General features: G+C 64.3%; 47 protein-coding genes, 2 pseudogenes and 1 riboswitch. Of the genes and pseudogenes, 21 read left to right on the forward strand and 28 right to left on the reverse strand.

All coding sequences use genetic code 11. From position 1 onward, the window contains the following. Positions 1-42: 42 nt before the first annotated feature. Positions 43-1,110: an alpha/beta hydrolase gene (locus FJ940_RS00005; protein ID WP_140654743.1), complete on the forward strand. Its 1,068-nt coding sequence runs from the start codon at positions 43-45 to the stop codon at positions 1,108-1,110. Between the two features lie 52 nt (positions 1,111-1,162). Next, positions 1,163-1,626 (forward strand): annotated as a pseudogene (locus tag FJ940_RS00010) (hypothetical protein). A gap of 15 nt (positions 1,627-1,641) precedes the next feature. On the opposite strand, the gene pyk reads toward FJ940_RS00010, so the two are convergent. After that, positions 1,642-3,075: a pyruvate kinase gene (gene pyk, locus FJ940_RS00015; protein WP_140493391.1), complete on the reverse strand. Its 1,434-nt coding sequence runs from the start codon at positions 3,073-3,075 to the stop codon at positions 1,642-1,644. After that, the gene (locus FJ940_RS00020) at positions 3,072-3,560 is read right to left on the reverse strand and encodes a DUF1036 domain-containing protein (protein WP_140493388.1); all 489 of its coding nucleotides are present in this window, start codon (positions 3,558-3,560) and stop codon (positions 3,072-3,074) included. Before FJ940_RS00020 ends, pyk begins: the two co-directional genes overlap by 4 nt. Before the next feature lie 246 nt (positions 3,561-3,806). Between FJ940_RS00020 and FJ940_RS00025 the strand changes: the two genes are divergently transcribed. From FJ940_RS00025 to FJ940_RS00035, 3 genes are all read left to right on the forward strand, one after another. Next, positions 3,807-4,604 (forward strand): N-formylglutamate amidohydrolase, encoded by a 798-nt coding sequence (locus FJ940_RS00025; RefSeq protein ID WP_140654745.1) that lies wholly within the window; start codon positions 3,807-3,809, stop codon positions 4,602-4,604. Between the two features lie 10 nt (positions 4,605-4,614). Further along, a complete protein-coding gene (locus FJ940_RS00030) occupies positions 4,615-4,923 on the forward strand; it encodes a DUF1244 domain-containing protein (protein WP_140493382.1) in 309 nt (102 codons plus the stop codon). A 129-nt stretch (positions 4,924-5,052) separates the two neighbouring features. Then, the gene (locus FJ940_RS00035) at positions 5,053-6,234 is read left to right on the forward strand and encodes an MFS transporter (RefSeq protein WP_140654747.1); all 1,182 of its coding nucleotides are present in this window, start codon (positions 5,053-5,055) and stop codon (positions 6,232-6,234) included. Here the strand turns inward: FJ940_RS00035 and FJ940_RS00040 are convergent. Then, positions 6,192-7,106, reverse strand: coding sequence for a LysR family transcriptional regulator (locus tag FJ940_RS00040; RefSeq protein ID WP_140654749.1), 915 nt, complete (start codon positions 7,104-7,106; stop codon positions 6,192-6,194). The genes FJ940_RS00035 and FJ940_RS00040 overlap by 43 nt on opposite strands. Before the next feature lie 116 nt (positions 7,107-7,222). Between FJ940_RS00040 and FJ940_RS00045 the strand changes: the two genes are divergently transcribed. Next, positions 7,223-7,423, forward strand: coding sequence for a DUF680 domain-containing protein (locus FJ940_RS00045; protein WP_140654751.1), 201 nt, complete (start codon positions 7,223-7,225; stop codon positions 7,421-7,423). Positions 7,424-7,491: 68 nt separating this feature from the next. Further along, positions 7,492-8,451 (forward strand): SDR family oxidoreductase, encoded by a 960-nt coding sequence (locus FJ940_RS00050; protein ID WP_140654753.1) that lies wholly within the window; start codon positions 7,492-7,494, stop codon positions 8,449-8,451. Positions 8,452-8,507: 56 nt separating this feature from the next. Here FJ940_RS00050 and FJ940_RS00055 read toward each other — a convergent pair whose 3' ends face one another. From FJ940_RS00055 to FJ940_RS00075, 5 genes are all read right to left on the reverse strand, one after another. Then, positions 8,508-8,666 carry a DUF3309 family protein gene (locus FJ940_RS00055; RefSeq protein ID WP_140493366.1) on the reverse strand — a complete coding sequence of 53 codons (159 nt, stop codon included), beginning with the start codon at positions 8,664-8,666 and terminating at the stop codon, positions 8,508-8,510. A 97-nt stretch (positions 8,667-8,763) separates the two neighbouring features. Next, on the reverse strand, positions 8,764-11,937 hold the full coding sequence (locus FJ940_RS00060) for an efflux RND transporter permease subunit (RefSeq protein ID WP_140654755.1): 3,174 nt from the start codon (positions 11,935-11,937) through the stop codon (positions 8,764-8,766). Between the two features lie 75 nt (positions 11,938-12,012). Then, positions 12,013-13,188: an efflux RND transporter periplasmic adaptor subunit gene (locus FJ940_RS00065; RefSeq protein WP_140654757.1), complete on the reverse strand. Its 1,176-nt coding sequence runs from the start codon at positions 13,186-13,188 to the stop codon at positions 12,013-12,015. Positions 13,189-13,961: 773 nt separating this feature from the next. Then, complete coding sequence (locus FJ940_RS00070) at positions 13,962-15,092, reverse strand: patatin-like phospholipase family protein (protein ID WP_140627973.1); 1,131 nt, start codon at positions 15,090-15,092, stop codon at positions 13,962-13,964. A 214-nt stretch (positions 15,093-15,306) separates the two neighbouring features. Beyond that, positions 15,307-16,395, reverse strand: coding sequence for a citrate synthase/methylcitrate synthase (locus FJ940_RS00075; protein ID WP_140654759.1), 1,089 nt, complete (start codon positions 16,393-16,395; stop codon positions 15,307-15,309). A gap of 91 nt (positions 16,396-16,486) precedes the next feature. Between FJ940_RS00075 and FJ940_RS00080 the strand changes: the two genes are divergently transcribed. Next, on the forward strand, positions 16,487-17,629 hold the full coding sequence (locus tag FJ940_RS00080; RefSeq protein WP_140654761.1) for a citrate/2-methylcitrate synthase: 1,143 nt from the start codon (positions 16,487-16,489) through the stop codon (positions 17,627-17,629). 24 nt (positions 17,630-17,653) lie between these two features. On the opposite strand, the gene phaR is transcribed toward FJ940_RS00080, so the two are convergent. Next, the gene (gene phaR, locus FJ940_RS00085) at positions 17,654-18,262 is read right to left on the reverse strand and encodes a polyhydroxyalkanoate synthesis repressor PhaR (RefSeq protein ID WP_140493348.1); all 609 of its coding nucleotides are present in this window, start codon (positions 18,260-18,262) and stop codon (positions 17,654-17,656) included. A 117-nt stretch (positions 18,263-18,379) separates the two neighbouring features. After that, complete coding sequence (locus tag FJ940_RS00090) at positions 18,380-18,577, reverse strand: hypothetical protein (RefSeq protein ID WP_140493345.1); 198 nt, start codon at positions 18,575-18,577, stop codon at positions 18,380-18,382. On the opposite strand from FJ940_RS00090, the gene FJ940_RS00095 reads away from it, so the two are divergent. From FJ940_RS00095 to FJ940_RS00120, 6 genes are all read left to right on the forward strand, one after another. After that, a complete protein-coding gene (locus FJ940_RS00095) occupies positions 18,558-19,742 on the forward strand; it encodes an acetyl-CoA C-acetyltransferase (protein ID WP_140654763.1) in 1,185 nt (394 codons plus the stop codon). The genes FJ940_RS00090 and FJ940_RS00095 overlap by 20 nt on opposite strands. A gap of 119 nt (positions 19,743-19,861) precedes the next feature. Next, positions 19,862-20,587: an acetoacetyl-CoA reductase gene (phbB, locus tag FJ940_RS00100; RefSeq protein WP_140493339.1), complete on the forward strand. Its 726-nt coding sequence runs from the start codon at positions 19,862-19,864 to the stop codon at positions 20,585-20,587. A gap of 717 nt (positions 20,588-21,304) precedes the next feature. Further along, positions 21,305-24,619, forward strand: a complete 3,315-nt coding sequence (locus FJ940_RS00105) for a helicase-related protein (RefSeq protein ID WP_140654766.1) — start codon at positions 21,305-21,307, stop codon at positions 24,617-24,619. 26 nt (positions 24,620-24,645) lie between these two features. Further along, positions 24,646-25,029 carry an RNA-binding S4 domain-containing protein gene (locus FJ940_RS00110; RefSeq protein WP_140517614.1) on the forward strand — a complete coding sequence of 128 codons (384 nt, stop codon included), beginning with the start codon at positions 24,646-24,648 and terminating at the stop codon, positions 25,027-25,029. A 204-nt stretch (positions 25,030-25,233) separates the two neighbouring features. After that, positions 25,234-25,572, forward strand: a complete 339-nt coding sequence (gene fdxA, locus FJ940_RS00115) for a ferredoxin FdxA (protein WP_140493333.1) — start codon at positions 25,234-25,236, stop codon at positions 25,570-25,572. A 367-nt stretch (positions 25,573-25,939) separates the two neighbouring features. After that, positions 25,940-26,521: a CarD family transcriptional regulator gene (locus tag FJ940_RS00120; protein ID WP_006327799.1), complete on the forward strand. Its 582-nt coding sequence runs from the start codon at positions 25,940-25,942 to the stop codon at positions 26,519-26,521. A 59-nt stretch (positions 26,522-26,580) separates the two neighbouring features. On the opposite strand, the gene FJ940_RS00125 is transcribed toward FJ940_RS00120, so the two are convergent. The 4 genes from FJ940_RS00125 to FJ940_RS00140 form a co-directional block, all read right to left on the reverse strand. Beyond that, positions 26,581-27,489 (reverse strand): patatin-like phospholipase family protein, encoded by a 909-nt coding sequence (locus FJ940_RS00125; RefSeq protein ID WP_140580078.1) that lies wholly within the window; start codon positions 27,487-27,489, stop codon positions 26,581-26,583. Positions 27,490-27,601: 112 nt separating this feature from the next. Continuing rightward, complete coding sequence (locus tag FJ940_RS00130) at positions 27,602-28,393, reverse strand: amino acid ABC transporter ATP-binding protein (RefSeq protein ID WP_140654769.1); 792 nt, start codon at positions 28,391-28,393, stop codon at positions 27,602-27,604. Then, positions 28,390-29,070, reverse strand: coding sequence for an ABC transporter permease subunit (locus FJ940_RS00135; protein ID WP_140654772.1), 681 nt, complete (start codon positions 29,068-29,070; stop codon positions 28,390-28,392). Before FJ940_RS00135 ends, FJ940_RS00130 begins: the two co-directional genes overlap by 4 nt. Positions 29,071-29,175: 105 nt before the next feature. Next, on the reverse strand, positions 29,176-29,949 hold the full coding sequence (locus FJ940_RS00140) for an amino acid ABC transporter substrate-binding protein (protein ID WP_140624989.1): 774 nt from the start codon (positions 29,947-29,949) through the stop codon (positions 29,176-29,178). Positions 29,950-30,271: 322 nt separating this feature from the next. Here FJ940_RS00140 and FJ940_RS00145 point away from each other — a divergent pair, with 322 nt between their 5' ends. Continuing rightward, positions 30,272-31,138 (forward strand): RNA polymerase factor sigma-32, encoded by an 867-nt coding sequence (locus tag FJ940_RS00145; RefSeq protein WP_140493315.1) that lies wholly within the window; start codon positions 30,272-30,274, stop codon positions 31,136-31,138. 70 nt (positions 31,139-31,208) lie between these two features. On the opposite strand, the gene FJ940_RS00150 is transcribed toward FJ940_RS00145, so the two are convergent. The 4 genes from FJ940_RS00150 to thiB form a co-directional block, all read right to left on the reverse strand. Then, a complete protein-coding gene (locus tag FJ940_RS00150) occupies positions 31,209-32,672 on the reverse strand; it encodes a M48 family metalloprotease (protein WP_140493312.1) in 1,464 nt (487 codons plus the stop codon). Between the two features lie 257 nt (positions 32,673-32,929). After that, positions 32,930-33,712 carry a thiamine ABC transporter ATP-binding protein gene (thiQ, locus tag FJ940_RS00155; RefSeq protein WP_140654774.1) on the reverse strand — a complete coding sequence of 261 codons (783 nt, stop codon included), beginning with the start codon at positions 33,710-33,712 and terminating at the stop codon, positions 32,930-32,932. Further along, on the reverse strand, positions 33,712-35,325 hold the full coding sequence (gene thiP / locus FJ940_RS00160) for a thiamine/thiamine pyrophosphate ABC transporter permease (protein ID WP_140654777.1): 1,614 nt from the start codon (positions 35,323-35,325) through the stop codon (positions 33,712-33,714). The genes thiQ and thiP overlap by 1 nt, the downstream gene beginning before the upstream one ends. A gap of 237 nt (positions 35,326-35,562) precedes the next feature. Continuing rightward, positions 35,563-36,561 carry a thiamine ABC transporter substrate binding subunit gene (thiB, locus tag FJ940_RS00170; protein ID WP_140554930.1) on the reverse strand — a complete coding sequence of 333 codons (999 nt, stop codon included), beginning with the start codon at positions 36,559-36,561 and terminating at the stop codon, positions 35,563-35,565. Between the two features lie 42 nt (positions 36,562-36,603). Further along, a riboswitch (TPP riboswitch) is annotated at positions 36,604-36,719 on the reverse strand. A gap of 88 nt (positions 36,720-36,807) precedes the next feature. Between thiB and FJ940_RS00175 the strand changes: the two genes are divergently transcribed. From FJ940_RS00175 to FJ940_RS29035, 4 genes and pseudogenes are all read left to right on the forward strand, one after another. Further along, positions 36,808-37,452 (forward strand): thiamine diphosphokinase, encoded by a 645-nt coding sequence (locus FJ940_RS00175; RefSeq protein ID WP_140654780.1) that lies wholly within the window; start codon positions 36,808-36,810, stop codon positions 37,450-37,452. A gap of 1 nt (position 37,453) precedes the next feature. After that, entirely contained in the window at positions 37,454-39,271 is a 1,818-nt protein-coding gene (locus FJ940_RS00180; RefSeq protein WP_140566884.1) for an ABC-F family ATP-binding cassette domain-containing protein, read from the forward strand. A 44-nt stretch (positions 39,272-39,315) separates the two neighbouring features. Continuing rightward, the gene (locus FJ940_RS00185) at positions 39,316-39,558 is read left to right on the forward strand and encodes a type II toxin-antitoxin system CcdA family antitoxin (protein ID WP_140580085.1); all 243 of its coding nucleotides are present in this window, start codon (positions 39,316-39,318) and stop codon (positions 39,556-39,558) included. 66 nt (positions 39,559-39,624) lie between these two features. After that, positions 39,625-39,720, forward strand: a pseudogene (locus tag FJ940_RS29035) (hypothetical protein); the annotation flags it as partial. 106 nt (positions 39,721-39,826) lie between these two features. Here FJ940_RS29035 and FJ940_RS00195 read toward each other — a convergent pair. Beyond that, complete coding sequence (locus FJ940_RS00195; RefSeq protein WP_140566876.1) at positions 39,827-41,512, reverse strand: hypothetical protein; 1,686 nt, start codon at positions 41,510-41,512, stop codon at positions 39,827-39,829. Between the two features lie 74 nt (positions 41,513-41,586). Further along, positions 41,587-42,885, reverse strand: coding sequence for an adenylosuccinate synthase (locus tag FJ940_RS00200; RefSeq protein ID WP_140493285.1), 1,299 nt, complete (start codon positions 42,883-42,885; stop codon positions 41,587-41,589). Between the two features lie 213 nt (positions 42,886-43,098). Here FJ940_RS00200 and FJ940_RS00205 point away from each other — a divergent pair, with 213 nt between their 5' ends. Beyond that, positions 43,099-44,001, forward strand: coding sequence for a DMT family transporter (locus tag FJ940_RS00205; RefSeq protein ID WP_140654782.1), 903 nt, complete (start codon positions 43,099-43,101; stop codon positions 43,999-44,001). Positions 44,002-44,142: 141 nt separating this feature from the next. Here the strand turns inward: FJ940_RS00205 and serA are convergent, their stop codons facing one another. The 5 genes from serA to glmM form a co-directional block, all read right to left on the reverse strand. Next, entirely contained in the window at positions 44,143-45,741 is a 1,599-nt protein-coding gene (serA, locus tag FJ940_RS00210; RefSeq protein ID WP_140654785.1) for a phosphoglycerate dehydrogenase, read from the reverse strand. Positions 45,742-45,897: 156 nt separating this feature from the next. Continuing rightward, positions 45,898-47,073 carry a phosphoserine transaminase gene (locus FJ940_RS00215; RefSeq protein ID WP_140525054.1) on the reverse strand — a complete coding sequence of 392 codons (1,176 nt, stop codon included), beginning with the start codon at positions 47,071-47,073 and terminating at the stop codon, positions 45,898-45,900. Positions 47,074-47,275: 202 nt separating this feature from the next. Continuing rightward, positions 47,276-48,040, reverse strand: a complete 765-nt coding sequence (locus tag FJ940_RS00220; protein ID WP_140493272.1) for an outer membrane protein — start codon at positions 48,038-48,040, stop codon at positions 47,276-47,278. 184 nt (positions 48,041-48,224) lie between these two features. Then, the gene (locus FJ940_RS00225) at positions 48,225-49,058 is read right to left on the reverse strand and encodes an outer membrane protein (protein WP_140493269.1); all 834 of its coding nucleotides are present in this window, start codon (positions 49,056-49,058) and stop codon (positions 48,225-48,227) included. Positions 49,059-49,306: 248 nt separating this feature from the next. Continuing rightward, a complete protein-coding gene (gene glmM / locus FJ940_RS00230) occupies positions 49,307-50,659 on the reverse strand; it encodes a phosphoglucosamine mutase (protein ID WP_140493266.1) in 1,353 nt (450 codons plus the stop codon). Positions 50,660-51,028: 369 nt separating this feature from the next. Here glmM and FJ940_RS00235 point away from each other — a divergent pair, with 369 nt between their 5' ends. Further along, positions 51,029-51,895, forward strand: coding sequence for a hypothetical protein (locus tag FJ940_RS00235; protein WP_140493263.1), 867 nt, complete (start codon positions 51,029-51,031; stop codon positions 51,893-51,895). A 482-nt stretch (positions 51,896-52,377) separates the two neighbouring features. Here FJ940_RS00235 and ftsH read toward each other — a convergent pair whose 3' ends face one another. The 3 genes from ftsH to ybgF all read right to left on the reverse strand — a co-directional run bounded on the left by ftsH (position 52,378) and on the right by ybgF (position 56,973). Beyond that, on the reverse strand, positions 52,378-54,303 hold the full coding sequence (ftsH, locus tag FJ940_RS00240; RefSeq protein ID WP_140493260.1) for an ATP-dependent zinc metalloprotease FtsH: 1,926 nt from the start codon (positions 54,301-54,303) through the stop codon (positions 52,378-52,380). 131 nt (positions 54,304-54,434) lie between these two features. Beyond that, the gene (gene tilS / locus FJ940_RS00245) at positions 54,435-55,793 is read right to left on the reverse strand and encodes a tRNA lysidine(34) synthetase TilS (RefSeq protein WP_140654788.1); all 1,359 of its coding nucleotides are present in this window, start codon (positions 55,791-55,793) and stop codon (positions 54,435-54,437) included. A 58-nt stretch (positions 55,794-55,851) separates the two neighbouring features. Further along, positions 55,852-56,973, reverse strand: a complete 1,122-nt coding sequence (gene ybgF / locus FJ940_RS00250; protein ID WP_140654790.1) for a tol-pal system protein YbgF — start codon at positions 56,971-56,973, stop codon at positions 55,852-55,854. Positions 56,974-57,015: the final 42 nt, after the last annotated feature.

A 57,015-nucleotide genomic window follows, 5' to 3' on the forward strand; every position in this document is an offset into this window, starting at 1 on the left:
CCCCTACTCCCCTACTCCCCTACTCCCTCTCGTATATCCCACATGAACCTGCTCTATGCCGTCTTCGCCTTCCTTCTGGCGCTCGTCTTTGGCTTTGTCGGCATCACGCGCGTCGGCTCCTGGCTGATCGAGCGCCGCAACCCGGCCGTCGGCGAATTCGTCGACATCGATGGCGCGCGCATCCACTATGTCCACGTTCCTGGCCCCGCCAAGGCCGACCTGCCGCCTGTTGTCTTCATCCACGGCGCCAGCGCCAATCTCAGGGATCAGATGCTGCCGCTCAGGCCGTTGCTCGAAGGGCGCGCCGAATTGCTGTTCTTCGACCGGCCGGGATTCGGTTGGTCGGGACGCGGGCCCGGCAACAACGAGGATCCGTGGTCGCAGGCCGACACCGTCGCCGCGCTGATGGACCATCTCGGTATGAAGCAGGCTATCATCGTCGGCCATTCCTTCGGTGGCGCGGTGACGACCGCCTTCGGCCGCGAGCATGCCGACAAGACGCTCGGGCTGGTATTCCTGGCACCGGCAACCCATCCGTGGCCCGGCGGCGCAACCGCCTGGTACTACGACCTGACCACCATTCCGGTGATCGGCCGGCTGTTCTCCGAAACGCTGAGCTATCCGGCAGGAATGCTGCGGATCGCCGACGCTACGACCTGCGTCTTCTCGCCCAACAAAGTGCCGGACAATTATGTCGCCGAGGCCTCGATCCCGCTGGTGCTGAGACCCTCGGCCTTCCGCGCAAATGCCAGCGATGTCGCCGGCCTCTACCGCTATGCGCTTGGGGCCGCGCCGCGCTACGCCGAGATCAAGGCGCCGACCGTGGTCATCTCGGGCGATCGAGACAAGGTCGTCTACGCCCATATCCATTCGGTCGGCCTCGAGCGCAACATTGCCGGCGCCGAACTGGTCTGGGTGCGCAATCTCGGCCACAAGCCGGACTGGATCGCGTCTGATCTGGTCGTTGGCGCCATCGAGAAGGCCGCCGGCAGGAGCGTGGATCTGGAGGCGATGGCAAGGGCGGTGGAAGCGCGGATCGCCGGCGATGCCTATGGCGCCGGAAAATGCGCCGACCTCAAGGAACCCGAAGCGGAGTTGGCGCCGACCTGATGTGCGTCTTCCGACAACGGTCTTCGAAAAACGGTATCGGGGCCAGAGCGGCATGTACGTCCTGAAACACGGCATAAAGAAAAATCCCGAAAAATTCTGGGCGCTGCCGGATCGCATCTTCTTCGGTTACGGCGCCTGCCCCATCCTTGCGGGCGTCTTTCTCAGCTATCCTCCCCTGGACGGATTTTACGGCGAGCGGATCATTCCAAGCGGGAACCATTACGGAAACCATATCTATGTGACCAACGGCGTGATCGCCTTCGACTACCATGGCTATTCCAGCCGCGAACGGCTTCTGGAACACCACAAACGAGGATGGGCTTCGCACAGCGCCGACTGGCACTGCACGCTGGAAAAGGTCGATTTCGATCTGCTCGACACTGCCGAACTTAATCGGCGAAAGATGCGGGGACCGGATCAATACCTGCAAGATCCCATACCCGCGCGCGTCGCTTCCTTCAGCGCATTGACCACGCCGCAGCGGCAACAAGAGCTCTCAAGATCGCAACGCGGTGAAGCCCTGGGGCGGGCTTATCGGGTGCCCAAGTCCGAACCGACATAGGCGATGCGCAGCATATTGGTCGAACCGGGCGTCCTTAGCGGCACGCCGGCGGTGATGATGACGCGGTCGCCGGGCTTGCCGAATTCCTCTTCAAGCGCGATGCGGCAGGCGCGATCGACCATGTCGTCGAGATCGGTGGCATCGGGGGAGACGACGCAGTGCGTGCCCCACAGCAGCGACAGCCGCCGCGCCGTGTTGACGATCGGCGACAGGGCCACGATCGGCACCTGCGGGCGCTCGCGCGCGGCGCGCAGGCCCGTGGTGCCGGAAGCCGTGTAGGTGATGATCGCCGACAGTTTCAGCGTCTCGGCGATTTCGCGGGCCGCCAGCGAGATCGCATCGGCGCCGGTTGCTTCAGGCTCGGAACGCTGGGCGTTGATGATGCCTGCATAGGTCGGATCGGTTTCCACCTTGGTGGCGATGCGGTTCATCATCGCCACCGCTTCCACCGGATAGGCGCCCGCGGCCGATTCGGCCGAAAGCATGATGGCGTCGGCGCCTTCGAAGACGGCGATCGAAACGTCGGAGACTTCCGCGCGGGTCGGCACGGGCGCGGTGATCATCGATTCCAGCATCTGCGTGGCGACCACCACCGGCTTGCCGGCGCGGCGCGCTGCGCGCGTGATCTGCTTCTGGATCCCGGGCACGGCTTCCAGCGGCATCTCGACGCCGAGATCGCCGCGCGCGACCATCAGCGCGTCTGAGAGTTCAATGATTTCGGCCAGACGGGCAACCGCCTGCGGCTTCTCGATCTTGGCCATGATCAGCGCCCGGCCGCGTGCGATCTTGCGCGCTTCGGCAAGGTCCTCCGGCCGCTGCACGAAGGACAGCGCTATCCAGTCGACGCCGGTGGCGAGCACCGCGTCGAGATCCCTGCGGTCCTTCTCGGTCAGCGCGCCGACCGGCAGGTCGGTATCGGGCAGGCTGACGCCCTTTCTGTCGGAAATCGTGGTGCCGGCAACGACGGTGCAGACGATCGCCTTGCCGTTGGCCTTCACCGCTTTCAGCTCCAGCTTCCCGTCATCGATCAACAGCCGGTGACCGGCCTCGACCGAACTCAGGATTTCGGGATGCGGCAGATAGACCCTGGCCGCGGTGCCGGGCTCGGGATTGTCGTCGAGCGTGAAGGTCTGGCCGACGGTCAACACCTCCTTGCCGTTGGCGAACTTGCCGACGCGCAGCTTGGGTCCTTGCAGGTCGGCAAGGATGCCGATCGGCCTTCCGACCGTCTCCTCGACAGCGCGGATGCGTCCGACCAGCGTGCGCATCAACTCGTGATCGGTATGGCTCATGTTGATGCGGAACACATCGGCGCCCGCTTCGAACAGCTTCTTCAGCATTTCCTCGGAAGAGGAGGCCGGACCGATGGTGGCTAGGATCTTGACCTTGCGGCTGCGTCTCATTGACTGTTTGTTCCCGGGGCGGCTGGCGCGCCTCCCGTTGCGGGGTCGTCGGTTAGCTGGACCATCCAGCTTGCCTGCTCGCCCGTGTCGTATTCCTGGAATCCGGCGCGCTGGAAGCCCCGGGCGACGCAATCGGTGACGCCGGCGATCTTGAACTCTTTTTCAGCCACGCACATGTTGATCGGGCCGTCCCAGCGTCCGCCGCGTTCGGCGTCTTCTGCATAAAGATAGTAAAACCTTGATGACAGCGGCCCTTCGATCAGCGTCTTGCAGCTCGATCCTTCGATGTGCCACCAGCCCTCGGTGATCCAGCCGGCCTTGGCACGATAGCCGATGCCGACGCCGACCAGGTTTTGCGTCGCGTTGCAGACGCGGAAATCAGCGCGGGCGGGCGAGGCCGCAACCATCGCGGACAAACCCACGGCGAGCGTCAGGAGCGGCATGGCGAAGGCGAAGCGCACGCGCCGCCCGCCCGCGGAACTCATCCTGAAACCCCTCAAGAACCACATCAGCATCTCTCTGCGCCCCTTTTCGGAAAAGTCCGGGCGCATGTCAACGCGCCGTTTTGTCCAATTCCAATCGATTTAAGAAGGCTCCCGGCGCGCGATCCGTCGCCCCTTGCCAGATTTCAGCGGAAACCTTGGCCAAACAACGGCATTGCGCCCGCGTCGTCTTCGTGGAAAGACGATAGCATCCTCCCCGGAAGCCAGCGAACAGACCATTTCCCGCCAATGACCCGATCCACAGTTTTCGCGCCTTTCGATGTCGTCGAGGGCGACCGCAAGCGGGGCATGGTGCTGTTGGCCGACCATGCCCGCCGCGACCTGCCTGAAGACTATGGCAGCCTTGGCCTGCCGGCGGCGGCGTTCGACCGCCACATCGCCTATGACATCGGCGTCGAGGCGGTGACGCGCGAACTCGCTGCCTTGCTCGATGTGCCAGCGGTGCTCGCCAATTTTTCGCGGCTGCTGATCGATCCCAATCGTGGTGAGGATGATCCAACGCTGATCCGTCAGCTCTATGACGGCACCGTCGTGACAGGAAACTATCCACTCGCCCCGGAGGAGCGCGAAAGGCGGCTTGACCGCTTCTACCGGCCCTATCACGACGCCGTCGGCGCCACGATCGCCTCGGTCGCGCAGGCTTCCGGCAAGGCACCCTTCATCTTCTCCGTGCATTCCTTCACGCCGGTCATGCAGGGCAGGCAGCGGCCGTGGCATGTCGGCGTACTGTGGGACCGCGACGACCGCGTGGCGCGGCCGCTGATCGACATGCTGGCCGCTGACAAAAACCTCGTTGTCGGCGACAACGAGCCCTATGACGGCGCGCTGCGGGGCGACACCATGTTCAGGCACGCCATCGTCAACGGCTATGCCCACGCGCTGATCGAAATCCGCCAGGACCTGATCGCGACCGGCGGGGATGCGCTTTCGTGGGCTGAGCGTCTGGCGCCGATCGTTGACGCGATCGATCGCCGTCCCGATATACACCAAGTGAAGATGTTCGGCTCGCGCACCGGGCCGTTATGAGGAGGTTTCGATGACCGAACTCAGCGACGAACAGAAACGCGACTTCGAGGCCGCCGCCTTTCGCCGGCTGGTGGCGCATCTGCGTGAGCGTGGCGACGTGCAGAACATCGATTTGATGAATCTCGCCGGCTTCTGCCGCAACTGCCTGTCGAACTGGTATCGCGAGGCCGCGGAAGCCGAAGGCGTCGATCTCAGCAAGGACCAGTCGCGCGAGATCGTCTACGGCATGCCTTACGCGCAATGGCAGGCGCTGCACCAGACCGAAACCTCCGACGCCAAGAAGGCCGAATTCGAGGCCAGGCGACCCAGAGACCACTAGGTGGTCTCTTACGTCCTCGATTTTCTTGAGCGTTCGGTTTGGCCCAAATGCTTCCCGAGCGCAGCGCTTGACTGAAAATTGAATCGATCTAATTTGCCGCGCAAAGCCACTTTCTGACCGGATTCGCCTATGAACGCGTCGAATGCAATGCAGACCGCCATTCGCGGCCGCTGGGCCGTGGCGGCCATCTTCCTCGCCAACGGCTTCCTGACCGGCAGCTGGGCGCCGCAGATTCCGGTGTTCCTGACCCGCCTCGACATTTCCAAGTTCACTCTGGGGCTTTTGATCCTGCTGTTCGGCGCCGGCGCCGTCACCGCCATGACCTGGTGCGGTCACCTGATTTCGAAACACGGCTCGCGCACCGTGCTGCGCTGGTTTGGCCTCTGCGGCAGCCTGGGCCTGCTGGTCGTGGCGCTGGCGCCCAACGTGCCGCTGGCTGCCGTCGCCATGTTCATCTTTGGCGGCTCCATCGGCGGCATGGATGTCGCCATGAACGCCAATGCGGTGGTGGTCGAGCGGCGGCTGTCGCGCGCGATCATGTCCTCCTCGCATGGCTTCTGGAGCCTCGGCGGTTTCGCCGGCGGTGCCCTTGGCGGCTTTGCCATCCAGAATTACGGCCACCTCGCCCACGCCGCGGTCGTGACGGCGCTTGCCTTAGCGGCGATCGCGGCGGCGGTGCCCTATATCGTCGCCGAGGGCAGGCCGCAGGCTGCGGAGCATCATAAATTCACCTTGCCGGGAAACCCGCTGGTCTACCTCGTGGGCCTGATGGCGCTGCTGACGATGGTCTCTGAAGGCGCCGTACTCGACTGGGCAGCGCTTTATCTCAGGCAGGAACTTGGCGCCGATCTCGCCATTGCCGGCCTCGCCTATGCCGCCTTTTCCGGCGTCATGGCGATCATGCGTTTCTTCGGCGATGGCGTGCGCAATCGTTTCGGGGCCGTGACGACGTTGCGCGGTTCGGCGATCATCGCTGCCGCCGGCATGCTGATCGCAGGCCTGTCGCCCTCATCCTGGCTTGCCATCTCCGCCTTCGCTCTATGCGGCTTCGGCATCGCCAATATGGTGCCGATCATCTTTTCGGCCGGCGGCAACCAGGAAGGCATGTCATCGGGCACCGGGATGAGCGTCGTCACCACGATGGGCTATTCCGGCATCCTCGTGGCCCCCTCGGCGATCGGCTTCGTTGCCGAGCATTCCAGCTTCGGCCCGATCTTCATCGCCATGTCGGGCCTGCTGATCGTTGTACTGCTGATGGCCGGATTGGCTCATCGCGCCGAATTCGCTCCCGAAGCGGCGCCGGCCGAATAGCGTTTCAGTTCCTCGTGAAGGAAATCCGCCACGCGTCGGATGCGCACGCTGGTGCGCACGTCGCGATGCATGGCCAGCCACACCGGCAGCTTGGGCAGCGGCAGGCCCGGCAGCACCTCCTCCACCAGGGGGTCCCGCTTGGCCAGCGGCTCCTGGCCGAGGCCGATGCCGTTTCCCGCCCGCACCGCCTCCCAAAGCACGATCTGGTTGTCGGTCCGGAAGCGAAAACTGTTCCGGGTGACCGGTATGCCGGAATGCGTAAAGCCTCGGATCATCTCCTCGCTCCGGTCGAAGCCGATCAGCGCGTGGTCGAGCAGGTCGGCCGGCTCGCGCGGGCGGCCGCACCGGTCGAGATAGGCTAGGGAAGCACAGGCGCAGAGCGCGATATCGCAGACCTTGCGCGCCACCAGCTCGTTCTGTGTCGGCTTGACCATGCGGATGGCGATGTCGGCATCCCGGCGCAGCAGGTTCTCGACCTGGTTGGAAGCGACGATCTCGACCTCGATGCCGGGCTCCTCGACACCGAGCCGCGCCATCATGTCGGGCAGCACATAGGCCGCCACCACCTCGCTGGCGGCGATGCGCACCGTGCCTTCGATCGCTTCGACCGAACCCAGCGCCAACCGTGAAAAGGCACTCGCTTGCGCGCTCACCGCCTTGCCGCGCTCGAACAGAATGGCCCCGGCTTCCGTCAGCGCGTAGCCGCTTCGCCCGCGCCGGAACAGGATGACGCCGAGCGCCTGTTCTAGTTCCGAGATGTGGCGGCCAAGCGTCGGCTGACTTGCCGACAGCTTTCTCGCCGCGGCCGACAGGCTGCCGGTCTCAGCGACCGTGACGAAGCTCTTGATCAGGTTCCAGTCGATGTCAGTCATTCAAAACTGAATATCAGAACTGCACATATGGTCAATTTCAATTCATTGGTGAGGCAATCATATTCGGCCTGCAAACATCGATACGCCCTGCAACAAGCCAATCAGGAGTAACCCAAATGACCAAGACCGCCGCTGCCCTCCTCATCGCCGCCAACGCCGCTTTCGCAAGCAGCGACAAGTTCGGCTCGAACAATGCCAGCCAGACGCCTGTCGCCAGCAAAGACAAGACGATCACCACATCGATCGAGAAGTCGAATGCAATCATCCGGAAGCCGGTCGTCCCGGGCAGCAACCGCGACCTCTTCGGCAACCGCTGAACAGACGCCGAGATATCCCCAAGGCGGTGGGCTTGTCCCGTCGCTTCACAGCAAACAGGAGACGAAGAATGACCAAGATTGCAATCCTCGGCGCCAATGGCCGGCTCGGCCGCGTGGTCGCCAAGGCCTTCATCGACGCGGGCTATGATGTCCGCGCCATCACCCGCACCGGCAAGGTGCCGGCTGAGCTTGCAGGCGCGACGGCCGTCGCCGGCGATGCGCTGGACCGCGAGTCTCTGATCCGCGCGACGCAGGGCGTCGACATCATTTTCAACGGCCTGAACCCGATCTACACCGACTGGGGCAAGTGCCTGCCGATGGCCGAGAATGTCATGACCGCCTGCCGAGCCAACGGCACGCTGCATCTCTTCCCCGGCACCGTCTACAATTATGGCTCGCCGATGCCGGCGGTGATCACGGAAGACACGCCGTTCCATCCGACGACCGAGAAAGGGCGGATCCGCTGCGCCATGGAGGAGCTGTTCCGCCGTGAAGCTGAGGCGGGTCGGGTGCGCACGATCATTCTGCGCGCCGGCGATTTCTTCGGCGGCACCGGCAGCGGCTCCTGGTTCGACCTCGTCGTCGCCGCCAAGATGAGCAAGGGCATCTACACCGCGCCCGGCCCGGCCGATCTGGTGCATGAATGGGCCTATCTGCCGGATTTCGCAGTCGGTTTCGTTGCGCTGGCGCGCAATCTCGACAAACTCGGCTCTTACGAGGCGCTGAATTTTCCGGGCCATGCCGTCACCGACATCGAGATCAAGGCGGCCGCCGAAAAGGCGCTCGGACGCAAGCTTAAACTAAGCTTCATGCCGTGGTGGGTGCTGCGCGCCGGAAGCCCGTTCGTGGCGATGTGGCGCGAGATCGTCTCGATGTCCTATCTGCGTTTCGAGGCGCACCGGCTGGCCTCGGCGCGACTGAACGAGATCATCGGTGAAATCCCGCACACCCCTCTGGACCAGGCGATGCACGAAGCCTTGCAGGATATCGGCGTCGCCGTCGCGCCGGCCTGGCACCAAGCAGCGTGATTGCCGAGCGTGCCGAAAAGACGGGAACGGCGGGCCCGGCCGCAAATCGTTGCCGGTCAGATCCGGCCCATCAGAAGCAGGATAAGCACCACGACGAGGACGACGCCGACGATGCCCGACGGCCCGTAGCCCCAGGAGCGCGAATGCGGCCATGCCGGCACTGCGCCGATCAGGATCAGGATCAGGATGATGATGAGAATCGTGCTGATCGTCATTTTAGAGCCCTCGCCGTCTGGTTGAATCCGAGGGAACAATGCAAAAGGCCGCCCGGTAGTTCCCGGGCGGCCTTTTGACCTGCCTTGCGAAACCGCTCTATTCGGCGGCCTTCGGGAAGGCGACTGCCGGCTCGGCGTCGCCATCGGCCGCTGGCTCCTGCGAGATCTCTCCCTTGCCGCGTCGCAACAGCCGGCTGAACCACCCTCGCCGCGCGCCGGGCTTGACCTTGGCGCGGGTGAACACCATCAGCATCGACGGCGTCACCACCAGCGTCAGCACGGTGGCGAAGGACAGGCCGAACACGATCGCCGACGACAGCGAAATCCACCACTGCGTCGACGGCGCGTTGATCGTCGTCTCATGATGGAAGATCTCGAGGCCGAGGCCGAAGGCGATCGGCAGCACGCCGAGGATAGCCGAAACCGCCGTCAGCACCACCGGGCGGGCACGCTCGCGGCAGGTCTGCAGCACCGCTTCCATCTTGTCCCAGCCCTCCTCGCGCAGCCGGTCATAGGTGTCGATCAGCACGATATTGTTGTTGACCACCACGCCGGCCAGCGCGATGACGCCGATGCCCGACATGACGATGCCGAACGCTTCGCCTGTCAGAAGCAGGCCCAGGAACACGCCGATCGTCGCCATGACCACGCAGGACAGCACCAGCCAGACGCTGGTGAACTTGTTGAACTGCGCCAGCAGCACCAGGAAGATCAGGAAGATCGCCGCGCCGAAGGCCTTGCTGAGGAAGGCGCTCGCTTCCGCGCTGTCCTCGTTGGAGCCGGCGAGCTTCCAGCGTATGCCGCTGCCGAGATCCATGTCCGAGACCGCCTTGGTCACCTGCTCCTGTACGGCGGCGACCTGCGCTCCGGCGGCGACATTGGCCTGCACCACGACGGTGCGCGCGCCGTCGATGCGGTTGAGAATGCCGACCGTCGGCTCGGGCTTGCGCACGACGAAGTTCGAGATCGGCACCGACCCTTGCGACGTCTGCACCCTGAGTTCGTCGAGCGTCGACAGCGTGCGCCGGTCTTCCGGAAGGCGCAGGCGGATGTCGACGGCATCGTCCGCGCCCGCCGGCCGGTATTCCGACAGCTTCAAGCCGTTGGTCACCAGCTGCACCACGGTGCCGACCGAGGTCGGGCTGATGCCGTATTGGGCGGCCTTGGCGCGGTCGACCTCGAGCGCCCAGTCGACGCCGGGCGGCGGCAGGCCGTCCGAAATGTCGATGACGTTGGGCACCTTGGCGATCCGCGCCGCCACTTCGCGCGCCTTGTCGTCGAGCCCCTTGGGATCGGCGGCCGAAAGCCTGATCTGGATCGGCTTGCCGGTCGGCGGGCCGGCCTCCGGCACGCGCACCTCGACGTCGACGCCGGGAATGCCGGCCATGACGCCGCGCAGATCGCTGAGGATCTGGTTGGCGGATTTGCGCTCGCGCCAGTCGACGAACTCGTACTGGATCACGCCGACGACGTCCTCGGGAATGTCCTGGCCGCCGCCCTGAGTCTTGCCGGCGCGTGTATAGACCGATTTTACGCCCGGCCAGCCGAGCAGCCTGTTCTCCGCCGTCCTGGTGGCGGCATCCATCTCGGCCAGCGAAAGATTGCCGCGCGCATGCACGTAGAGCAGGCCGTAGTCCGGCTCGACGCTGGGGAAGAACTCGACGCCGGCGCCGTATTTCGAATAGGCGTAGCCGACGCCGAACAGCAGCGCCACGGTGAGCACCAGGACGGTGATCGGGAAGCGCACCGCCTGCTTGACGATGGCCATGTACCAGCCGTCGCGGTTGTCGTCCTCGTGATGCTTCGGCGCCTTGGCGAAGATCGCGCCCAGCGTCGGCGCGAACACCAGCGCATAGAGCATCGAGGCCGACAGCGTGACGATCAGCGTGATCGGCATGTATTTCATGAAGTCGCCGATGATGCCGGGCCAGAACAGCAGCGGCGAGAACGCGGCGATGCGCGTCATCGTCGCCGCGATGACCGGGCCGGCCATGCGCTTGGCGGCGAGCGCGAAGGCATCCGCCTTCGGCATGCCTTCGCTCATGCGCCGCTCGGCGAACTCGGTGACGATGATGGCGTCGTCGACCAGCATGCCGACAGCCAGGATGAGGCTGAACAGCACGATCATGTTGATCGTGTAGCCCATCATGGCAAGCAGCAATATGCCGATCAGGAAGGACGATGGTATGGCCAGCCCGATGAGCAGCGAGGCGCGGCCCGACAGCGCGTAGAGAATGACGATGAACACCAGGATCACGGCGATCATGACGTGGTTCTGGAGGTCACCCAAGAGCTGGTTGACGAAGACCGACTTGTCCTGCGTGTAGGTGACATGCATGCCTTCGGGCATCGTCTTGATGAAGGTGTCGGACACCTCCCTGACATGGTTCAGCGTGTCGATCAGGTTGGCGCCGATGCGCTTCTTCACCTCGATGGCGATGGCCGGCTTGCCGTCGAGGCGAGTGACCGTCTCGGCGTCCTTGAAGGTCGAGCGTATGGTGGCGATGTCCTTGGCCTGCACCACGGCGTTGGGTGTGGCGACGACCGGCAGGTTGGCCACGTCCTCGGGCGTCTCGATCAGCGACGGCACCTTGACCGCGTATTTGCCTTCCGAGCCTTCGAGATTGCCGGCGGCGACCAGGCTGTTGGAGGCGCCGACGCCTTGCATCAGCTGGTCGAGCTGCAGCCCGTAGGAGGACAGCTTCACCGGATCGATGACCACTTCGACCAGATCGTCGCGCGCGCCCTGCAGCGAGCCTTCCAGCACGCCCGGTACCTCTTCGATACGGTCGCGCAGTTCGCGCGCAGCCGCCGTCAGCACGCGCTCCGGCACGTCGCCCGACAGAGTGACGACGAGGACCGGAAACTCGGAAACGTTGACCTCGTTGACCGTCGGCTCCTCGGCCGCCTGCGGCAGGTCGGCCTTGGCATCCTGCACCTTGCTGCGCGTGTCCTGGAGCGCCGTGGCCAGATTGGTCTGCGGCTGGAACTCGACCAGCACGTAGCCGCCGCCCTGGAAGGCGGCCGAGCGCATCTCCTTGAGGCCCTTCAGGCTCTTCAGCTTGCTTTCCATCGGCCGCAGGAGAAGGCGTTCCGAATCCTCCGGCGAAATGCCCTGGTAGATCAGGCTGATATACATCATCGGGATCGGAACGTCGGGTTCCGCTTCCTTGGGCGTCGACTGATAGGCGACCCAGCCCGCCGCCAGCAGGAACAGCAGGGCGGATATTGTGAGGCGGGCGTTGTGGATTGCGAGTCTGACGATATCCATGACTTGATGCCTGCTGTTTCTTCGGAAGCGGCGAACTGGCGGGAGGCGCCGGAGATCCCGACGCCGGGCTTTGCGCTACTGCGTACCGGCGGTGGCTTCGCCGACCAGCTTGTTGATGGTCGCCTGGTCGGCCTCGATGGGCTTGACGATATCGCCTTCCTTCACCAGTTCCTGGCCGGCGACAATGATGCGCGCATCTTTCGGAATTCCGCCGAGCACGAGACCGTTCGGCGTGTCGTCCACCAGGTCGATCGGGTAGAAGGCCACCTTGTCGTCGCTGCCGACGGCGCGGATGCCGAGATCGCCCTTGTCACCCAGCGTCACCACCGAACGCGGCAGCAGAACCGCGTCGGTCGGCTCGGCGCTGAGCGTGATCTCGGCCGTCATACCGGCGGGGATGCTGCCATCCGCATTTGGGATCGCCACTTCGACACGGAAGGTGCGGGTCTGGGAGGAGGCGTCGCGGCTGATATACCGCACGGTGCCGGTGACCTTCTGGTCGTTGACCAGGCGCACATTGGCCTCTTCGCCGATCTTGATATAGCGCAGGTCGCGTTCGCTGATTTCGCCGCGGGCGATCACCGGATCGAGCTTGAGGATGGTCGCCACCTCGCCGCCTTGCATGACCGAGCTGCCGAGTTCCACCGGCACCCTGTCGATGACGCCGTCGAACGGCGCCTTGACCTCGTTGCGGTCGAGCTCAGCCTGCGCGGTCTCCAGCATCGATTGCGCCGAGGTCAAATTCGAGCGCGCCGTGTCGAGCTGCAGCTTCGGCAGATTGCCGGTCTTGGCCAGCCGTTCGGCGGCGTCGAGCTCGGCCTTGCGTTGCGCCAGCAACTGCTTGGCGTTGTCGACATTCGAGATTTTCTCTTCGGCCGCCAGCATCAGAACCAGATCGCCCGTCTTGACGTGCTGGCCTTGGCTGACCGGCAGTTTGTCGATGACACCGGCGACGCGCGTTGCTAGCACCGCCCGCTTGTCGGCCTCGGTCAGCCCCGAAATGCGGATAGCGCGCGCATAGGTCTTGCGCGGCGGCGTCACCACCGCGACGGTGCGCGGCGCGGCTTTCGGCTCGGCTTGCGCCGTGTTCGGCTTGCCGGCCTCCGGCGTCTTGGCCTTTTCGGCCTCTGCCGCCCTCTGGGCGTCGGCGGCGGCACTGCCAACGGATGAAAACTCGCCCGTCGCCATCCAGGCGGCGAAACCGATGAGCACAACAATGGCAGCAAGCTTGTGAAACCTGATTTTCGGCATCGTCGTTTTTTCCACTGCGGGGTTTGGCCGGGACTGCGTCCTCCTCGAGGAGCGCGTCGCCGATATGGGTGCGCGCCAGGCCGTGTTCAAATTGCCGTGATCGGCGAAGCGCGCTTCTACATCAAGTTTGCAACGCAATATAGTCGGAAAGTTGCAGCAGCATTGCGAAGCTGGACAGAGTATAGCCGTCGCGAAGCATTTTTTTGCCCAACTAGGGTGCGGCTTTAGCGGGGCTCGTTGGCGACCGATGATCGGCCGTTGAAGGCCCGGTGCCGCCGGGCCTGCGTCTGCTCTCGGAGGCACGACGCCGGCGCGAGGCGATTTTCAACCCCACGCGGGTTTCGAGCACGATGATAACCTCGGCCTGACGGACCATCCCGGCGTGCGACATTTCACGCAACACACTGGAATTGCTTGAAGAACGGACCGTTCAACTCTGATCCAGATCGTCGTTCCCTGGTCAAGCCGGATGCTCCAGGAGCGAGGACGGGTCGCCTCGATGCGTCTGCTCCATCGCGTTCCGCCGTCTAGGCTTGAGACATGATATAGCCTCGAACAAAACGCCTGCTGGTGCTGTTCGTGGCAGTATTCCTCGCCCGCCAGTCACCGTTCCGGATACGGTCGAGGGATGGCGCCCAACAGCGGCGCCCGCACGACACTGGCAGCAGGCGTCAGCATGATGATGCGCGCCTCACACGCGATGGTTGTTGCTGGCGCCGGAAGGAACTTGCTGGCACCGCGCGGCAGATCACGCCCGTGTGACGGATGCGGGTTCAGGCCCGGCGACGCTCCGCTTCGGGGTTCTTGCGCGCGGCCAGGAATTCCTTCACCCGTCGGCCAGGTGCCGGACCCCGCACCGGCTTGAAGCCGTCGTCGAGCTCGCCGGAGAGGTCGAGCGTCGGCCGCTTGCCGACGGCATCGTAGTTCTCCTCCAGCCAATCGCTGGCAGCGGTGCGGCCAAGATCGCGCAGATAGGCCAGGAATGCCCATTCGGCATTGACCTTCGATGATGCCGACAGGTCCTTGAAGGCCTCATCGGCGTCGATGCGGTGCATGCGGATGTCCCGGTACTCGCCCCGCGGCAGGCGGCCGGCGGCGATCAGTTCCTTGACGAAGGCGATCGAACGGAATTCGCGCAGCAGCCCGGCGTTGAAGGTGATCTCGTCGATGCGGTTCTGGATCTCGTTGGCGCTTTTGGGCGTTCCCTCGCGCACGACCGGATTGATCTGCACCAAAAGCACGTCCTCGGTGGCAGCCGTCTTGAAGAACGGATAGAGCGCCGGATTGCCGCCATAACCGCCATCCCAATAGGGCACGCCCTTGATCTCGACGGCGCGGAACAGTTGCGGCAGGCAGGCCGAGGCCATCACTGTGTCGAGGTCGATCTCGCCATCGGAAAACACCCGTAGCTGTCCGGTCTCGACATTGGTGGCGGAAATGAACAGTTCCATCGACTTGCAGGCATGCACATTCTTGAAATCAATCTCCTGCGCAACGACGTCGCGCAGCGGATTGAGGCCGAGCGGGTTGGCGACATAGGGCGAGAACACGCGCGACATGGTGTCGAAGAAGACATAACCCGGCGTGTTCTCGATCGACCAATTGCCCCAGGCGACGTCCCACGGCATGCGCTGCACCGGGCTGAACCGGCCCTTCGCCGCCACCGCATGCCAGAAGTCGTCGAGCTTCTTGCGCGCGCCTTCGACGCCGCCGCGAACGAAGCCGTCGGCCAGCGCCACCGCGTTCATCGCGCCCGCGCTTGTGCCGGACACCGCTGCGATCTCCAGCCGGCCATCCTCCAGAAGCCGGTCGAGCACGCCCCAGGAAAAAGCCCCGTGGGAACCGCCGCCCTGAAGCGCGATGTTGATCTTCTTCTTTTCCTCCGCCTCGCCGTTCTTCGTCATGGCGTTCCTGTCGATCCGGTGCCTGACTTATTGCGCGCGCCCGGGAATCGGGGCGTCACCGTCACGGCAGACCTATGTTGCAGTGCAGCATATAAGGACACACCAAGGCAAGAACACGAGCACGGTCGCGTGATCGCATGAAATTTCGATCATGCAGAAACACCCCTCCGCCTCGCGACAGAAGGGTGGCGCATCTTCGAAACAGATTTGATGCTCAGGCGACGAGGTCCGGCATCGGTCCGACATAGCGCGACAGCGGCCGGATCAGCCGTCCCGTCGTCTGCTGCTCGCGCGCATGCGCGACCCAACCGGCGACGCGCCCGGCCGCGAAGACATTGCTGAAGGCTTGGCTGGGAAAACCCGCCGCTTCCAGCACCAGCGCGGTGTAGAACTCGACATTGGTCTGCAGCGAGCGCTGCGGCTTGGCAATCCGAAGCACATCGAGCGCCGTCTGTTCGACTGTCTCGGCGAAGGCCAGCCGGCGACCGGTCTCGCCCTCGCCGCCGAGCTGCCGCACCACCGCCTTCAGCACATCGGCGCGCGGATCGCGCACGCGGTAGATGCGGTGGCCGAAGCCCATGATGCGTTCACCACGCGCGATCTCGCCGCGCAGCCAGCCGGCGGCGTCGCCATGCGCCTGGATGGCGTCGAGCATCTCGATGACAGGGCCGGGCGCGCCGCCATGCAGCGGCCCCTTGAGCGCCCCGAGGCCAGCCACCACCGACGATGTCAGCCCGGCCTGCGTCGAAGCGACGATGCGCGTGGCGAAGGTCGAGGCATTGAGGCCGTGGTCGCAGACGGTCACGAGGTAAGTGTCGAGTGCCTTTGCCAGAACCGGCGTCGGCACGGAACCGTCGAGCATCCTCAGCATATCGGCGGCATGATCGGCCTTCCCATCCGGCGCGACCGGCTGCTCGCCGCGCCGCAGGCGCAAGAGCGCCGGCGTCAGCACGGCGGGCGCCGCGATCAGCCGAAGCGCGTCCGTCAGCGTCTCGCCGTCCGGCAGCAGCGCCATGCCGGCGCGCATGGCGCTATAGACGTCGAGCGGCGCCAGCAGGGGCAGGCAAGACAAGAGCCGGTCGAACACCTCGACGCGCGCCTGGCCCAGTCTCGCGGCCAGTTCCGCGTCTCCGGGAAGGTCGTAGAAGAAGCCGTCGAGAAGCAGGCGAACGACCTGCGGATAGTTCCATCGCCCGGCCAGTTCCGGCAGGGAGTACCCCCGGATCGTCAAGCGGCCGCCCAGCCCATCCACGTCGGACAGCACCGTTTCCGCCGCCACCACATCATCGAGCCCGTTCGCCATGGCTTTGTCTCCTTGAGCTTTTCCGACACTAAGGATAAGGATGGGCAACACGCGCATCAATCTTGATCAACATAATCAATATGGGACCGACATGTCCGAATGGCTGTCGCGGGACGAGGCACTGGAACGGCTCAAGGTGCGGCCGCAGACGCTCTACGCCTATGTCAGTCGCGGGCGCATCGGCATGCGCCGGGACATTGCCGATCCACGCCGCAGCCAATATCGCGCCGACGATATCGCGGCCCTGATGATGCGAAGAGAGCGCGGACGCAGCCCATCGGCCATCGCCGAAAGCGCCATCGCCTGGGGCGAACCCTCGCTCGTCACCTCGATCTCGACCGTTTCGCACGGCCACCTTGTCTATCGGGGCCGCGACGCCGTTGCGCTGTCCGAACATGCCACGCTCGAAGAGACCGCCGCCGTGCTGTGGGCCCTGCCTGAGCCGGTGAGTTTCGAGGCTCCGGCCTCGGATCAATCCCAACAACTCGGCCGAGCCCCGGCCTTCATGCAACTTGCCATGCTCGCCGGCCAGGGGCGGCCTTCACTAGGGCGCGGCGCCGCCTCGCTGTGCGCCGACGCCGCGCGCGCGATCGGCGTGCTGGCCGGCGCTCTTGGCGCCTCGGCGGGATCAGATCCGGTGCACATGCGGTTGGCGCGAGGCTGGTCGGTGGATGAAGGCGGGGCGCAGGCTATCCGGCGCGCCCTTGTGCTGCTTGCCGATCACGAACTCAACGCATCGACCTTCGCGGCGCGCGTCGCGGCCTCGACCGGAGCCTCGCCCGCCGCCTGCCTGCTCGCGGGTCTGGCGACACTTTCCGGTCCGCGGCACGGTGGCGCCGGCGAGGCGGTGATGCAACTCGCGGACGATGCGGCGCGGCACGGCGCCGATGCGGCGATCCGGCGCTGGCTCGGCCATGACAGGCCTTTGCCAGCGTTCGGCCATCCGCTCTATCCCGAAGGCGATCCCCGCGCCACGGCGCTTTTGGCGGCCATCGACAACACCGACAGAACATTGCGATCGCTGGAAATCGCCGCCATTGCCGCGACCGGCGCCCGCCCGAACGTCGACTTTGCCCTGGCCGTTCTGACGCGCAGCCTCGACCTGCCGCGCGATGCGCCGTTCCAGCTGTTCGCGCTTGGGCGCAGCGTTGGCTGGGCCGCCCACATGGTCGAACAGGCAATGAGCGGCGGCAGCATCAGGCCGCGCGGTCGCTATGAGGGATTATTGCCGTAGGATCGGAAGAAAAGCGCTGCGCGCTCACGACATGGTGTCGAGCTTGCGCTGCATGGCCGCGATCTGGTCCTTCAACTGCTGCAGATCGTCGGGTTTTTCCGGCGTTTCCTTCCTGGCCGGTTCGGCGGGGGCCGCCGCAGGTGCCGAGCCTGCCGGCGGGAAGGGCGTGAACAGCCGCATGGCATTCTGGAACATTTCCATGTTGCGGCGCGTCTGCTCCTCCAGCGCCTTGATCGGCGTGGCCATCTTCATCATGTCGAGTGGTGACTTGCCGATGGCGCCCTTCATCTGCTCGCGGAAGCGCTCCTGTTCCTTGGAGAAGGCGATCATCGACTGTTCGAGGAAGCTCGGCACGATCATCTGCATCTGGTCGCCGTAGAAGGCGATCAACTGGCGCAGGAACGGGATCGGCAGCATGTTCTGCCCGTCCTTGTTCTCCAATTCGAAGATGATCTGGGTCAGAACCGGATGCGTGATGTCGTCGCCGGTCTTGGCGTCCTGCACCGTGAACTCTTCGCCCTTCTTGACCATTTCGGCCAGGTCCTCGAGCGTCACATAGGTGCTGGTGCCAGTGTTGTAGAGCCGGCGATTGGCATATTTCTTGATGACGATCGGATCGTCTTTCGCAGCCATCTGCATCCTCCCCGGACACCGGCGCGCCTGAGTAAGCCGCCGGTAACGATTGCGCCCGTTCAAAGGATATGCGCAAAAGCGTCACAATTCCAAGCAGTTTGTGCAGTGCGGGATTAATTATCGCTGCATGGCCGGTGAAATATGCTGCGCAGCAGCGGACAGCTTGATGTCGCGGCCATGCGCAGCTTGCTTGCGACGCATGGGTGCCCTGCCGATTTCCGGTTTGACTCGGGGTTGGGAAAGGGCAAGAAAAGTCTTCAATGACAGAACATCAGCTTGAAGTTTGGAGAACAGAATGCCCGCTTCCAATGCCATCGTCGTCGCCAGCGCGGCGCGCACACCGGTCGGTTCCTTCAACGGCGCTTTCGCCGCCACCCCGGCTCACGAGCTTGGCGCCGTCGTCGTAAGGGAATTGTTGTCGCGCGCCGGCGTCGAGGCGGCCGAAGTCGACGAGGTCATTCTTGGCCAGGTGCTGACCGCGGCCCAAGGGCAGAACCCTGCCCGCCAGGCTTCGATCCTCGCCGGGCTGCCCAGGGAGACCACCGCCTGGGGCCTCAACCAGGTGTGCGGCTCGGGCCTGCGCGCCATCGCGCTCGGCATGCAGCAGATCGCCACCGGCGATGCCAAGGTGGTTGTCGCCGGCGGCCAGGAATCGATGTCGATGTCGCCGCACGCCCAGCATCTGCGCGCTGGCGTCAAGATGGGCGACTACAAGATGATCGACACCATGATCAAGGATGGACTGTGGGATGCCTTTAATGGCTATCACATGGGCAACACGGCCGAGAACGTCGCCCGCCAGTTCCAGATCACCCGCGAGGACCAGGACCAGTTCGCGCTGGCCTCGCAGAACAAGGCCGAGGCCGCGCAGAAGGCCGGCCGGTTCAAGAACGAGATCGTCGCCTTCACCATCAAGGGCAAGAAGGGCGATACAATTGTCGACCAGGACGAATACATCCGCCATGGCGCGACGCTGGATGCCATGACCAAACTGAAGCCGGCCTTCGACAAGGACGGCACTGTGACCGCCGCCAATGCCTCCGGCATCAACGACGGCGCCGCCGGCGCGCTTTTGATGAGCGAAGCGGAAGCTGCCAGGCGGGGCATCACCCCGCTGGCGCGCATCGTCTCCTGGGCGACCGCGGGCGTTGACCCGGCGATCATGGGCACCGGTCCGATTCCCGCCTCGCGAAAAGCGCTGGAAAAGGCCGGCTGGTCGGTCGGCGATCTCGACCTGATCGAGGCCAACGAGGCTTTCGCCGCGCAGGCCTGCGCGGTCAACAAGGACATGGGCTGGGATCCCTCGATCGTCAACGTCAATGGTGGCGCCATCGCCATCGGTCATCCGATCGGCGCCTCTGGCGCGCGCATTTTCAACACGCTGGTCCACGAGATGCGCCGAAGAGGTGCCAAGAAGGGTCTCTCCACCCTGTGCATCGGCGGCGGCATGGGCGTCGCCATGTGCGTCGAAGCGCTCTAAAAGAGAAGTGAATGGGGAGTAGCGAATAGGGAAGAACGGCGTCGGCGCAATGGGATATCTGATCCCTACTCGTCATTCGCTACTCCCTGTTCACTCTCCCAACCAAAGGGAGGGAGCGCATGACCAAGGTTGCAATCGTCACGGGCGGATCGCGCGGCATCGGCGCGGCAATATCGATGGCGCTGAAGGAAGCCGGCTATTCGGTTGCCGCCAACTACGCCGGCAATGATGAGGCGGCGAGCAAGTTCACGGCCACAACCGGCATCAAGACCTACAAATGGTCGGTCGCCGACTACGACGCCTGCGCCGCCGGCATCAAGCAGGTCGAGGCCGATCTGGGCCCGGTCGCGGTGCTGGTCAACAATGCCGGCATCACGCGCGACGCCATGTTCCACAAGCTGACCCGTGAGCAGTGGAAGGAGGTCATCGACACCAATCTCTCCGGCGTTTTCAACATGACGCATCCGCTGTGGAGCGGCATGCGCGACCGCAAGTTCGGCCGCGTCATCACCATCTCCTCCATCAATGGCCAGAAGGGCCAGGCCGGCCAGGTCAACTACTCCGCGGCCAAGGCCGGCGACATCGGTTTCTCGAAGGCTCTGGCCCAGGAAGGAGCCCGCGCGGGCATCACCGTCAACATCATCTGCCCAGGCTATATCGCCACCGAAATGGTCCGGGCGATCGATGAGAAGGTGCTCAACGAACGCATCATCCCGCTAATCCCGGTCGGGCGCCTCGGCGAGCCGGAGGAGATCGCGCGCTGCGTCGTCTTCCTCGCCTCCGAGGACGCCGGCTTCATCACGGGATCGACCATCACCGCCAATGGCGGCCAGTACTTCGCCTGAGGTCTCGCCGGGCTGCCGGCTTCCCGGTGCCGATTGAAGGAGGGCTCGTTCGCCATCCGCTTCGGATGTCCGTGACGCCGTCCGATGACGGCTGTCGGCCTGCTGTTCCAATCCGGCACGCAAAGGTTAATCGCGGCAGCGGGTATTGTGCAAAACTGCCTGGATAAGCTGTGCATTGTCGGTGGAAAACCTGTGCGTAACACTACATCTTGTCGTGAACAAACAGGGAAAATCCCGACATCGCCGATTCGTCGCCCTTTCGTTCCATGTTTGGCCGCAATGTTAACGAGAGCAGTTGCAATCGCCTATCAAACTGTTAATTTCTATTAAGAAAGTTCAACAATTTCATAAGCTTGGATGAAGCAAGGCGGGCTGCCACACGGCTTTGCCAGCGAAAGTTAACGGCGGCTCTCGCCTAGCATGAAACGGGCCAATTCCGTGATTCAGCATGTGGTAAGGATCATCAGCCAAAACTCCACATCTAGCCGTGAACAAAACCTGAATCCGGGCGAGTCAGCGATTCGTCGCCGATTCGTTCCAGACTCGTTCCAACCCTTAATCAGCAGCCGAACCGAAGCTCGACGGAGGTGACTTCGAACCGCCAGCGGAACATTCCGCTTTCGCTTCGCGCCTGAAATCCCTATGTGTCGCCTGTCATACGCGCCACCCGAGGCGTGCTCCCGACAATGAGAGGCCAGAAAGCCTTATTTCCGAGCGATGAACATCCATCCGAAACCCACCGAGCCGCTGATCCTGTCGGGTCGCGACGTGACTGCCGTGCTTGGGCCGACCAACACAGGCAAGACCCATCTCGCCATCGAGCGCATGGTGGCGCATGAAAGCGGCATCATCGGCCTGCCGCTCAGGCTCTTGGCGCGAGAGGTCTACACCCGCGTCTGCGAAAAGGTCGGTGCCCACAAGGTGGCGCTCATCACCGGCGAGGAGAAGATCCAGCCGCCAGGCGCGAGATATTCGGTCTGTACCGTCGAAGCCATGCCGCGCGAGACCGATGCCGCCTTCGTCGCCATCGACGAGGTGCAGCTTGCCGGTGATCTCGAGCGCGGCCATATCTTCACCGACCGCATCCTGCATCTCCGCGGCCGCCAGGAGACGCTGCTGCTCGGCGCCGCCACCATGCACGGCATCTTGCAGCGCCTGTTGAAAGGCGTCTCGGTGGTGACACGACCGCGGCTGTCACATCTGGCCTATGCCGGTTCGAAGAAGCTGACCCGCTTGCCCCGGCGCACAGCGATCGTCGCCTTCTCCGCCGACGAGGTTTATGCCATCGCCGAACTGATCCGCCGCCAGCAGGGCGGTGCGGCCGTCGTGCTTGGCGCGCTCTCGCCCCGCACCCGCAACGCCCAGGTGGCGCTGTTTCAGTCGGGCGACGTCGACTATCTCGTCGCCACCGATGCCATCGGCATGGGCCTTAACCTCGATCTCGACCATGTCGCCTTCGCCCAGAACCGCAAGTTCGACGGCTATCAGTATCGCAACCTGACGGCGGCCGAACTTGGCCAGATCGCCGGGCGCGCCGGCCGGCACCTGCGCGACGGCACCTTTGGCGTCACCGGCCAGGTCGACCCGCTGGACGAGGAATTGGTCAAGAAGATCGAAAGCCACGACTTCGACCCCGTGAAGGTTCTGCAGTGGCGCACAGCGCGTTTCAATTTCGCCAGCCTCGACGCGCTGAGGCGCTCGATCGAGACCAATGCCCCGGTGGAGGGCCTGACCCGTGCGCTGCCGGCAGTCGATGCGCAGGCGCTTGAGCACCTGTCGCGTGACGAGGACATCAGGGCGCTCGCCACCGACGCAAGGCGCGTCGCGCTGCTGTGGGAGGCCTGCGCGCTCCCCGACTACCGCAAGATAGCGCCGGCCCAGCACGCCGACCTCATTGCGTCGATCTACATGGACCTCGCCAGGCATGGCCATGTCGACGAGAATTACATGGCCGAGCAGGTGCGCCGCGCCGACACCACCGAGGGCGACATCGATACGCTGTCGCATCGCATCGCCCAGATCCGCACCTGGACATTCGTGTCGAACCGGCCCGGCTGGCTGGCCGATCAGGCACACTGGCAGGAAAAGACGCGCGAAATCGAAGACAGATTGTCGGATGCGCTGCATGAGCGGTTGACGAAACGCTTCGTAGACCGCAGGACTTCCGTCCTCATGCGGCGCCTTAGAGAAAATACCATGCCTGAAGCCGAAATAAGCCCAACCGGAACCGTCCTCGTCGAAGGCCACCATGTCGGCGAGTTGCAGGGGTTCCGTTTCACCGCCGATCAGAGCGCTGGCGGCGAAGACGCCAAGGCCGTGCGCGCGGCCGCCCAGAAGGCGCTGGCGGCGGAGTTCGAGGCACGCGCCGAACGCTTCGGCGCCTGCGCCAATGGCGACATCGCGCTCGGTTCCGACGGCACGCTGCGCTGGATCGGCGCGCCGATCGGCACTCTGGTTGCCGGCGAGGACGCGCTGAAGCCGCGCCTGGTGCTTTTGGCCGACGAACAGCTGACCGGCCCGGCGCGTGACAAGGTCGCCGCGCGCGCCGAGCGCTTCGTCAATTTCCAGATCGAATCCCTGCTGAAGCCGCTGGTCGATTTGAAGAATGCCGAGCAGATATCGGGTATCGGCCGCGGCATTGCCTTCCAGCTGGTCGAGAATTTCGGCCTTATCAATCGTCGCGACATCGCCGAGGAGATGAAGTCGCTCGACCAGGAAGGCCGCGCGGCATTGCGCCGGCTGGGCGTGCGCTTCGGCGCCTATCATGTCTTCGTGCCGGCGCTGATCAAGCCGGCGCCCGCGGGATTGGTGACGTTGCTGTGGGCGCTGAAAAACGACGGCAAGGACAAGCTCGGCTTCGGCGACGTCGTCCATGCGCTGGCATCGGGCCGCACCTCGGTGGTCATCGATCCGGCTTTCGACAAGGCCTTCTACAAGCTTGCCGGCTACCGAAATCTCGGCCGCCGCGCCGTGCGCATCGACATTCTGGAACGGCTGGCCGACCTGATCCGCCCGGCGACCAACTGGAAGCCCGGCCTCGGCCAGCGTCCGGATGGCGCCTATGATGGCCAGTCTTTCATGGTGACGCCGCCGATGATGTCGATTCTCGGCGCCACGGCCGATGACATGGAAGAAATCCTGAAAGGTCTTGGCTATCGTGCCGAGCCGAAGCCGGCGGCCGAAATCAAGGCACGGCTGGAAGCGCAGGACAATGCCGCCCGGGAAGCCGTGGCGGCCAAGCTGGCAGCGGAAGAGGCCGCGCGCACCGAGCAGGCCAAGGCGGCGGAGGCGGCTGCGACGGACACGCCTGAGGAGACATCGGCGGAAGATCCGCAAACTGCGACTGCCCAGACCGCCGTCGAAATTCCTGCTGAACCCATTGCGGAACCGGCCGAAACTGTTGCGGAAGAACAACCCGAAGCTCCAGCCGAAGCTACGGAAGAGGTTGCGCCTGTAGCAGAAGCCGTGCCTGAGACTCCTGCCGCCGAAAGCGCCGACGCTCTCACCTCCCCCTCGACGGGGGAGATCGCGGAGCGAGGCGAGGAGGGGGACAGCGCCGACGCTCCCCAACAGGGATCCGCTGCGGAAGCCGAAGAGCCTAAGCCGATCCTGTTGTGGCGGCAGGGCCGCTTCGACCAGCGGCCTCGTCACCGTCACCACGAGAACCGCGCCCGGCCGCGCAACGGCCAGGCGGCGCGCTCCGATGCCCCGGCGGATGCCGCTGTCGGCCAGCCCGGCACTCGGCCCGCCCATGAAGGGCGCCGCGATGGCGCCGGCAAGCCGCGTTTCGATCGCTCGAAGTTCAAGCCCAGGCCGCAAGGCGAAGGCGGGGAACGGCGGGAGGGAAAGCCGCAGGGCGAGCGTTCTGACCGCCGTGAGGGCCGGCCGGGCGGCAGGCCGGAAGGCAAGGGCGGCCCGCAAGGCGGCAAACCCTCGTTTCAGGCAAAACCGCGCGAGGAGCGCCCGGTGCGCTTCGATCCCGACTCTCCCTTCGCCAAGCTCGCCGCTTTGCGCGACCAGCTGAAGAAATAGCCGCACAGGATCCGATGGTCGCCCCGATGGCCACCGACCGCCAGCGTATCGACAAATGGCTGTTCTTCTCGCGCGCGGTGAAATCGCGCTCGCTGGCCGCCAAACTGGTCGTGGCCGGCCGGGTGCGCATCAATCGCGACAAAGCAGCGCAGGCCTCCGACCTGGTCAAGCCTGGCGACGTCCTGACCATCACGCTGGAGCGGCGCATCTTCATCTGGAAGGTGCTCGATGCGGGAAGCCGGCGCGGCCCCGCCGTGGAGGCACGCACGCTCTACGAAGACATGTCGCCGCCTGCCGCACCGACGGGCGAGGCGCCTCCCGACGCGATCCCAGGGCTGCGCGAGGCCGGAAGCGGCCGCCCGACGAAGAAGGAGCGCCGCGAGACCGACCGCTTGCTTGGCGACGACTGACCGCCGGTGCACGGAGGCATGTATGTTCTTCCACACCGCCGACACAACGGTCCGAGCACATGACCGATGCCCGCCATTGCCGACCCGTTGGAATTCCATTCCGGCAATGCGGACATGGCCGGAATGGCCGCCCTTGCAAGCGAGCGCCAAAGGCGTTACCTCACGGAAAAAGCCAACAAAAACGGGACGTCCCGGAGCAGATCGATGACCTATGTCGTGACCGACAATTGCATCAAATGCAAATATATGGACTGCATCGAGGTCTGTCCGGTCGACTGTTTCTACGAGGGCGAGAACATGCTCGTCATCCATCCCGACGAGTGCATTGACTGCGGTGTCTGCGAACCGGAATGCCCCGCCGACGCGATCAAGCCCGATACTGAGTCGGGCCTCGACAAATGGCTGCAGATAAACACCGAATACGCTGAGAAATGGCCTAATATCACCGCCAAGAAGGAGCCGCCGGCCGACGCCAAGGCCTTCGATGGCGAGGCCGGCAAGTTCGAGAAATATTTCTCGGCTGAACCCGGAGAAGGCGACTGACAGCGCTGCCGTTTCAACCGGCATGACGCGGCGTAAGAGGTACGGCCTATTAACCGCCTTGACAGGCGGCGTGAACCTGTGGCCTTCGCTTATGCAGCAAAACCTTGATTCTTCCGACTTTTTGTGTTACATGAGCGAAACATGCCGGTGACACAACGTCGATTTATGGCGCTAACGCCCCAAATCACTGAAAGGTGAAAATCCCATATCGGACCAGAGCGATCTGGGCCAGGCGATCGCAATCGTGCGGTTTGCCGGTCCCGGCTTTTCCGGTGGGTTCATCTGTTGTGCGGCTAATGATCGGTAACCCGATCGCGCGAGTTCAGCCGGCACCGCCGCCGGCCCACAACAAGGAGTTCAGGGCGTAATGGCAACGATCACCCCGCAGAAGAAGTCCACCGCTGCACGTCACGGTTTCAAGACCGGCGAGTACATTGTCTATCCGGCGCATGGTGTCGGCCAGATCGTCTCGATCGACGAGCAGGAAGTGGCCGGGCACAAGCTGGAACTGTTCGTCATCGATTTCCAGAAGGACAAGATGCGCCTCAAGGTGCCGGTCGCCAAGGCAACCTCGATCGGCATGCGCAAGCTGTCGGAAGAGGATTATGTCGAACGCGCCCTGAAGGTCGTGCAAGGCCGCGCCCGCGTCAAGCGCACCATGTGGTCGCGTCGCGCGCAGGAATATGATGCCAAGATCAATTCCGGCGACCTGATCTCGATCTCGGAAGTTGTTCGCGACCTCTACCGCGCCGACAACCAGCCGGAGCAGTCCTATTCCGAACGCCAGCTCTACGAAGCCGCGCTCGACCGCATGGCCCGCGAGATCGCCGCTGTCAACCGCATGTCGGAAACCGAAGCCGTGCGTTTGATCGAGGTCAATCTCAACAAGGGCCCTAAGCGCGGCGCCAAGGCCGACAATGAGGAAGCCGAGCAGGAAGAAGCTGCCTGAGGCCTTGCGCCTTGCAGGCAATATTTGGAAAGTTGGTGCACGCCCTCGGCGTGCAATCGTCACAGGAACGTTAGGCGGGTCGCTTCCTTCTTGCCTTGGGCGAAACCGGCACGGGCCGCGGGGATGCGGGTCGCCAGATCCATCTGGTTGGTGCCCATTGCGGCGCGGGAATCGACGTCAGGCGTGATCACCACCACCCGGCTGCCCTGCTGGAGCAGGGCTTCGACCTCGCTTGCAAGGTCCGCGCCCGGCGGTCTGCGCAGGCCCTCGAACTGGCCTTCCGGTAGCGGCCCGCTCCGTCCGCTGAACGGCGAGAGCACGATCACGTTCGCATAGCCCGAGGCAAGGTCGGCATTATCGGCGGAGCGCACGCCACCGGAGATGTAGCGGACGCCATTGATGCTGTGCGTAGGCCCCGCACCGGGCAGCGCGGTGCTCGCGGTGGCCGCGTCAACCAGATCGACGCCGGAATCGCGGTCGAACGCAGCCAGTTCACCGGTAAGCGCGTCGACGGCCACCACGATCATCGGCCTTTCCGGCCATTCATGGCGAGGCAATCTGGCGGCGACCAGCGCGCGCCGCTGTTTGGCCACTTCAGGTCCGAATTTGACATCGCTCTCCAATCCGAATGCGCCCATCGCCCGTTGCAGATCGGCTGCCGAGGTAGCGGCGGCGGAAATGGAACGCATCCGCTCGAATACACTATCCATCGGCGGCAACGGCGGTTGACGGCTCGGTCCGGCCGGTTGAACCGGCAGCGGGGACAGCACCGCCGCCAGCAGCTCGCCCGGCGGTATGCCGCTGCGCACCTGCACTGCCGCATTGGCGCCTGCCGAGGTTCCGATCACCAGATCGGCGGCCTCGGTCAGATCGACACCAGTGTCGGCGAGGCCCGCGATGATGCCGATCAGCCAGGCATTTCCGGCGGCCCCGCCACCACCGAGAACAAGAGCAACGTTGCGAACCATCGGCCCCACTATTGCAGCGCATGGACACGCCCGTCCATCGAAATAGAAACACCGTGCCTGACGGCCGGCTCACGAGGATAAATGCCCGGCAGGGAGCAAGCGCAGCGCAGACCTAGGACGAGAAATTGCCGCCTTCTCCCCCACCCTCCTTCTCCGCCATTTCCTGCTTTAGCGTCGCGATGAACCGTCTTGTCCGTTCGCGCTCCGGATTGCCGAACAGCACCGCCGCAGGGCCCTTTTCGACGACAATGCCGGCGTCGAGGAACACCACCTCGCGAGCGATCTTTGAAGCAAGCCGCAGATCGTGCGTGGCCATCACCATCGTCGTCCCCTCGCTGGCGAGCCGGCCGAGCACGTCGACGACTTCCTGCGCCAGTTCCGGGTCGAGCGCGGAGGTCGGCTCGTCGCATAAAAGCACCTTTGGCGACGGCGCCAGCGCCCGGGCGATCGCTACCCGCTGCTGCTGGCCGCCCGACAGCGTTGCCGGCCAGGCATCGACCTTGTGCGCCATGCCGACCTTTTCCAGCAGCGCGAGCGCCCGTTCGCGCGCCCGCGCCTGTGGCCACTTAAGCACCGTCACCAGCCCTTCCATGACGTTCTCGATCGCGGTGCGATGCGGGAACAGCTGGAAGTTCTGGAACACCATGCCGGTCTGCAGCCGCAGCCGCTGAATGTCCCGGGCCGCCACCTTCGCTCCCGGATGGAACTCCAGCGCCTGATCGCCGATACGCACTGTGCCCGAGGTTGGGATCTCAAGCAGGTTGATGCAGCGCAGCAGCGTACTTTTGCCACCACCCGAAGGACCGACCAGCGCGGTGACGCTGCCTTCGGCAATGGCAACCGTCACGCCTTTCAGCACGAGATTGTCGCCAAAGCGCTTTTCGATGTTGGCAAGGTCGATCACGAGCGCGCCTCCAGGAAGCCGCCATAGCGGTTGAGCCGCGCCTCCAGCCGCGTCTGCAACGCCGACAGCACCGAACTCATCGCCAGATAGAGGATCGCCGCCTCGACATAGAGGATCAGCGGCTCATAGGTGGTGGCGACGATGCGCTGCGCGGCCTGGAACATTTCCGGCACGGTGATGGCGGCGGCCAGCGACGTGTCCTTGACCAGCGAGATGAAGGTGTTGGAGAGCGGCGGCACCGCCACGCGCCCGGCCTGCGGCAAGATGGTGCGGCGCATCGCCTGGCTCCAGGTCATGCCGATCGAATAGGCCGCCTCCCATTGCCCCTTTGGCACCGCGCCTATCGCCGCGCGAACGATTTCCGACGAGTAGGCGCCGATATTGAGCGTGAAGCCGATCAACGCCGCGGGAAACGCGTCAAGCAGGATGCCGACCGAGGGCAGGCCGTAGAAGATCAGGAACAGCTGCACCAGGAGCGGCGTGCCGCGGAATATCCACACGTAGAAGCGCGCCACCGCGACCAGGGGCATTGGCCCGAAGAGCCGGATCAGCGCGGTTCCGAGACCGACGCTCAAGCCGAGTACAAAGGACAGAAGCGTCAACGGTACGGTGAAGACCAACGCCGCCCATAGCAGCGAAGGCAGCGATTCCAGCATGAGTTGCAGCCAGTGCGGCACGAAAGGCTCCTTCTTGCGACTGCCGTATATCACGCGAAAGGCGGCGGGCCGTCAAAACGGTCCGCCGCCGGGCGATGTCGCGCGGGCCAACGGCCCGGCCGTAAATTACTTCGAAACGTCCTGTCCGAAATACTTGTCTGCGATCTTCTGATAGGTGCCGTCCGCCTTGATGTCGGCCAGCGCCTTGTTGATTGCGGCAACCAGTTCCGGATCGCCCTTGCGAACGATGACGCCGGAATAGTCGGCGTTCTCTTCCTGGGCCGCGATCTTCACATTGGCATCCGGCTTGTGCTTCTTGAAATCGAGGAAGGACAGGCTGTCATTGATGGTTGCGTCGGCGCGGCCAGTCAGAAGCAGCTGGATCGACTGGTCGAACCCGTCGGTGCCGACCAGTTCGGCGCCGTTGGCCTCGGCAAGCTTGCCGAAATTCGAAGTCAGCGACTGCGCCGACTTCTTGCCTTTGAGATCGGCGAAGCTCTTGATATCGGTGTTGTCGCCGCGCACGATCAGCACTGCCTTGGAGGCGATGTAGGGGTCGGAAAAATCGTATTTCGCCTTGCGGGCGTCGGTGATGCCGACTTCGTTGATGACCGCGTCATAGCGGTTGGCATCGAGGCCCGCGATCAGCCCGTCCCATTTGCCCTCGAGGAACTCTACCTTCACGCCGAGCTTTTCGCCGATCGCCTTGGCGATTTCGACATCGAAGCCGACCAGCGCTCCGCCGGCATCATGATAGGTAAAGGGTGCGTAGGTGCCCTCCGTGCCGACCTTGATGACGCCGGCCTGCTTGATCTGGTCGAGATTGGCGCCGGCATAGCCTGCGGTAACAGCCAGAACCTGCAAAGTTCCGGCGACGATGAGCGACTTGAGCCATTTCATTTTTCTGTGATCCCGTCCTGGCCTGATATCCGGCATGGTGTGTGAGCGCTGGAAATTGACAGATGTGAGTTGAAAAAATAAGGAATGAGATTTCAAAAACATCCATTATTCGGAATCGGATTCTACCACTGACGTTTCTGGCGGTGCCTCGAACCCGCCCTGAGTTTTTTCGCGCAGCCTCCACGCCGCGCCGCCGGCGGCGGAACCTTTCCCGCGCATGGCACGTTTTGCGTTCGTTGTAGGGCAGGACGCCGTCATTTCAAGTCGAGCGGCTGCCGGGTTTCGAAATGACATCCGTATCGCCAGAGCCAGGGAGTGCCTCATGATGGAAGACACGGCAGGACGGATCATGGTCCGCGCGGCAATGAGGGCTCCCTATCTCGAACGTGACGAGGAGTTGCGGCTGGCGCTGCGCTGGAAAAAGGACAACGACCAGAACGCGCTGCACAGCATCACCGTGGCGCATATGCGCCTGGTCATTTCCATGGCCTCCAAATTCCGTCATTACGGCCTGCCGCTTGGCGATCTGGTCCAGGAGGGCCATGTCGGCCTGCTCGAGGCCGCGGCCCGTTTCGAGCCGGAGCGCGAAGTGCGGTTTTCGACCTATGCGACCTGGTGGATCCGGGCCTCGATGCAGGACTACATCCTGCGCAACTGGTCGATCGTGCGCGGCGGCACCAGCTCGGCGCAAAAGGCTCTGTTCTTCAACCTGCGGCGCCTGCGCGCCCGGCTGGCGAACGGCGCCGCGGAGCCGCTGTCGAACAGGACGCTGTACCGTGAGGTTTCAGCGGCCCTCGGCGTCTCCGAAGCCGATGTCGCGCTGATGGATTCGCGGCTCTCGGCGCCCGACTCCTCCCTCAATGTCCCGCTTGCCGACGATGGGGGCGCGACCGAGCGGATGGACTTCCTCGTGTCGGACGATCCCTTGCCCGACGAGGTCGTCAGCGACACCATCGATATCGAACGCCGCTCGATATGGCTGAAGGCGGCGCTTGCCGCACTCAACGCGCGTGAGCTGCGCATCATCGAGGAGCGTCGGCTGAGCGACGAGGGCGCGACGCTCGAAGCGCTCGGCGAGACGCTTGGCATTTCCAAGGAACGCGTGCGCCAGATCGAGGCCCGCGCCATGGAAAAGCTGAAAGTGGCGCTGGTGAAGCAGAACCCGGAATTCCTCGCCACCGCCGCCTAAGTGGGAAAGTGTGTAACGGTTCCCGTCCGGGAATTGCGAAAACGAGAGAGCGGTCAGCGCCGACTATCGGCTATTTGTCGGTGACGATCTTGACCTTGTCGCCGGCCGAAACCGCAGCCCCCGGCGACAGCGCGTTGAGCACCCGGAACAGGTCGAGTTTGCGGTCGACGCCGACCATCTGCGCCGAAAGCGAACCCATCGTCTGCCCCGGCTGGACGGTGACCACGCGGATATGCAGCGGCTTCAGCGCCGCCTTTTCGGCGGCACTCAGAATGCGGAACGAGCCGCTGACGGAACGCGCCACGGTGTCGAGCGACGTGCTGGCGGATGGTGCCGCCGTCAGCAGCCGGTAGACCTGGCCGCCGGCGCGGATTACCGCGATATCGAACTGCCAGCCTTCGGCGCCTGCATGCGCCGTCGCCGCCTCGTTGCCGTTGATCGTTTCCTGCCTGACGCTCGCGTCGTCGAGACCGGCCACCCAGCCGCTCCTGATATAATCGGTCAGCGCACGGTTCTTGTCGATCGACACGCCGTCGAAGCGGATCGCAATGTCGCCCGGCCCGGTCGCCGTCACGGCGGCGGCCGAATTGTCGATGATGAAGCCCTCCGGCACCGAGAAGGACACGCCCAGGCCCGGATGCAGAAAGGTCTCGCCGCGCACATACCCTTCTTCCGGCGTGTCGCCGTAGAGCAGGCCGTCTATCCCGGCGAGGAAGGCGTCGCGATCGCGGGTGCCGACGCCCGGCGGGCCGAACTGGCGGGCATGGCGTTGCGCAAGGTCGATACGCTGCGGCGTATTGGGATGCGTTGCCAGGAAATCGAGGCTGGCGTCGGTGGCGCCGCTGATCGAGCGGAAATCGGTGTAGGCCGACATGGACTGCAAGAAGCGGCCGGCGGCGTAAGGATCGTAGCCGGCTTCGCCGATCGACTTGATGCCGATCGCGTCGGCCTCCAGTTCCTGGTTGCGCGAAAACTGCGCCAGTCTCAGCTTGCCGCGGATCAGCGCCGCCTTGGCGGTCGGGCTGTCGCCGAGCACGTCGGAAACAACCTTGGTGGCGAGCCCCTCCTCGGCCTCGAGCTGCTGGCGCTGCAGGCCGTGGTTAGCGGTGACGTGGCCCATCTCATGCGCGATGACGGCGGCGAGCTCGGCCGAATCATTGGCCAGCGCCAGCAGGCCGCGCGTGACGTAGAGGTAGCCGCCCGGCAGTGCGAAGGCATTGACGTTGGGCGAATTGAGGATGGTGATACGATAGGTCTGGGTCGGGTTGGCCGACACCACCGTCAGGCTGCCTACGACCTTGGCGACCATGCGCTCGAGCTTGGGATCGGAGTATTCGCCGCCATAGGTCGCCAGGATGCGTGGATGCTGCGCCTTGGCCAGTTCGGCCAATTTGTTATTGGCCGCGACATTGTCGACCGTGATCGGTTTGTCGGAAGGCTGGAAGCCGGATTCCTGGACTTCCGGAGGTGTGAACATCTGGCAGCTTGCCAGGGCCACGACAAAGCCGGCCAGCGCCAGAAAGCGCGCCAGCATTTTCCCTCTTGGTCTTTCCGTGCCGGTCGGCAGAACGGCTTCCTTTCGGGTCTGGCGCATGCCCGCGAAAATCGGGGCGATCCTCGCAAGGGCTCATGCGCAAATCAAAGCATTACAGCATCCACGCCATACCAACGCGCGGCGGATGCTGCAGGCAAATCACGGCCTGCACCGGACCGGTACAGGGCGGACCTAGCCACACTACCTCTGTCATGGCAAGCAATCGCCCCGTCGCCAGGAGCCGGTTTGAGCGTAAATTATGTCCGCTTCCGGGCAATATCTCGTGATCCAGCCTCCCAGGCGCTTGTGCCAACATAGCGCCGGAAAACTTCAGGACCAGCCCCGGCAAAGAAATCATCCGCCTTGCCCTTGGCGGCAACCATGCCGTTGTCGAGGAACACCACCTCCTCACAAATACGGCGTGCGTCCTGTGGCTGGTGCGTGACGAACAGCAGCGTCATGCCCCGCTCGGCATGCACGTCGGCGACAAGATCGAGCATGTCGTCGCGCAAGGCCGGTCCGAGTGAAGCGAAAGGCTCGTCCAGAAGAAGCACCGGGCGGTTGCGAACCAGCACGCGCGTCAATGCGACACGCTGGCGTTCGCCTCCCGAAAGTTCGCGCGGCAGGCGTCTTTCCTTGCCCGCGAGGCCGGTGCGCGCGATCGCCTCCGCGATGTCAGCGCGGTCGGCCTCGGTCAGCCGCAGCGAGGGCGAGCGGCCGAGCCCGACATTCTCTTCGACCGAAAGATGGGCAAAAAGATTGTTTTCCTGGAACACCATCGACACCGGCCGCGCCGAAGGCGGCGCCGCGCCGACATTGGCGCCGCCGATCAGCACGCGGCCAGCCTGCGGCGTCTCGAAGCCCGCCACCAGATTGAGCAGCGTCGACTTGCCCGAGCCGCTCGGCCCCATGATGGCGGTAATTTTCGACGCGGCGAAATCGACATCGAAAACGAGCGGCGCGTCGCCGTAGCTGAACGAGACCGTGTCCAGCCGCACCTCGGCTCCCCTTGTCGCACCATTGGTGGCGCCCGCAGCCATCAGTCTCGTTCTCCCCTTCCCAGCCCGCTCGCCGCCACCACAAGCGCAAGGCAGACCAGACCGAGCAGCAGCGCCAGGCCGGCGGCGTCCTCGGTCCGGTAGCTGCCCATGCGCGCCAGGAGAAGGTAGGGCAAGGTCTGCACGGAATCACTGCCGAACAATGCGATGACGCCGAGATCGCCAAGCGACAGCGCCATGGCAAACGCGAAGGCGGTGGCCAGCGGCCGTCGCAGCGAGGGCCAGTCGACCAGCCGCAACCGGGCCCAGCCCGCTATTCCCAGAAGCGCGCAGAGCCGCTCATGGCGCTCGCTCGCCGCATCATAGGCGGGGCGGATGGCACGGATGGCGAAAGGCATCGCCATGACTGCATTGACAGTGACGACCATGACCGGGGCTATGGCAAAGACATCGCCGAAATGGCGCAGCAGAAGGAACCAGCCGGAGCCGATGACGATGGGCGGCACGACTAGGACGAAGCCGGCACCGGTGTCGGTGGCGTGTTCGAGCACGGTCCGCGGACCGGAGCGGCGCTTCAGGGCCAGCACGCGGCGCGCCATGGTGAGCGAAAGCGACAGCGCAACCGACAGCAGCGCCGACAGGAAAGCCAGCACGGCGCTGGTCAGCGTCGCCTGCCGCACCGCCGCTTCGCCGGCGAGACGACCGAGGTCGGCGCCGAGGCCTGACATCAGCGTCGCCGTCATCGGCCCGGCGACGAACAAAAGGGCCAGCACGACGAGCGCGGCATTCAGCGCGGTCTCGGTCCTGCCGGCCGAGACGTAGCGGCGCGGCGCCACCGGCAGATTGGCGTCACCGGTGGTGTTGGCGCCGAGCCGCGTCAACGCCAGCACCACGACAAAGGTCAGCGCGATCTGCAGCAGCGTCAGCGCCACCGCCCGCGCGGGATCGAAATCGAAACGCAGCGCCTGGTAGATGCCGACCTCCAGCGTCGTCGCGCCGGGGCCACCGCCCAGCGTCAACACGATCGTGAAGGACGTGATGCAGAGCATGAACACCAGGCCGGCGACGCCCGGCAGAGCGGCGCGCAGTGTCGGCCACTCGATCAGCCGGAAAGCCGGTGCGGCACCCATACCCAGCTGGCTCGCCAGCCGCCATTGATCGGCTTGGATGGTTTGCAGCGCTTCGAGGAACAGCCGCGTGGCCAGCGGCAGGTTGAAGAAGACATGAGCAACGAGGATGCCGGAGAGGCCATAGATGCCCGGCCAATTGTAACCGCCGACGGCACCAAGAAAGCCGGCGAAATAGCCGGCGCGGCCATAGAGCGCCAGGATGCCGAGCGCCGCCACGATCGCCGGCAGCGCCAACGGCAGGGCGAAGAGCTGGAGGATGAAGCCGCGGCCGGGAAAGCGCGGATGCCGCGACAGCGCGCGAGCCACGAACAGGGCCGGCGCCACCGACAACAGCGTCGAAAGCGCCGCCTGCCACAACGTAAAGCGCACGACGCGCAGGAGATAAGGATCGAAGGCTGCCCAGGCTCCGGAGAAATCGTTCGCGCCTTCGAAAAGAAGACCCGCAAACGCGCCGCCGATCAGGAGCCCGATCGCCGCAAGCGCGAGGATACCGGCGGAGATGCGGGGGTCAGACGCGCGCTGCACGCTGCGCCACCCAAAGGACCTTTAGCGAGCGTCGCGTTCCTTCGCGCCCCCCTCTGTCCTGCCGGACATCTCCCCCACTTGGGGAGAGATTGGCTGCTTCAGCGCTCCACCCTCTCCTGTGACGTCGCCAATTGGCGAAAGCCGTCGTGACGGCCAATCTCCCCCCTCGTGGGGGAGATGTCCGGCAGGACAGTGGGGGGCGCTGTAGAGCACTCATCATCCGATCATACGACCAAACTACTTGCTCATCACCGCCAGCCATTCATCCACCCATGCCTTGCGGTTGGCCGCGACCTCCTCGGGACTGAACAGCAAGGTTTTGGTCGGTTTGACCAGTCTGTCGAAGGCCGGATTGAGCGGCTTGTCGGTCTTGCCGGCCGGGAACATCCAGTTGGTCTCGGGGATGGCATCCTGGAATTTCGGCCCGGTCATGAAGGCGATGAACTTTTCCGCCAGCGGATTTTTGGCTCCCGTCGTGGTGATGCCGGCGACCTCGATCTGCAGATACTCGCCCTCCTCGAAGGAAGCGGCCTGGTAGCGCTCGGTGTTCTCGGCAACCATGTGGTAGGCGGGCGAGGTCGTGTAGGACAGCACCATCGGCGCCTCGCCCTTGGTGAACAGGCCGTAGGCCTCGCTCCAGCCCGGCGTCACGGTCAAGACCTTCGCCTTGAGCTTGGCCCAGGCCTCCGGCGCCTTGTCGCCATAGACCGACTTCACCCACAACAGCAGGCCGAGGCCCGGCGTCGAGGTGCGCGGATCCTGGATAACGATCTTGTCGTCGGCACTGCCCTCGACCAATTCCTTCAGGCTCTTGGGCGGCGTCTTCAGCTTCTGCGTGTCATAGACGACGGCGAAATAGCCATAGTCGTACGGGACAAAGATGTCGTCGTTCCAGCCGCCCGGCACATTGAGCCCGGTCACGGCGCCATGCGGCGCAAACAGGCCAGTGGCCTTGGCATCGGCGGTGAGATTGGTGTCGAGGCCAAGCACGATGTCGGCCTTGGTCGCGGCCCCTTCCAGCTTGACGCGGTTGAGCAGCGCGACGCCGTCGGCAACCGAGACGAAGTCGACATCGCAGCCGCATTCGGCCTCGAATTCCTTCTTCACCACCGGGCCGGGGCCCCAGTCGGCGGTAAAGCTCTCATAAGTGTAGACGGTGAGCTTGTCCTTGGCTAAGGCCGGCCCGGACAGAACCACGACCATTGCAGAGACAAGGGCGTATAAAAGCGTGCGCATCGGCGCCTCCTTCGTTCGGGTTAAAGGAATTGAGGCGTCGGACTGTCCGAAACGTCTAATCCCTCCGCCGGTACAAACCGGATCAGGTTCAGCGGGTTGGCGAGACTGCCTCTCAGCCGGTCCGCGAAATATCGCGTCCGGCACCCCGTTAGAGCGCCTCGACACATAGGCCCGGCCGGTGAACCGCGCAAGTGGCTGTTTGCCGGCCTTCCGTTTCCGCTGCCGGGCTGGTAAGGGCCACACGATATGAGCACATTCACCATCCTGCTTGGCGGCGATCTCATCCGCACGCCACGGCTCGACCGTCAGGTCGAGGGAACCCGCGTCGTCGCCGCCGATGCCGGCATCGGCCATGCAAGCACGCTCGGCCTTGTGCCGGAACTGTGGGTCGGCGATTTCGATTCCGTGCCCGCCGGCCTGCCGGATGAGTTGGCCGCCGTGCCGCGCCGGACCTTCCCGGCAGAGAAGGACGCCACCGATGGAGAACTCGCGATATCGGCCGCCCTGGAGCGCGGCGCGACCAGCCTCGTGCTCGCCGGCGCCTTCGGCGGCAAGCGCGCCGACCATGCCTTCCTGCACATGGCGCTCGCCCTGCGGCTGGCCGGGGCCGGGACAAAGGTGCTGTTGACCAGCGGCGCGCAGGAAGCCGTGCCCCTGGCGCACGGCACGGCCCGCTTCGACTATGCCGACGGCACCCTGTTCTCGATCCTGGGTTTTTCCGAGCTTGCCGGGCTGACCGTCGCCGGCGCGAAATGGCCGCTTGACCGCGTCAAGGTCGCGTTCGGCTCATCGCTGACCATCTCTAATGAGGTCAAGGGCAGGCTCGAGATCGCGCTGGGAGCGGGGCGCGCGCTGCTGCTCGCCCATCCCTATCCCTTGCCAGAAAGCTGACATGGCGCCGCCTCTTCTCAATCTCGACGGAATAAAACTGACCTTCGGCGGCACGCCCCTGCTCGACGGCGCCGACTTGGCTGCGTCGGCAGGCGACAAGATCGCGCTGGTCGGCCGCAACGGGTCCGGCAAGTCGACGCTGCTCAAGATCGCCGCCGGCCTGATCGAGCCGCAGGACGGCGAGGTGTTCCGCCAGCCATCGGCGACCGTCCGCTATCTGCCGCAAATGCCCGACATGGACGGCTTCGCAACCGTGCGCGCCTATGTCGAGGCCGGCCTCGGTCCCGCCGACGATCCTTATCGCGCCAGCTACCTGATGGAGCACCTCGGCCTCTCGGGCGAGGAGCAGCCGGGCGACCTCTCCGGCGGCGAGGCCAGGCGCGCCGCCCTTGCCCGCGTCATGGCGCCCGAGCCTGATATCCTGCTGCTCGATGAGCCGACCAACCACCTCGATCTCTCGGTGATCGAATGGCTGGAAGAGGAACTCGTCCGCACCTCCTCGGCCCTCATCGTCATCTCGCACGACCGCCGTTTCCTTGAGCGCGTCTCGCGCGCCACCGTGTGGCTCGACCGGGGCCAGACGCGCCGGCTGGATAAGGGCTTCGGCCATTTCGAGGAATGGCGCGACCAGGTGCTTGAGGAAGAAGAGCGCGAACAGCACAAGCTCGGCCGCCAGATCGTGCGCGAGGAACACTGGCTGCGTTATGGCGTGACGGCGCGGCGCAAGCGCAACATGCGCCGCCTGGGCGAATTGCAGACCATGCGCCAGCGTTTTCGCGGCCATCGCGGCGCCGAAGGCACCGCGACCATGGTGGCCAGCGACGCCGCCGAATCCGGCAAGCTGGTGATCGAGGCCAGGAACATCGAGAAGAGCTTTGGCGACCTCACCGTGGTCAAGGGGTTCTCGACCCGCATCCAACGCGGCGACCGCGTCGGCCTCGTCGGGCCGAACGGCGCCGGCAAGACGACGCTTCTGAAGATGCTGACCGGAGAATTGCAGCCGGATGCCGGTTCGGTGCGGCTCGGCACCAATCTGGAGATCGCCACGCTCGACCAGAAGCGCGAGGCGGTCGATCCGCAGGAGACGCTGGCTCAGTATCTCACCGACGGGCGCGGCGAGAACCTTGTCATCAATGGCGAGCAGCGCCACGTCGTCTCCTACATGAAGGACTTCCTGTTCAAGCCGGAGCAGGCACGCACGCCGGTGCGCGAGCTGTCGGGCGGCGAGCGGGCACGGCTGATCCTTGCGCGCGTGCTGGCCCGGCCGGCGAACTTGCTGGTGCTCGATGAGCCGACCAACGATCTCGACATGGAAACGCTGGAGTTGCTGCAGGAACTGGTCGCCGGCTTTGCCGGTACGGTCATCCTGGTCAGCCACGACCGCGATTTCCTCGACCGCACCGTGACCAGCGTGATCGCGCCGGACGGCGGCGGCCGCTGGGTCGAATATGCCGGCGGCTATTCCGACATGCTGGCGCAGCGCGGCGGCACCAGGCTCGACGACCGCAAGGCGCGGGCGAAGGCGGATGCAAGCGAGGCGCCGACGGCGAAGGCGGACAGCCCCACCGCCAAAGCCCCGGCAAAAAAACTCTCGTTCAAGCAGAAATTCGCGCTGGAATCGCTGCCCAAGAAGATCGAGGCGGTGACAGCCTCGATCTCGCGGCTGGAGAACAACATCGCCGATCCGGCCTATTACGAGCGCGATCCGGCCTCGTTCCAGAAGACCATCGCCGCCCTCGACAAGGAGCGCGCGACGCTGGCGGCACTGGAGGAAGAGTGGCTCGAACTGGAGATGTTGCGCGAGGAGATGGAGGGGTGAAGATGGTATGCGCTACGTTATGCGCTTAAAAGAGGGCTGTCTCCGTGCTTCAATCGACGACAAAACCTCAGCGAAAGTCTGTCAATACATCCATTGACGCTCAGCTGATCAAAGACGCCAAAGCGTCGGGTATCAATCTCTCGCGCGCCGCCGAGGCGGGTATTGCGAAGGCCATCGCGTCGGAAAAAACGCGTCGGTGGCAAGAGGAGAACTTTGAGGCGATTGTGAGCTCCAACGCCTATGTCGAGCGGAACGGGTTGCCATTGGCCACACGCCCGCTGTTTTGATGGGCCCGTTACGATCTCTATCGGAATGCCGGAGGCAGTGGTTACCTTGTCGATGTTCAGTCCGACCTTCTTGAGAGGCTGAACACGAGAGTCGTCATTCCGTTGATGCCGCCCGACACAGCCCCCGTTCCTGGCCGCCGGCTCTGCCTTGATGGCCACTGAATTGCCGGATGCCGAGGGAAATCTCTCCAAGCACCACGACGACATCGTCGCCGCGCTCGACATGCTGTTCCAAGGCTTCTGACCGGAGCCGACCGTTGCCGTCGGCTCAGCCCGCCGTCTTCGCCTGCCAAGCCTTGATCGCCTCGTCGAACACCTTCTCGCCGGGAATGCCTTTTTCCATCGTCAGCAACGCTCGTCGTCCGGTCTTATAGACGACCGGCACGTCGATCCAGTCCTGTCCCCGAAGCAAGGTCAGGTTGGCGTCCTCGTCGGCCTTGGTATCGTTGAGCGCGACGAGGAAGAAGCCGTCGGCGATCTTGGCCGGAATGCCGATCAGCGGGCTGCCGGCATCCTGCTCGGAACTCTTCATGGCCACGCGCAGGATGTTGTCGACGCCGCCGCCCTCGAACCCGTCGGGCGTCAGGAAGATCATCTCGATGATGTGGCTGGCCGGCAGAGTCTGGTCAGTGTTGCGGCGAATGGTCATGCGCAACTGGATGTCCTTGCCGGGAATGGTCGCCTCGGCGCGGATCGCCGGCTCAGGCGGCAGGTCGCCGCCGGGCGATTCCTGCACCAGCGACCAGACGATGTTGCCCGGCTCGGCCGAACCCTGCGCGGTGCTGGTGCGCTCCTCATAGAAGATCGCCTTCTGGCCGACCGGCAGAGAGGTTTGCGTCGGCGCACCGGCAGGCGAGGGCGGCGTGGCGGCGTTGTCAGCCGGCGCCGCGGGTGCGGTCCCATTGGCGGGTGGCGCCGCCGGCGCAGCGCCCGGTGCAGGGGGCGTGGTCCCGGCGGGCGCGCCTGCGGCCGGCGTGCCTCCTGCCGGAGCCGACAAGGCCGGGGTGGTCGTGGCTGAAGGCGGCGTCGTCAGCGCCGCGACGGACTCGCCCTCGCCCACGCCGCTCTGTCCGCCGGCCGGGCCAGGATCGACCTCGCTTCCTTGCGGCGTCAGTCTTTGAGTGAACTTCGGTGTCCCTTCGGGCTCGGCACCGCTAGCCGCAGGTGCCGGGGGCGTTGCCGCCGCATCGCTCGCCGGCTTGGCGGGTGTCGATTTGACCGGCTCGGTCGTCGCGACCTTGCTGCCGCCGCCCAGACCCAGCATCTTGCCGAAGGCATCCTTGTTCAGCCAGATGCCATAGCCGCCGCCGGCAATGACCAGCAACGCAACGGCAGCGGCAATCAGCCCGCCATAGCTGCGCTTGCGTTCAGCCGGACGCAAGCGCTGGAAAGTGTCGGCGACCGCAGCCTCTTCGTCGCTCGCAAAGACATCGGCATGCTCGTCGTCCTGACCCACATCCATGCCAGGCTGAGCCCTGTCGTCGAACTCCGGGGCCGGCTGCACCGGTACGGGCTTTTGCCAGTTCGGCTCGACCTCGGCGGCGGGCGATGCAGGCCTGGAGATGTCGGGCTCCGGAGCGGGGGGCGGCGGCTTGTAGGGTTCAGCCTTCGAGGCAGGCGCTGCCGGCCAGGCCGGCTCCGCCTTTACCGGCTGTTTGGTATGGTTCGACTGGTTCTTGTTGCGATCGATGGAGGAAAATATGTGCTCCAGTTCGGCAAGCGGATCGGTCTCCGGCACGCTTTTGGCATATTCGCGCTCGAGCCTCGATATGGCGTCTTCCAGGCCGCGCTTCTGCCTTTCGGCTTCCGACGGCGAAAGCGGCGGCTCGCGCTCGGCAATCTTCTTTGCAATCGTCGAGCGCGCTTTGTCGTAGACTTTGGCCCGCAGCTCCGGCGTAGGATCGCCAAAATTGTTTATCGTATCCCTCAGAGCAGAAACGAAATCTTTCGCCATGCGTCAGTCGACCTGTATTGTGCTCCGGGCCGGCCTCCGCAAATCAGCCGCAACGCCCGGAAAGGCTTGAGAAACTAGTCTTGAAACGGATCGGTCACAAGTATCGTGTCGTCCCGCTCCGGGCTGGTGGAGAGGAGCGCGACCGGCGCGCCGATCAACTCCTCGATATGGCGGACATATTTGACGGCCTGGGCCGGAAGGTCGTTCCAGCTGCGCGCGCCGGCGGTGGTGCCTTTCCACCCCTCCAGCGTCTCGTAGATTGGCTCGACGCGGGCCTGCGCGCCCTGGCTGGCGGGTAAATAGTCGATCGTCTCGCCGTCGAGGCGGTAGCCGGTACAGACCTTGATCTCGTCCAGCCCGTCGAGCACATCGAGCTTGGTCAGGGCGATGCCCTTGATGCCGTTGACGGCGACGGCCTGGCGCACCAGCACCGCGTCGAACCAGCCGCAGCGGCGCTTGCGGCCGGTGACGACGCCGAATTCATGGCCGCGCGTGCCGAGGAATTCACCGATCTCGTTCTGCTGCTCGGTCGGGAACGGACCCTCGCCGACGCGCGTCGTATAGGCCTTGGTGATGCCAAGCACATAGCCAATGGCGCCCGGGCCCACGCCGGCACCGGCTGCCGCCTGACCGGCGACGGTGTTGGACGAGGTGACGAACGGATAGGTGCCATGATCGATGTCGAGCAGCGTGCCTTGCGCGCCCTCGAACAGGATGCGCTCGCCGGCCCGGCGCTTGTCGTCGAGCACCTTCCAGACCCGGTCCATGTAGGGCAGGATTTCGCCGGCGACCGAGGTCAGCTCTTGCATGACCGCGTCATGGGTGGCTTCGGCATGGCCAAGTCCGCGACGCAGTGCATTGTGATGCGTCAACAGCCTGTCGACCTTCAAGGGTAGTGTTTCCAAATCCGCCAGATCCATCACCCGCACCGCGCGCCGGCCCACCTTGTCCTCATAGGCGGGGCCGATACCGCGGCGGGTCGTGCCAATCTTGGTTCCGGAATTTGAAGCGGCGTCCTCGCGGAAGCCGTCCAGTTCCCGGTGCAGGGAAAGGATAAGCGCTGTGTTTTCGGCTATTTTCAGGCGCTCCGGCGTTACCTCGACGCCCTGCCCCTTGAGCTTCGCCACTTCGGCGACGAATGCGTGCGGATCGAAGACGACGCCATTGCCGATGATGGACAGCTTGCCCTGCCGCACGACGCCCGACGGCAACAGCGACAGCTTGTAGACCTTGCCGTCGACGACCAGCGTGTGGCCGGCATTGTGGCCGCCCTGGAAACGCACCACGACATCGGCGCGCTCCGACAGCCAGTCGACGATCTTGCCCTTGCCTTCGTCACCCCATTGCGAGCCGACGACCACCACATTGGCCATGTTTCTTTTCCTTCGAGGCGCCGCCGCGCGGCTTGGATACGGTTCGAAACGACAGGCCTCTATAACGTCAAGAGCAGGCCGATGCGACCTTTCTTTGCCGCCGAAAATGGGCTGAGGCACAACAATTTTCAGCTTTGACATCATTTACTTGTCCAGGCGCGGGCAATAGGCCGGCGGGCAAGCCCCATTCACCTCTTCCCGCTGCGACCCGCCATGCACCGAAGCGCCTACATGTTCCTGCTGCTCACCACCTTGCTGTGGGGCGGCAACTCGGTGGCCGGCAAGCTGGCGGTCGATCACGTCTCACCGATGACGCTGGTCTTCCTGCGCTGGGTGTTGGCGGTGGCGATCCTGCTGCCGATCGGCTGGAATGCGCTGAAAAGAGATTGGCCCGTGGTGCGCAGGCACTGGTTCGTGCTCGCCGCGCTTGGCGCCAGCGGCTTCACCTTGTTCAACACGATCTTCTATACGGCGCTCAATTACACGACCGCGATCAACGTTTCGATCGAGCAGGCGGCGATGCCTATCCTGATCATCGTAGCCAATTTCATCTTCTTCCGCCTGCGCGTGAACTGGGCGCAGATCGCGGGCGTGGTGCTGACGATCTTCGGCGTCATCCTGACCGCCTGCCACGGCGATCCGCGCCGGCTGCTGACATTGGAGCTCAATTTCGGCGACGCCATCATGCTGGTCGCGGTCATCCTCTATAGCGGCTATTCGGTCGGGTTGCGGCTGAAGCCGGCCATGCAATGGCAGAGCCTGATGCTGGCCATGTCGCTCGCCGCGCTCGTCACCTCGCTGCCGTTCTTCCTATGGGAAATCGTGGCCGGCAAGGTCATCGTTCCCGACGCGCGCGGCTGGGCGGTGATCGTCTATACCGCGATCGGCGCCTCGGTCGTCTCGCAGATATTCTACATCAGGGGCAATGAGCTGATCGGCGCCAACCGGGCCGGCCTGTTCATCAACCTGGTGCCGATCTTCGGCACCCTGCTTTCGGTGCTGATCGTCGGCGAGACATTCCAGCTCTACCAGGCGTTGGCGCTCGTCCTCGTGCTGGGCGGCATCGCGCTTGCCGAATATAGCGGCCGCAAGGCAGCCATGCCGAGGCGCCAGTAAACTCACTTCGCGCCCCGATCGTCAGCCTTGAGGAGAGCGTCGGCTCGCCCGGCAATTCGCAGGACTACTGCAATTCCTTGCGCACCGCCGCCACGTCGTCGGACGAGACTGCCGGGGCGGCATTGCCCCAGCAGACAAGCCCTACACGCTGCCGACGTCGAACTGTAGCCGCTTGGCCGAATCGATCGATTTGTGCGCCCGCACCTGCTCCAGCACTTTTTCCGGGAACGGTGCGTCGAGATAGAGCAGCGCGATGGCATCGCCCCCTGGCCGGTTGCGGCCGAGCTGGAAGTTAGCGATGTTGACGCCGTTCTCGCCGCACACCGTGCCGAGCAGGCCGATAATGCCCGGCGCGTCGGCATTGGTCGTGTAGAGCATGTGCTGGCCGACCTCGGCATCGAGATTGATGCCCTTGATCTGTATGAAGCGCGGCTTGCCGTCGGAAAAACAGGTGCCGGCGATCGAGCGCGTCATATGCTCGGTCTTGACCGTCAGCTTGATATAGCCGTCGAACACGCCCGATTTGTCGCGCTTGACCTCGGCGACGATGATGCCGCGCTCCTTCACCATGATCGGAGCCGACACCATGTTGACGTCGGCTACCTGCGGCCTGATCAGCCCGGCAAGGGCCGCGCTGATCAGCGCGCGCGTATTCATCGTCGCGGTCGAGCCGTCGAACAGGATTTCCACCTCCTTGATCGGGTCCTCGGTGACCTGGCCGACAAAGGCGCCAAGCACTTCGGCGAGCTTGACGAAGGGCTTGAGCCGCGGCGCTTCCTCCGCGGTGATCGACGGCATGTTGATGGCGTTGGAGACGGCGCCCTTGATCAGATAGTCGGCCATCTGTTCGGCGACCTGCAGCGCGACGTTCTCCTGTGCTTCCGCCGTCGAGGCGCCGAGATGGGGGGTGGCCACCACATTCTCCATGCCGAACAATGCGTTCTGTTCGGCCGGCTCGGCCTCGAACACGTCGATGCCGGCGCCGGCCACCTTGCCGCTCTTCAGCGCCGCCACCAGGTCGGCTTCGACGACCAGCCCGCCACGGGCGCAGTTGATGATGCGCACGCCGTCCTTCATTTTGGCGATCGCGACGGCATCGATGATGTTGCGCGTCTTGTCGGTCAACGGCGTGTGCAGCGTGATGAAGTCCGCGCGGGCGAAGAGCTCGTCCAGTTCAACCTTGTCGACGCCGAGTTCCTCGGCGCGTTTGTCCGACAGGAACGGATCGAAGGCGACGACATGCATCTTCAGGCCGACGCCGCGCGTGGCGACGATCGAGCCGATATTGCCGCAGCCGATGACGCCGAGCGTCTTGCCGGTGATCTCGACGCCCATGAAGCGGTTCTTTTCCCATTTGCCTGCATGCGTCGAGGCGTTGGCTTCCGGGATCTGGCGGGCGAGCGCGAAGATCATCGCTACCGCATGCTCGGCTGTCGTGATCGAATTGCCGAACGGCGTGTTCATCACGATAATGCCCTTGCGGCTGGCCGCCGGTATGTCGACATTGTCGACGCCGATACCGGCCCGGCCGACGACCTTGAGCCTGGTGGCGGCATTGATCAGCTTCTCGGTAACCTTGGTCGCCGAGCGGATGGCGAGGCCGTCATACTGGTCAATCACTTCAAGCAGCTTCTCCTTGTCCTTGCCGAGATCTGGAAGATAGTCGACCTCGACGCCGCGATCCCTAAAGATCTGAACAGCGGTGGTGGAAAGTTTATCCGAGACGAGAACGCGAGGCATGGGATTGGTCCTTGTTGCTTACCCCACCCGCCTTCGCTTCGCTCAGGCACCTTCTCCACGGGGGAGAAGGTCGGGCGCCGATCTTTCTCCCCTTGTGGGAGAAGGTGGCCGCGAAGCGGCCGGATGAGGGCTGTTCCAGAAAATAACTGTTGAGTTTCAGGCCGCCGCTTTCAGCGACGCCTTCTGGCCGGCGAAGGCCCAGTCGAGCCAGGGCAGCAGAGCTTCGAGATCGGAGGTCTCGACCGTTGCGCCGCACCAGATGCGCAGGCCAGGCGGCGCGTCGCGATAGGAACCGATGTCATAGGCGACACCTTCCTTGTCGAGCGCTGAAACCAGACCCTTGGCGAAGGCCGCCTGTGCGTCGGCGTCGAGTGCAGCGACTTGTCCGTCGGTGAAGGACAGGCAGACGGACGTGTTCGACCGCGTCGCCGGCTCTACGGCGAGATGGCCAAGCCAGGAGGATTTCGCGACGAAACGGTCGAGCACGGCCGCGTTGGCGTCGGCCCTGGCGACCAGCGCATCGAGGCCGCCGATCGATTTCGCCCAGCTGAGCGCGTCGAGATAGTCCTCGACACATAGCATCGACGGCGTGTTGATGGTTTCGCCCTTGAAGATGCCTTCGATCAATTTGCCGCCCGAGGTCAGGCGGAAGATCTTCGGCAGCGGCCATGCAGGCTTATAGCTCTCCAGCCGCTCGACGGCGCGGGGCGACAGGATTAGCATGCCATGCGCGCCTTCGCCGCCCAGCACCTTCTGCCAGGAGAAGGTCACGACATCGAGTTTCTCGAAGTCGAGCTTCTGCGCGAAGGCGGCCGATGTCGCGTCGCAGATGGTCAGACCCTTGCGATCGGCCGGGATGAAATCGCCGTTCGGCACGCGCACGCCCGAGGTCGTGCCGTTCCAGGTGAAGACCACGTCGCGGTCGAAATCGATCTTGCCGAGATCCGGCAGTTCGCCGTAACCGGCCTCGAGCTTGCGCACATCGGCAAGCTTCAACTGCTTGACCACGTCGGTGATCCAGCCGGAGCCGAAACTCTCCCAGGCGACCATGTCGACGCCGCGCTCGCCCAGCAGCGACCAAAGCGCCATCTCGACGGCGCCTGTGTCGGACGCCGGCACGATGCCGATGCGGTAGTCGGCAGGAACCTGGAGAATTTCGCGCGTCAGCGCGATCGCCTGTTCGAGCTTGGTCTTGCCGATCTTGGCGCGATGGGAACGGCCGAGCGCGGCAGCTTTCAGCGCCTCGACCGACCAGCCGGGACGTTTCGCGCAGGGACCTGAGGAAAAATTGGGGTTTGCCGGACGGAATCCGGGCTTCGTATGCGTCGTCATCGTGGTCTATCCTTCCAGATAGTGGCCCCTCGTTGGGGAGGGGTGGCCCACGGACGGCGATATGCGCTCGGGCTTCGGGCGTCAAGGGGAAAGTTTTTGTCGCGGGCAGGATACTGGCGATCCGCGATCAGGATCTCGTGAGCTTCAAACGCAAACGGTGGACCGAAGAGATCCGCCGCCATGGTTCATGTATGCCAGCCTACTACCAGAGATCGTAGCGTAGCCCGAGCTTTACCTGATGATTGCTGATTCCCTTGTGGACCGGAAACGAGGTCAGGCTCTCGGCCGTCACATATTCGGCGTCGGGCGCCGAGAAATACTGATAGCCGAGATCGACGGAAACATTCTTCGACACCTGATAGGCAAGGCCGGCATTCAGCGTGTAAGCGAAGGAATACTTGGTCTTGTCGTCACTCAGTCCGAAGTCGTCGGTTGGATCGCCATTGTCGGTGAAATAGCTCGCCGAGAGCTTGTGCGTGCTCCTGACGATGCCGATGCCGGCGCCGAGATAGGGTGTTATGCCGACATAGGTTCCAAGGTCGACATAGCCGTTGAGCATGCCTGAAAAGGCATAGTTCTTCAGGGACGCCGACGCCAGGGTCGCCTCTGCCGCGGTCGCTGAATCGTCATAGCCAATGCCGATCTTGTTGCCGGGCAGGTAACCCAGATTGAGATCGGCACGCAGATAATCGTTGAAGTGGTAGCCGAAGCCGATGCTGGCGAAGACCGGGTCTTCCTCGTTGTCGAAGCTCGCCGGCGTGAAGGCGAAATCCTCATTCTTGAAGCTCTTCTCTACCAGGTAGGAGACATCGCCGCGCAGATACCAGCCCGAGCCGACCTCGACCGGCACGTAGTCGGGCGCCTGGTCGACATAGACCGGGGGATCATAGTCGGCGGCCAGCGCAGGCGTCAGCGGCATGATGGCGAATGTGGCAAGCACCGGCGCCATACGCGATGTGAGTTTCATGATCCCCTGCTCCCGATTTCGGCGCCACCAGACGGCAGCCATCGTTTCAGGAAGCATTGTTAACCATAGTGGTTAAGTCGGGGTTAAGGCTAACAGAGCGTTAGCGAATGATTTTCGGGCAGCCAGACAAGCGAAAACCGCCCGGCTGATGCCGGGCGGTTTCGGACCGTTGGATGGTCGGATGTTACTTGGTGTAGATCGGCTCGGGTTCGGGCTGATAGGCCACCGTCGGCGCGGCGCAACCGTTGTTGCCGCCGAACTGGTACCGCAGGCCGCCGCGCACCTCATGCGTGTCGATGCCGCGGTCGAAGCCCGGCCCGGCGCTGCTGATATCCCACTCGAACATGCGGCCGCCCTGGATGTGGCTGTAGCGATAGCCCGCGTCCAGGATCAGCTTGTCGGTCAGGCAGTAGGAAGCGCCGGCCATGAGCGCGTAGGCAAAGCGCCAGCTTTTCGCACCGGGGTTGAACTCGGTGGTGTTCGGGTCCCTGACATCGTCCCATCTGACATGCGCGCCGCCGATGCCGGCGCCGACATAGGGCGTGATGCCGTGATAGGTGCCGAGATCGACATAGGCGTTGGCCAGCAGCAGCAAGGCGCTCATTTTCGACACTTCGGTCGACGTCGAGAAAGCGTCCGAGGTTCCGCCGTCGAAGTTCGACTTGAACCAGTAATCGGCGGTCAAATCCGTACGAAAATGATCGTTGATCTTGTAGCCGACGCCGGCGCCGAGCGAGAAGCCGCCCTTGAGCTTGCCGAAATCGAAGCTCCTGTCGCCGGGAATGACGTTACAATTACAGGGATCGATGGTGTAGGTCGTGTAATCGATGCCGCGCACTTTCGACTTGTGGTAGTCGAGATCGCCGCGAATGTACCAGCCGCCGACATCGACTGGCTGCTCGTATACCGGCGGCGGCGCCTCTTCGACCACCGGCTCCGGAAGGTCGGCCGCGAACACCGGCCATGCCAGGCCCGCGAACAGCGCGGCGAACAGGGCCTTTCTTGCTGTATTGAACATGCTTGTCACCCCTAGAAACCCTCGGAACAGCGGTCGCGTCCGAATGAGATTGGCTTTCAGGCGTGGATAATGAATTGCAAAGGTTAAAAGGCATTTAACCCTGTCTATTAACCACGAATCTCGAGCATTTGAGGAATTCGGATGGTTCCACGTGTCTCGAGCCAGTTTCGCAGGCAAACAAAAGCCCGCCGGACGGGCGGGCTTCTAAGCAATCAGAGCGGCGTCGGCCCCTCCGGATGCACCTGAGATCAGGCGGCGCTGCGTGTTTCCGAGATGACCTCGACGATGTCGTTGACGACGGCCTCGACCAGCTGCGGGTCGTCGCCCTCGGCCATGACACGGATCAGCGGCTCGGTGCCGGACGGCCGGATGACGAGCCGCCCCGCCTTGCCGAGGCGTTGACGGGCGTCCTCGATCGCAGCCTTGACCGGAGCTTCCTCGAGCGGCTTGCCGCCGGCGATGCGGACGTTCTTGAGGAGTTGCGGCACCGGCTCGAACTTCTTCGACAATTCGCTGACCGGCCGGCCCTGCCGCTTGATGCAGGCCAGCACCTGCAGCGCCGAAACCAGGCCGTCGCCCGTGGTCGAGAAGTCCGACAGCACGATGTGGCCCGACTGCTCGCCGCCGACATTGAGCCCGTGCGCGCGCATATGCTCGACGACATAGCGGTCGCCGACCTTGGTGCGGTGCAATTGCAGCTTCATGTCGCCGAGGAAGCGTTCGAGGCCGAGATTGGACATGACCGTCGAAACGACGCCACCGCCGGCAAGCCGCCCGCTCTGGTGCCAGGACTCGGCGATCATTGCCATGATCTGGTCGCCGTCGACGATCGCGCCGTTCTCGTCAACGATGACGACACGGTCGGCATCGCCGTCGAGCGCGATGCCGATGTCGGCGCGCACCTCGTGCACTTTCTTCTGCAGGCCTGCCGGATGGGTCGAGCCGCATTCCTTGTTGATGTTGAAGCCGTTGGGCTCGACATTGATGGCCACCACTTCGGCGCCCAGCTCCCAAAGCGCCTCGGGGGCAACCTTGTAGGCGGCGCCATTGGCGCAATCGACGACGATCCTCAAACCTGAAAGCGACATCGAACGCGGCAAGGTGCGCTTTGCAAACTCGATGTAGCGGTCATGCACGCCATCGACGCGCTTGGCGCGACCAAGTCCGTCGGAATCGGCGAGTGCCAGTTCGATATCCTTGTCCAGCATGCTCTCGATGCGCTCTTCGATCTCGTCGGAGAGCTTGTAGCCGTCGGGACCGAATAGCTTGATGCCATTGTCGTAATAAGGATTGTGCGAGGCCGAGATCATGACGCCGATATCGGCGCGCAGCGAACGCACCAACATGGCGACCGCCGGCGTCGGGATGGGGCCGAGCAGGAACACGTCCATGCCGGCGGCGCAGAGGCCCGCCACCATGGCGTTCTCGATCATGTAGCCGGAAAGTCTGGTGTCCTTGCCGAGCACCACACGGTGACGATGGCTGCCGCGCTGGAAGGACAGGCCGGCCGCCATGCCGACCCTCATCGCGATTTCCGCCGTCATTGGAAACTTGTTGGCGCGCCCGCGAATACCGTCCGTGCCGAAATAATTTCCTGCCATGCTAGTCAGTGTCCCCGGTGGTTCTTGCCCGGTACGTCATGCCATAATTGGCCGGCGCACTACGATCACATTTCGTGATTATCTGTTACCAATCCTTTAGAAAAACCCTTGTTGTGCATTGCACACAGACTGGCGCAACCTAGCGTGATGGCGCTGCCTCGCCACAATATACCATGCCTGTGGACCATTCGACATGGATTTACCCACAAATTCTTGTCTTCCAGCCGGCAACAGGCAACGATTTCATCACCTTGCCGGCAGAAGCCGGGTTTCGGCGATGTATTCGCCACTTAGCATCTGGCGCAACCGACCGTTGAGCGTTATTGATTTGCTGGGACGTATAATGGGCTGCTGCAACGGAGAAACGCTATGCTCATCCACCGACTTGCCACTTTGACCGGCCTTGCGGTCGCGACGTTATTCCTGGCCGCGCCAGCCAACGCGCTGACGATGGCCGAGTGCAGCACGAAGTATAACGCGGCCAAGGACGCGGGGACACTTGCCGGCCAGACCTGGAACCAGTTCCGCAAGGCGCAGTGCGGCACTGATGCCGCCGCGACAGCCAAGCCCGACGCCAAGGCAGCGGACACCAAGGCGGCCGATACGAAGCCGGCCAAGGCGACCAAGGCTGCGGCCGCCGCCGACGACGGAGCCAAAGGCCTGACCGCAAAGGAATGCAGCACCAAGTACCAGGCGGCCAAGGCCGCCGGCACGCTCAACGGCATGAAGTGGAACGACTTCCGCAAGAGCGAATGCGCCACCGGCGCGTCCGCTGCCGCCGGCGCATCCGCTGCCGCCGCCACCAAACCGGCGACCACCAAGGCGGCGACCACGGCTGCGGCGACCGACAGCTCGGGCAAGGGCCTAAGCATGGCCGACTGCAGCAGCAAGTACCAGGCTGCCAAGACCGCCAATACGCTCAACGGCATGAAGTGGAACGACTTCCGGAAGGCCGAATGCGGCGCCAGCGCCTCGGACGATGACACCGTCCCGGCTCCAACAGAGGCGACCTACACCAAGGAGCCGGCAAAGCCGACTGTCGCTGCGCCGAAGGGCGTGAGTTTCCCGACCGCAATCTCGCCGAAATTCGCCACCGAAACCCCGGCCAAGGCCCGCATGCATACCTGCCTCCAGCAGTACTATGCCAACAAGGACGCCAACACGCTTGGCGGCTTGAAGTGGATCCAGAAGGGCGGCGGCTTCTACAGCCTGTGCAATGCCAAGCTGAAGAGCTGAGCGACAGCACTATTTGAGGAAAGTAAGGCCCGCGAGCCGCAGGGTTCGCGGGCTTTTTTGCCCGCAGCTTCAGCAGGAATCCCCGCTGACGAGAGGCGCGTTGCCGGCGACGCTGCAAACTCCCCTCGTGGGGGAGATGGCCGGCAGGCCAGAGGGGGGGCACGAAGGATCGTTGCCTGCTCCGGCCAGGTTGCCTCGCATTCACGAAAAGCTGGGCGAGGGTGGCTCGAGGAATCGTCGAACGGCAAGAGAGATCCTCCCCCGCAGCCCGGAAGGCCTAACTCGATTTGTCGGCGGACGCTGCCCCCGCTGAGCTGCCCGTCATCTTCCACAAAGTGGGAAGATTGGCTGCTGCCACGCCGGCTTCCGCCAATCGCCTAGCCAACCTTGCAGGCGCAGGCCACGGAGAAACTCAGCAGCCTGCCCCAAACAAAAACGCCGCGGTCGAACCGCGGCGTTTCTCAATTTGTTCTTGGCCGAGTTCAGCTCGACGGCTGCGGTTCCATGCCGCCCTCGGGCTCGGGACCCTTTTTGCGGCGGCCCGACTTCGGCACGGCCGAACCACGGCTCGGCGGCGTGTCGTCGCCGAGATCGCGCGCGGGCTTCTCGCCGGCGATCAGCTGCTTGATCTCGTCGCCCGACAGCGTCTCGTATTCGAGCAGGCCCTGCGCCAGCGCGATCCATTCCTTCTTCTTCTTGGTCAGCACCGACCTCGCGGTCGAATAGGCCTCGTCGATCAGGCGCCGCACCTCGGCGTCGATGATCTGCGCGGTTTCTTCCGAGATGTTCTGCGTGCGCGCCACCGAATGGCCGAGGAACACTTCCTCCTGGTTGTCGCCATAAGCGACATGGCCGAGCTTGTCGGAAAAGCCCCAGCGCGTGACCATGGCGCGCGCCAGCTTGGTCGCTTGCTCGATATCGGAGGAAGCGCCCGACGTGATGTTCTCCTTGCCGAACTTGAACTCCTCGGCGACGCGGCCGCCCATCATGATGGCAAGCCGTGAGATCATGTACTTGTAGCTCATCGAATAGCGGTCGCCTTCCGGCAACTGCATGACCATGCCGAGCGCGCGGCCGCGCGGAATGATTGTCGCCTTGTGCAGCGGATCGGCCGACGGCACGTTGAGCGCCAGTATGGCGTGACCGGCCTCGTGATAGGCGGTCAACTCCTTCTCGGCCTGGGTCATGGCCGAGGAGCGGCGCTCGGCGCCCATCATGATCTTGTCCTTGGCGTCCTCGAACTCGGCCATGGTCACGAGGCGCTTGTTACGCCGCGCCGCCATCAGGGCGGCCTCGTTGACGAGGTTCATCAGATCGGCGCCGGAGAAGCCCGGCGTGCCGCGGGAGACGACCTTGAGGTCGACATTGGGCGCCAGCGGCACGTTGCGCACATGCACTTTCAGGATCTTCTCGCGTCCGACGATGTCGGGGTTCGGCACCACCACCTGGCGGTCGAAACGGCCGGGCCTCAGCAGCGCCGGGTCGAGCACGTCGGGCCGGTTGGTGGCGGCGATCAGGATGATGCTTTCGTTGGACTCGAAGCCGTCCATCTCGACCAGCAGCTGATTCAGCGTCTGCTCGCGCTCATCATTACCGCCGCCGAGACCCGCGCCGCGGTGACGGCCGACCGCGTCGATTTCGTCGATGAAGATGATGCAGGGCGCGTTCTTCTTGGCCTGGTCGAACATGTCGCGCACGCGGCTGGCGCCGACGCCGACGAACATCTCGACGAAGTCCGAACCCGAAATGGTGAAGAACGGCACGTTTGCCTCGCCGGCGACCGAGCGGGCGAGCAGCGTCTTGCCGGTTCCCGGAGGGCCGACCAAGAGCACGCCGCGCGGGATCTTGCCGCCGAGCCGCTGGAATTTCTGCGGATCGCGCAGGAACTCGACGATCTCCTCCAGGTCTTCCTTGGCCTCGTCGACGCCGGCGACGTCCTGGAAGGTGACGCGGCCATGCGCCTCGGTCAGAAGCTTGGCCTTCGACTTGCCGAAGCCCATGGCACGACCGGAGCCGGACTGCATCTGGCGCATGAAGAATATCCATACGCCGAGGATCAGGATCATCGGCAGCCACGAGATCAGGTACCCGAACAGCGAGTTTGAACCGTCGGTCTCCGGCCGCGCATTGATGGTGACGTTCTTGTCCTGCAGCCGCGACACCAGCGACGGATCGCCGGGCGAATAGGTCTGGAAGCCGCTCGAATTGTCGGTGTAGGTGCCGGAGATGCGGGCGCCGGCGATGGTCACCGTCTTGACCCGGCCCGCCGCGACATCCTGCAGGAACTGCGAATAAGGTACATCGCTCGAAGCCCCACGCGTCTGCGGCGTCTGGAACAGATTGAAGAGGGCGATGAGCAGGACCGCTATGATCGCCCAGAGCGCGAGGTTGCGATAGTTCGGATTCATCAATTGTCCCGTTGGCGTCCACGCGGACACGCGTCGTGAGAGGAAACTTGAGCCTAACATAGGGAGAGCGCCCCCCCTTGCCAAGCAGAACAGCACGTGTGGGTTAAGCTTTCGCCCATGACCGACCGGCGCTATGGCCGCTTGAAAGGCAGGGCGGGAGGCAACGGTGCGCCGATCAATTCGGCGACGACCCGCGCCGGCGCCAGGTCGAAGGACGGCAGGAAACGGACAAAAGGGGCGACGACGGCCTGTGCCGTGAACCCCGGCGACGCCTGCCCACCCTGAGGCAGGCCAGGGTTCTCAACGGCTTGCCGCGATGCCGGCTCGCAGGCCAGCGCGGCGCGCACGAGGCTGCGTGGCGTTTCGCCTTCCGCGATCGCCAGACGCTTCGCCGCCGCTGCCCCGAACGGCGCGATCAACAATGCACTGCCGCCGTCGTCCAACGTGATGTTCCGGCGGCCGTCCCAGAGCAGCCCGCCGGTGGCCGCGACCACACGCGGCAAGCCTCGCGTCTCGCGGCGCAGAAAGATGCCGGCGCGCCTGGAATCGACCACCGTCCGCGACAATGTGGCGCAAAGAAATCCAGCCTTCAGCCTACCGAACAGCGCCTCGCATCGCGCCTGGTCCGGCAGAAACGCAACGCCCCCGCTTGTGGCGAGGAGGATGCGCAGCGCATAGACGGCCGCCGGATCGTCGCCGGCCGAAAGCAGGGTCGGATCGAGGCGGACAAGACCCGGCGCCGGCTGGCTGGCGAAGCGCGCGATTAAATCCGCGGCGCGGATGCCAAGCCGGCTGCGCGCCTCGCTCTCGCGCGCCGCCAGCGTCAATGCGTCATCGATGCGCTGCGCACCGTCAGCGCCGGCCAGTGCCGCGCGCATGCGCGGTCGCTCGAAGGCCGCGTCGGCATTGGTCGGGTCCTCGGCCCAGCCGACATGCTCGCGCCGCAGGAAGTTGCGCAAAGCCGCGCGCCGAATGCCAAGGAGCGGCCGCACGATCCATTCGTGCCAGTCGTGCAAGGTGACCGGCGCCATGCCGGCAAGGCCGCGCCCTTCCTCGCGGGCGCCCTTGCCTCGGACTAGCCGCATCAGCACCGTCTCGGCCTGGTCGTCCGCTGTATGACCGGTCACGATCAGGCCGAGGCCTTCCGCCCGCGCCGTCTCGGCCAGCAGCCGGTAACGCGCCTCCCGCGCGGCGGCCGGCAGCCCGGTCGATGGCTTGCGTCCGGACCAGGCGACGATGCGGTGCGCGATGGCGTGCGCGGCGCAAAGCCTGGCCACCGCTTCCGCTTCGGCCGCCGCGCCCTGCCGCAAACCGTGGTCGATCGTCACCGCCAGCAGCTTCGCGGACGGCGCGGTTCGGTCGAGATGTCGTTTGAGAAGGAGAAGTAGGGCGGTCGAGTCGCTGCCGCCGGATACGGCCGCAACGGCGCCGCTGGTAAAGTCGATGTGCGAAAAAAGGTCTTTCGAAAGATCAGGCTCGGTGTCGAGCATCAATGCATGTCGCCCGAACACGGCTCCGAGGGCAAGGCAACGGCAGGCAGGAGAAGGGCTAGCACGCCGCCAGGGCCTTTTCCTGCTTCACGCGCTCCTTGAGCGTGTTGGAAATGTCGGGGTAGCGCTTGCCGACCTCGCTGAAGGTGGCGCAGGCCACGTCGTGCTGCTTCAGGCCGACCAGCGACACGCCGAGCTTCAGCAGCATGTCGGGGGCCTTCTTGGCCTTGGGATAGTCCTTGCTGGCGGCGAGGAAGACCTCCGCGGCATCGCGGTATTTCTGCTGGCCAAGCAGCGATTCGCCCAGCCAATAGTGCGCATCCGCCGTTTTCGCGTCACGGGGAAAACGCGCGATGTGGTCGCGAAAACCCTGTTCGGCGGTGCCGTAGTCGCCCGACAGGATGAACTGGTAGGAGTTGCGGTAGAGCTCCTCGGGATCGTTCGTGGAAGGCAGCGCCGCAACCACCGTGCCGCCGGACTTGCCGCTCTTGGCCGGAGCGCCGGCGGCTGGAGCGACATCCTGCGCCGGTGCGGTCGCCTGCGTGCTGCCGCCGGCATCGACCACATTGCCGTTCTTGTCGACGGTGATGCTGCCGAAGGTCTTTTCGGGCGCTCCCGTTCCGGGGATCACCTTGCCCGGATCACCGTCAGAGGATTCGACGATGACGTCCTCGACGCTCTGGCCGCCGCCAGCCGACTGGCCGGCCGCTGCCCGATTGTCGGCCTTCGCAGGCGGTTGCGTGGCCGGCGCCTCGGCCACGCTGTCATCGCTGTCGACGGGCGCGGCCTGTGACTTCTTCTGCCCGGCCGGCTGCTGCGCACCCTGCGTACCGCCTTCGAGCTGCTGGAAGCGGAACTCGTTGTCTTCCTGCTGTTTGCGGATCTGCTCCTGCATTTGCAGGATCTGGAAATTCAGTTCCTCGATCTTGCCGTTCATCTGGCGCAGTTGGTCCTCGAGCCCGGTGGCGCCTGTGCCAGTCGACTGCTGCGCGAACTGAACCTGGTCCGACTTCTTCTTTTCGCCGAAAACGCCAGGCAGCTCGATGCTGGGCAGATGGAACGAGAAGCCGCTGTCGGCTGGCTGTCCCGTGCCATCAGTCCCTAAGCCACCCGCCATCGCGGTGACGCCTGAAAGGAGCAGCAGCGCAAGCGTGCCGCTCAGAACTGATCTCAAATGCATATGCCTCTCGCCGTGTCGTTAGCTTGTTCGCGCCTTCCAATC

It is taken from the genome of Mesorhizobium sp. B2-3-7 (assembly GCF_006442695.1).
GTDB lineage: Bacteria > Pseudomonadota > Alphaproteobacteria > Rhizobiales > Rhizobiaceae > Mesorhizobium.

What these genes read in the sequence shown, in the direction of transcription:
- FJ940_RS00215 (WP_140525054.1), bottom strand. Translation starts at nt 47,073, where the DNA reads ATGACGACGCATACGAAGCCCGGATTCCGTCCGGCAAACCCCAATTTT.
- FJ940_RS00040 (WP_140654749.1), bottom strand. Translation starts at nt 7,106, where the DNA reads ATGACTGACATCGACTGGAACCTGATCAAGAGCTTCGTCACGGTCGCT.
- fdxA (WP_140493333.1), top strand. Translation starts at nt 25,234, where the DNA reads ATGACCTATGTCGTGACCGACAATTGCATCAAATGCAAATATATGGAC.
- FJ940_RS00005 (WP_140654743.1), top strand. Translation starts at nt 43, where the DNA reads ATGAACCTGCTCTATGCCGTCTTCGCCTTCCTTCTGGCGCTCGTCTTT.
- FJ940_RS00095 (WP_140654763.1), top strand. Translation starts at nt 18,558, where the DNA reads ATGCCCGCTTCCAATGCCATCGTCGTCGCCAGCGCGGCGCGCACACCG.
- FJ940_RS00030 (WP_140493382.1), top strand. Translation starts at nt 4,615, where the DNA reads ATGACCGAACTCAGCGACGAACAGAAACGCGACTTCGAGGCCGCCGCC.
- FJ940_RS00070 (WP_140627973.1), bottom strand. Translation starts at nt 15,092, where the DNA reads ATGACGAAGAACGGCGAGGCGGAGGAAAAGAAGAAGATCAACATCGCG.
- ybgF (WP_140654790.1), bottom strand. Translation starts at nt 56,973, where the DNA reads ATGCATTTGAGATCAGTTCTGAGCGGCACGCTTGCGCTGCTGCTCCTT.
- ftsH (WP_140493260.1), bottom strand. Translation starts at nt 54,303, where the DNA reads ATGAATCCGAACTATCGCAACCTCGCGCTCTGGGCGATCATAGCGGTC.
- FJ940_RS00090 (WP_140493345.1), bottom strand. Translation starts at nt 18,577, where the DNA reads ATGGCATTGGAAGCGGGCATTCTGTTCTCCAAACTTCAAGCTGATGTT.
- glmM (WP_140493266.1), bottom strand. Translation starts at nt 50,659, where the DNA reads ATGGCAGGAAATTATTTCGGCACGGACGGTATTCGCGGGCGCGCCAAC.
- FJ940_RS00200 (WP_140493285.1), bottom strand. Translation starts at nt 42,885, where the DNA reads ATGGCCAATGTGGTGGTCGTCGGCTCGCAATGGGGTGACGAAGGCAAG.
- phbB (WP_140493339.1), top strand. Translation starts at nt 19,862, where the DNA reads ATGACCAAGGTTGCAATCGTCACGGGCGGATCGCGCGGCATCGGCGCG.
- FJ940_RS00125 (WP_140580078.1), bottom strand. Translation starts at nt 27,489, where the DNA reads ATGGTTCGCAACGTTGCTCTTGTTCTCGGTGGTGGCGGGGCCGCCGGA.
- FJ940_RS00220 (WP_140493272.1), bottom strand. Translation starts at nt 48,040, where the DNA reads ATGAAACTCACATCGCGTATGGCGCCGGTGCTTGCCACATTCGCCATC.
- FJ940_RS00035 (WP_140654747.1), top strand. Translation starts at nt 5,053, where the DNA reads ATGAACGCGTCGAATGCAATGCAGACCGCCATTCGCGGCCGCTGGGCC.
- FJ940_RS00025 (WP_140654745.1), top strand. Translation starts at nt 3,807, where the DNA reads ATGACCCGATCCACAGTTTTCGCGCCTTTCGATGTCGTCGAGGGCGAC.
- FJ940_RS00110 (WP_140517614.1), top strand. Translation starts at nt 24,646, where the DNA reads ATGGCCACCGACCGCCAGCGTATCGACAAATGGCTGTTCTTCTCGCGC.
- FJ940_RS00175 (WP_140654780.1), top strand. Translation starts at nt 36,808, where the DNA reads ATGAGCACATTCACCATCCTGCTTGGCGGCGATCTCATCCGCACGCCA.
- thiQ (WP_140654774.1), bottom strand. Translation starts at nt 33,712, where the DNA reads ATGGCTGCGGGCGCCACCAATGGTGCGACAAGGGGAGCCGAGGTGCGG.
- FJ940_RS00080 (WP_140654761.1), top strand. Translation starts at nt 16,487, where the DNA reads ATGTCCGAATGGCTGTCGCGGGACGAGGCACTGGAACGGCTCAAGGTG.
- FJ940_RS00055 (WP_140493366.1), bottom strand. Translation starts at nt 8,666, where the DNA reads ATGACGATCAGCACGATTCTCATCATCATCCTGATCCTGATCCTGATC.
- serA (WP_140654785.1), bottom strand. Translation starts at nt 45,741, where the DNA reads ATGCCTCGCGTTCTCGTCTCGGATAAACTTTCCACCACCGCTGTTCAG.
- FJ940_RS00235 (WP_140493263.1), top strand. Translation starts at nt 51,029, where the DNA reads ATGCTCATCCACCGACTTGCCACTTTGACCGGCCTTGCGGTCGCGACG.
- phaR (WP_140493348.1), bottom strand. Translation starts at nt 18,262, where the DNA reads ATGGCTGCGAAAGACGATCCGATCGTCATCAAGAAATATGCCAATCGC.
- FJ940_RS00120 (WP_006327799.1), top strand. Translation starts at nt 25,940, where the DNA reads ATGGCAACGATCACCCCGCAGAAGAAGTCCACCGCTGCACGTCACGGT.
- FJ940_RS00150 (WP_140493312.1), bottom strand. Translation starts at nt 32,672, where the DNA reads ATGCTGGCGCGCTTTCTGGCGCTGGCCGGCTTTGTCGTGGCCCTGGCA.
- thiB (WP_140554930.1), bottom strand. Translation starts at nt 36,561, where the DNA reads ATGCGCACGCTTTTATACGCCCTTGTCTCTGCAATGGTCGTGGTTCTG.
- FJ940_RS00065 (WP_140654757.1), bottom strand. Translation starts at nt 13,188, where the DNA reads ATGCCGAAAATCAGGTTTCACAAGCTTGCTGCCATTGTTGTGCTCATC.
- FJ940_RS00020 (WP_140493388.1), bottom strand. Translation starts at nt 3,560, where the DNA reads ATGAGTTCCGCGGGCGGGCGGCGCGTGCGCTTCGCCTTCGCCATGCCG.
- pyk (WP_140493391.1), bottom strand. Translation starts at nt 3,075, where the DNA reads ATGAGACGCAGCCGCAAGGTCAAGATCCTAGCCACCATCGGTCCGGCC.
- FJ940_RS00145 (WP_140493315.1), top strand. Translation starts at nt 30,272, where the DNA reads ATGATGGAAGACACGGCAGGACGGATCATGGTCCGCGCGGCAATGAGG.
- FJ940_RS00180 (WP_140566884.1), top strand. Translation starts at nt 37,454, where the DNA reads ATGGCGCCGCCTCTTCTCAATCTCGACGGAATAAAACTGACCTTCGGC.
- FJ940_RS00140 (WP_140624989.1), bottom strand. Translation starts at nt 29,949, where the DNA reads ATGAAATGGCTCAAGTCGCTCATCGTCGCCGGAACTTTGCAGGTTCTG.
- tilS (WP_140654788.1), bottom strand. Translation starts at nt 55,793, where the DNA reads ATGCTCGACACCGAGCCTGATCTTTCGAAAGACCTTTTTTCGCACATC.
- FJ940_RS00060 (WP_140654755.1), bottom strand. Translation starts at nt 11,937, where the DNA reads ATGGATATCGTCAGACTCGCAATCCACAACGCCCGCCTCACAATATCC.
- FJ940_RS00045 (WP_140654751.1), top strand. Translation starts at nt 7,223, where the DNA reads ATGACCAAGACCGCCGCTGCCCTCCTCATCGCCGCCAACGCCGCTTTC.
- FJ940_RS00105 (WP_140654766.1), top strand. Translation starts at nt 21,305, where the DNA reads ATGAACATCCATCCGAAACCCACCGAGCCGCTGATCCTGTCGGGTCGC.
- FJ940_RS00075 (WP_140654759.1), bottom strand. Translation starts at nt 16,395, where the DNA reads ATGGCGAACGGGCTCGATGATGTGGTGGCGGCGGAAACGGTGCTGTCC.
- FJ940_RS00225 (WP_140493269.1), bottom strand. Translation starts at nt 49,058, where the DNA reads ATGTTCAATACAGCAAGAAAGGCCCTGTTCGCCGCGCTGTTCGCGGGC.
- FJ940_RS00205 (WP_140654782.1), top strand. Translation starts at nt 43,099, where the DNA reads ATGCACCGAAGCGCCTACATGTTCCTGCTGCTCACCACCTTGCTGTGG.
- FJ940_RS00195 (WP_140566876.1), bottom strand. Translation starts at nt 41,512, where the DNA reads ATGGCGAAAGATTTCGTTTCTGCTCTGAGGGATACGATAAACAATTTT.
- FJ940_RS00050 (WP_140654753.1), top strand. Translation starts at nt 7,492, where the DNA reads ATGACCAAGATTGCAATCCTCGGCGCCAATGGCCGGCTCGGCCGCGTG.